Raw genomic sequence first — 57,671 nt, 5'->3', positions numbered from 1 at the left:
GGCCGACGCCGCGGACCTCGTGGTGTGCCTCAGCGCCCCGCGGGATTTCTCCGCCGTCGGCCGGTGGTACCGCGATTTCACCCAGCTCACCGATGCCGATGTGGACGCTGAGCTGGCCCGTGCCGTACGAGAGACGACGCGCTGAGCCGTCCCGGGTGCGGTCCCTTTTGAACGTTTCGCGGGCGAAATCCGTGTCACCGGGTCAGCGACCGCACGTACAAGGAGGCACGCCCGTGGCACACCATAGATCGAGTCGCAGCCGGCGACCCCTGGCCGTCGCACTCGCCGCAACATCCGTTGCGGCGGCCATGGTCACCACGCAACTCGCCTCCGCGGCCGACCTGCGAACCCTCGCCGACACCGAGACGGTCGACGCCACCATCGCGGTGGACGGCACCTTCGACGGCACGGGACGACGTTTCGTGGCCGGACCCGAACTCGGTGACGGAGGCCAGTCCGAAGGCCAGGATCCGCTGTTCGAACTGGCCGACGGGGCCAGCCTGAGCAACGTCACGATCGGAGCCCCGGCCGCGGACGGCGTGCACTGCCTGGGAAGCTGCACGCTCCGCAACGTCATCTGGGAGGACGTCGGCGAGGATGCGGCCACGTTCCTCGGCGGTGGCGCGACGGTCCTCGTCGAGGGCGGATCGGCGTCTCACGGCTCGGACAAGATCTTCCAGGACAACCGGCTGGCGGGCGGATCGGTGACCATTCGCGACTTCGCGGTAAGTGACTTCGGGAAGCTCTACCGGTCGTGCGGCAACTGCAGTAAGCAGGCGGCCCGCACGGTGACCATCGAGGACTTGACCGCGACGGCGCCGGGCAAGGTGCTGGCGGGTGTCAACGCCAACCTGGGCGACCGGGTGACCCTGTCCGGAATCACGCTGACCGGCGCGGGTGCCTCGGACATCCATGTATGCGAACTGTTCGAAGGCAACGACACCGGTGCCGAGCCGACAAAGATCAGTTCCGAACCGGACGGAACCACGTGCACAGCAGATAACGCCACAGTCGAGTAACCAGCCCGCACCCCGCCAGCCCACCAGGCCCCCTCAGCCCGTCCCCCCGGCCCGTCGCCCTGCCCGTCGCCCCCGCCCGCCGCCCTGCCCGTCGCCCTGCCCGTCGCCCCCGGCCGCCGCTCTGCCCGTCGCCCCCGCCCGCCGCTCTGCCCGTCGCCCCCGCCGTCCCCCTACCCGTCGCCTCCTGCCCGTCGCTCTGCCCGTCGATCTTGAGGTTTCGGTGCCCGTTCCAGCACGGCGTATCCGACTTATCCGACCACAAAGTCCAAGATCGGCGGCACCATGGCGCGACGCGGGGCCGATCTTGAGCTAAGTGGTCGGATAAGTCGGGTATGCCGTGCCGAGTCGGGCACCGAAAGTTCAAGATCGACGGCAGCGGACGGGCGACGGCGGGCGAACGGCGGGCGGACGGGTGACGGGACGCGGCGCCTCGGGACGGGGCCTGGCGTGAACGTGAATGCGAATGGTGAAACGTATTCTGTCGCACGGTCGGGCACCGTTTCCCGGTATTCGTCTGACATGCTTTTCCCATGACCGTGCTGGGATTGTGGGATTTCCTGACCGGGCCGGCCTTTCTCGCCGTCGCGATCGCTACCGCCGTCCTCGCGTGGCCGGCCGGCCGGTCCCTGGCACGTCGGCTCGATTGTTCCCGGATCGCCGCCGTGCTCTACGCCGCCACCCTCGGCATCATCGCCGCGCTCACGCTCACGCCCAACAGGGCGGGCGCGCTCGATCCGACCCTGCCGCCGCATTTTCTCACCCAGATCGGCCGGCCCGACGTGGTGTGGGATCGGCTCACCGCGGCACCGGCCGACGCCGAGCAGATCGCCAATATTCTGCTCTATTTTCCGGTCGGCTTCGTCGGCTTCGCAGTGTGGCGCTCGGCCGCACGGGCCGCATGGGCCGGTGCCGCCCTCACGGTGTTCATCGAGACCTGCCAGTACGGCATTATCGGCCGTGCGGGTTCGCTGACCGATATTCGCAACAATGCCGCCGGTGCGGTGCTGGGCGCCGGGCTGGCCGCCGGGACGGCGCTCGTGCTGCGCCGGGCCCGGTCACGACGCACCGAACCCGGCGGCGGCACGATCGGCAAAGCCGACGGCGACACGGCCCGGCGAGCGGACGACCGCGCCGCCGTCAGGTGACCCGCCGCAGCACGTCCAGCAGGAACCACTCGTCATCGTGGTGCACCAGCGGACGCAGCCCGGCATGCCCGGCCAGCGCCGCGTGCGTCTGCGCGCCGTCGTAGCCGTCCCCGTGCTCGCGATCGCGGAAATGCACCGCGACCAGGTCGCCGTCCGGCTCCAGGCGCTGCACCAGAGCGTCGATCAGGGTGTGCAGGTCGGGGCCGCTCAGGTAGTACAGCAGATCACCGATGACGATCAGATCGAACGTCTCGTCCGGCAGCTCGGCGGGCAGCATCGCCTGCTTCACCCGTACGTGCGGAAACTCGCGAACCTCGTCGGCGGTCCGTTCGACGGCGTCCGCGACGCAGTCGACCGCCAGGATGTCGTCGCACCGGGCCGCGAGCATGCGGGTGAGCAGGCCGACCGAGCAGCCGGGTTCGTAGCATCGGCGATACTTCGCGCGCGGCAGGCTCGCCACGGTGACCGCGTATTTGCGCTGGTCGTGCCACTTGGTGGCGAGGTCCCACGGATCGGTCTTGGCCAGGTAGAGGTTCAGGAAATGTTCCTGGGAGACCGTCTCGGCCGGCGGTTGGGCGTCGTCCCGAATCGTCACGACGGGATTCTGCCCGATGCCCGCCGGCCGGGCGCGGACCGGTCAGCCCTGCGCGCCCGCGGCGAGCATGGCATCGAAGGCGGCGAACTGGGCGACGAGCCCGCGCGGCGCGTCCGCGGCGAAACAGACTTCCAGGTTGGCCGCCGCCTCCCGGGCGGATTCCGCGGACCGCGGGAAGAGTTCCGTCTCGTACGCGGTCAGTGCGGCCTGCACGTCGCCGGGGTGCGCGAGCAGGGCGCGGGCCAGTTCGGCACCGTCGTACAGCGCCAGGTTGGCGCCCTCACCGGCGAACGGCGACATCAGGTGCGCGGCGTCGCCGAGGAGCGTGACTCCCGGTACGCGGTCCCAGCGCAGCTCCGGCACCAGCGCATGGATGCGGCGCGGGATCAACGGCCCGTCCGCCTCGACGATCAGCGCCCGCAGCTCGGGCGCCCAGTCGGCGTACCGGTCGAGCAGCACGGCCTTGGCCGCCTCCGGGTCGGCCGCGTCGATGCCGTCGATCCAGTCTTCGCCGATCTTCAGCCCGGCGTAGACGTGCAGGCTGTCGTCGGTTTCCCGGTGCGCCAGGAAGCCCCGGCCGGCATCCAGCGCGAACAGCATGCCGGCACCGACGACCCGGGCCGGGCCGGGATGGCGGACGTCGGCGTCGTGCAGGTCCATCTCCACGAAGGACACTCCCGCGTACGCCGGTACGGCGTCGGTGAGCAGCGGCCGGATCCGGGACCAGGCGCCGTCGGCCCCGACGAGCAGGTCGGCGACGGCCGCGGATCCGTCGGCCAGGTGCAGTTCGTGGCGCCCGTCGCCGAGCGCGCGGGCGCCGGTGACCTTGGCGCCCCAGCGGATGGTGCCGTCCGGCAATCCGTCGAGCAGGAGCCGCCGCAGATGCCCCCGGTCGATCTCGGGCCGGAGGCCGTCGCCGCGGTCCGGCTCGTCGCGGTGCACGACGTTGTGCCTGTCGAGGATGCGCATCGCCTCGCCGCCGGGGTGGACCAGGGCACGGAACTGGTCGTACAGCCCGGCGGCGCGCAGCGCGACCTGCCCGGTGTCGTGGTGGATGTCCAGCATGCCGCCCTGGGTGCGGGCGGCCGGTGAGGCGTCGCCCTCGTAGACGGTCACGGCGATGCCGTGCCGGTGCAGGACGCGGGCGAGGGTGAGCCCGCCCAGTCCGCCGCCGACGACGGCGATGCTCGGCGTGCTGGTGTCGGTGGTGTGCATGGTGCCTCCCTGGTGAAGAACAGGTTCGTGACGAACATGTTCGCGATTGACGCACGAAGGTCGGGCTTCGCGCGTGGGTGTTATTCGTCCGACGGCAGAGCGGTGGTCGCGATGCCCTCCAGCAGGACGCCGAACGACCAACGCGCGCGCTGCTCACCGGTGCCGGCGAACAGGTGGTCGCGCACCCGGGCGATGTTCGGGTACGCGTCCGGCGCCGCCGCGCGTACGGCGACCATCTGGTCCTCCGCCGCGTCGTCGGCGCCGGAGTCGCCGGGCCGGACACCGTGCTCGGCGGCCGACGCGGTGGCGTGCTGGAGCAGGATGTCGACTCCCCAGGCGGCCTGCCCGGCCGGGACACCCGCCGCCCGCAGCAGCGCCAGCAGGACGTCGACGAGCCGCAGATAGTGCGGGCCGGACGGGCGCAGCACCAGCACCGACCGGGCCAGGCTGGGCTCGTGGTGGAGCACCCCGGCGTACGCACACATCAGATCCACCGCCCGTCCGCGGGCGTTCCCGGCCGTCACCCCGTCCAGCACGTCCGGTTTTGCCACCGCGTCCAGGCCCGCCAGCAACTCGTCGAGCAGGGCACCGTGCAGCTCGGCGGTGTTGCGCACGTACACGTACAGCGATGCCGGGCCGGTGTCGAGCTCGGCCGCGAGCCGCCGCATGGTGACCTTTTCCAGCCCCTCCTCGCGCATGATCCGCAGCGCGACGGAAACCAGGCCGTCTCGGCTCAGCGGGGGCTTCGCCGGCCGGTCACGGCGGCTCACCGGTGCACGTCGCGGGCCCATGAACACGATCGTAACGAACGCGTTCGTCAACGGCAACGGCTTCGCCGGGCACCTCGGTGCCCGGCGACCGCCGCTACTCGAAGAACTTGATGCTGAAGCCGGTGTCGGTGTTGGCACCCGGCACGTTGGCACGCGAATAGGTGGTGTTGCCCCACCAGCAGAAGGTCCCGGTGAACCACTCACGGTTGGCCCAGTTGTACGGCGTGCCCTTGGGCACCGCGTGGAACATCAGCGGGAAGCGGGGACCGGCCGGCGGGCTGGTGGCGATGTCGCCGTTGAGCAGCACGAACGTGTGGTGGCCCGGCCCGTTCACGTTCAGCGTCGGATCCCAGCCGGCCATCATCGTGGCCCGGTTGGAGCCGAACAGACAGCCGTTGGACTTGTACCAGTCCCACACGTACGTCGGGTCGCCGCCCGCCCGCAGCCGCAGGTCCGCCAGGCAGTACTGGTCGCTCCAACTGCCGTTGGCGGAGTACACGATGTGCAGTTGCCCGTTCGGGTCCCGGATCGCCTCGGGCGCCTCGTTGATGAACGGGTTGCCGACCACCCGCTCCCACGACTCCCGTGGCTGCGAGATGACGTAGCGGGCGCCGGTGGACGCCGACGGGCTGCTCATCCGAGCGATGTAGAGGTTCTGCTCGACGTTGGTGTCACCCGCCCAGCCGGACCAGACGAACCAGCGGTCGCCGTTGAAGTGGAACATGGTGCCGTCGATGGCCCACTTGTCGTCCGGCAGACTCACCTTGGTCTCACCGGTGTACCCGGAGTCCGCAGCGGCCGAACTGATCACGTACATCCGATGGGCGGATCCGCGCCCGCCGGAGAAGTAGATGTAGTAGCGGCCACCATCGAAATGGATCTCGGGCGCCCAGATCTCCCCGAGGTTGCGCGCGTCGGACCACACCTGGCGAGCCGGCGCGGCGGCGAGCCCGTCCGGCGACGACGCCTGCCGGACGTGGATGCCGCCGTTCATCGACTGCACGGAGATGTAGGTGCCGCCGACCCGGATCACGCTCGGGTCGGCGGCACGCAGGCCGGTGGCGGACATCGTGGTCGGGTCGGCTGCGGCATCCTCGGCGGAGAAGACCGCCTGGCCGAGCGCGAGGGCACCGGCCATCGCCAGGATCGCGATGCCCGTGATGCGGCGGGTGATCGTCATCGTCACGTCCACGGTCGTCGCCCCACTTCGACGCCGCGCCGGGTGGAGTTCCCCGGCGGGGGAAGGCGTCCGGCCGAGGATGCGTCGGGGCGGGTCGGGGGTGCACCCCAGGCCGTGGCGCGCACGGATGGGATCACAGACCCGACCGTGAGAGCGCTCTCATTGAGCATCCGAGCGCCCGCCCAGACTGTCAACTCCTGCCGATATATGAATCTATTAAGTTTCCTTACGTTGGTTGATGTTCACTTCACGAAACGCGCCGCCGCCGAACACCCGTGGATACCCGACATATCCCCGAGATCTTGGAGACTTGGGGCGTTGTCGAGCACCCGACTCTCCAAGGTCCGCGCCTCCGCGCGACGCCTTCCACCCCGCGACCCGGAGGCCGCGACGCCCCGCGACCCGACGCCCCGCGACCCGAGGCCGCGCCTCTCCGAGGGCCGGCCGCAGGGGCCGCGAGTGCACCTGACACGGTGGAGCAACGGGAAACAACGGACAAACCGGAGCTAGCCGCGGGACGACGCGGGCGCGACCGGCTACGCGGAGTGAATGACCTACCCGCCAGAAATTCGAGAGGCGAAAGAAACGACGGGTTCCCCGTTGCCTGCCCGACGGCACCGCACACAATCTGCGAAGGGAACGCACGAACGCTTCACTTTGTCAGAGGCGCCAAGGTCAGGGGAGATTTTCAGCGATGAAGGTCGATTCTTCACCGGTCCCCGAGGCGGACCTGTCCGCCTACGTGCTCCACGTTCTCGATGATCACATCGCCGCGTTGCGGGACGTGCGGGATCGCCTGCGCACCGGCGGCACCACGCCTCCCGGCGGTCGGCGCGCCGTGGCGATCGACGGCATGATGCTTGCCGAGCAGTTCGCCCTGCGGCTGGGTCAAGCGCTCGACCTGCCGGCCCCGAACCGGCACGACGCCGAAACGCCGAAACGCCACGACGCCCGGAATGCGTCGCCGGCGCATCACCCGTACGGATGATGGCTGCCTGAACGTGATGTCCGTGATCTCGCCGTGATGAGGTGAATTCTTCGCCGCCATAGTCGACCGCGCTTGCCGACGGCTATTAACCTGACAACCCGGAGAACAGCGGGTAACGGAAGGCAGCGCGATGGCCGGCAGCACGGTCGACGTGGAGACCAGCCCCGATGGCACGCTCATCATCCAGCCGCACGGCATCCTGGACGACGGCGACGCGGTCGAGCTGCGCCGCGCCCTGGTTTACGCCGTTCGCCACGTCCGGCCGTTGCGGCTGATCCTGGATCTGCAGGATGTGCGCGACGTCGATCCCATCAACCTCGGCACCCTCGCCGCGGCGTGCCATCTCGGCGATGATCATCGTGTCGCGGTCTTCCTGGATCACTCCTCCGCCTCCCTCGCCGGCCAACTGGCCGCGGCCGGAGTCCCCGGGCATCGACTCCGGCATGTCGTCGCCATGGAATAGCGCCGCCACGTCGACCGCCTCGCGCCACACCGGCGCGTAGATTACGTCGTCCGCGCGGGCGCACAGGCCGGTCGCTTCGAGCACCCGGCGCACGTGCCCGTGAGCACCGGTGATCTCGTACCCGTGACCCCTGCGGATCGCCCGGGTGTAAGCGTGCAGCAACAGCGCCATGCATTCCCGGCCGATGAAGTCGACCTCCGACACGTCCACCATCAGCGTCCGCGCCCGCGCCCGCTCCTGCACGTCGCGCAGGGCGCGTTGGAGTTCTTGGCGGGCGCCCCGGTCGAATCTCCCGGCCAGCCGCAGATAGCTGGTCGAGCGGGTGCCACCGGTTCCGCGCCGAATCGCACAGCGTGAGTCCGTCATGGTGCCGGTGTACCCGCGCCAGATGTCCGGCGGTCGACGGGAAGGTGACCGGCGGCCTCCCGCGGCGGGCTCGTCGTTTCCCGCTTCCTTGACTTTCGCCTGCCCGCCCCTCCGCGGTCACGTGCGTCCGAGAGGGTCGCCACCATGACTCTGGCCGCGATCCGGTTCCTCGGTCTGGGCGGCGCCGGCCTGCTCGTCCTGGCCGGCTGGCTGGGCGGTGCATTTCCGCACGGCGACCTGGCGTCCACCCCGATGAGCATTGCCCGCGGCCCGTACGGTGGGCTGATTCTTGCGGCGTGGCTGGTCGGCACGCTGGTGCAGGGGTACGCGTGGTGGGCCGGGCGGGACCATGTCGCCTCGCCGCGGTGGGTGGCGGTGACCGCCGCGTGGTGGATCGCTCCGTTCCTGTTCGCACCGCCGATGGGCAGCCGGGACGTCTACTCCTACGCCTGCCAGGGTGAGTTGTTCGGCAACGGCCTGAGCCCGTACGAGTACGGCGTCTCGGAGCTGCCGTGCACCTGGATCACTGCGGTGTCGCCGATCTGGCGGGACACGCCCGCCCCGTACGGGCCACTGTTCGTGCTGATAGCCGCGGCCGTGGTGATGACGGGATCGTCGCTGGTCGCCGTGGTCGGCTTGTTCCGTCTGCTCGCGGTGGCCGGGGTGATCACGGTCGGGTTGTGCCTGCCGACGCTCGCCCGCCGTTGCGGTGTGCCGCCCGCCCGTGCCCTGTGGGTGGCTCTGGCGGGTCCGCTCGTCGGCGCCCATCTGATCGCCGGGCCGCACAACGACGCGCTCATCATCGCGCTGCTGGTGACCGCCCTGACGGTGCTGGCGGTCCGGCCGGATCGGCCACCGGCCTGGCTCGCCGCCGGTATGTTGCTGGGCCTGGCCATCGTGGTGAAGGCCACCGCCGCGGTGGTGGTCCCGTTCGCGCTGCTCATGGTGGTGCGCCGCCCCTACCGGCCGGGGCAGGCCGCGGTGTCGGGGGGTGTGCTGGCCGTCTCGGCGGCGGCCACGACGGTGGCCGTGACCGCAGCGGCCGGGCTGGGCGTGGGCTGGGTCGCGGGCATGGTGCACACCCGTGATCTGGTCCAGTTCACGTCCCCGCCCACCGCGGTCGGCATGACCGCGACCTACGTCGGCCAGATGGCTTCCGCCTCGGTGGACCTGGTTCCGGCGGCGCGGCTGATCGGGCTTCTGCTGCTGGCCGCCGTGCTGCTGGTGGTGTGGTGGCGCCGCGCCACCGTCGCCGGTGATCCGGTCCCGGCTGCGCTGCACGGCGCCGCACTGGCCTTCACCGCCACGGTCGCGCTGGCACCGTCCTTCCATCCCTGGTACGCGCTGGCACCGCTGATCCTGCTGGCCGCGACGACGAGGCGCACCGATCTGATCATGGTGATCACGGTGGCCGCGGCGCTGCTGGTCCTGCCCGACGGTGGGGGGCTGGCGCGGTTCGTGAAGTTCCCCGGCGCACCGCTGATGACCGCGCTGCTGATCGTGCTGCTCGTCCGCTTCGGTCGCGCACGGCAGACGCCGACGGCCCTGGCGGCCGGGACCGCTCGGCGGGAACCCGCGTGACCGGCCGTACCGAAACTGCGGCGGCGGGGTCTACCGTGAGGGCGTGCTGTGGTCCGCCGAGGAGTTCCGTCAGCGGCTGACGCGCGCCGGGCGTGCCGTCGCCGAGCAGGGGTGGGCGGCGCTGCTCGTCACGCCGGGTTCTGACCTGCGCTATCTCACCGGATACCGGGCAACGCCGTCGGAGCGGCTGACATGCTTGGTGGTGCCCGCGGCCGGCGAGGTGACGCTCGTCGTGCCCCGGCTGGAGCGGCCCGCCGCGGAGGCGTCACCGGCCGGTGATCTCGGTCTGCGGCTGGTCGACCATCCGGACGGGGACGACGCCGTGCGTCTGGTGGCCGACGCGCTGCCCGCGACGGTCGGCGTGTTCGGGGTGGCGGACACCATGCCCGCCGCGCATCTGCTTCCGTTGCAGGGCCTGCTCCTCGGGTCCCAGTGGCAACCCGCGGGGCAGGCGCTGGGTGCGCTGCGGGCGGTGAAGTCCGCCGACGAGGTCGCCGCCCTGGCCGCGGCGGGTGCGGCGATCGACGAGGTGCACCGCCGGATGCCCCGCTGGTTGCGGGCCGGGCGCACGGAACTCGAGGTGGCCGCCGACATCGCGACGGCGATCCGGGACGTCGGCCACGCGAGCGCCGACTTCGTCATCGTGGCATCCGGTCCGGGCGCGGCAAGCCCGCACCATGACAGCGGCGACCGGACGATCCAGCGGGGCGACCCCGTGGTGGTCGACATCGGCGGCACGATGCCGGACGGCTACTGCTCCGACTGCACCCGGACGTACGTGGTGGGGCCGACCGCGCCGGACGGCTTCCGCGACTACTACGCGGTGTTGCACGCCGCCCAGCGGGCCGCCGTGGCCGCGGCGGCACCGGGTGTGCCGGCCGAGGCGGTGGACGCCGCCGCCCGGGAGCCGATCGCCGCGGCCGGCTTCGCGGCGGAGTTCCTGCACCGCACCGGCCACGGCATCGGGCTGGACACCCACGAGGAGCCCTACATCGTGGCCGGCAACGCGGAACCGCTCCGTGCCGGCATGGCCTTCTCCGTCGAGCCGGGCATCTATCTGTCCGGCCGGCACGGAGCGCGCATCGAGGACATCGTGGTGTGCACCACGGACGGCCCGCGCCGCCTCAACACGACCGGCACCGCCCTGGTGCACGTCTGACGCCGCTCAGGCGAGGTTGAGCGTGACCTCGACGTTGCCGCGGGTGGCGTTGCTGTACGGGCACACCTGGTGCGCCGCTTCCAGCAGTTCCCTGGCGGTGGCCTCGTCCACGCTCGGGATTTCCGCCTCCAGCGTGACGGCCAGCCCGTACCCGCCCGCATCGTTGCGCCCGATGCCGACGTCCGCGGTGATGGCGGTGTCGGAGAGCGTGATGCCGCGGCGCGACGCGACGCCCTTCAGCGCGCTGTGGAAACACGCGGCGTAACCCGCGGCGAAAAGCTGCTCGGGGTTGCTCAGGGCGCCGCCCGGACCGCCCATCTCCTTCGGAACGGCCAGGTCCGCGTCGAGAACGCCGTCGCTGGAACGGACATGCCCGTTGCGTCCGTCGCCGGTTGCGGTGGCCGAGGCGGTGTAGACAGCCTGCATCGTGTCTCTCCCATCGAATACGTACGGAGGCGGCCCGCGCGCTGCGGACAGGGCGCGGCTCGAAGCCGCCAGGGAACGTACTGCCCCCATCCGGGCCGCCGCCAACGCGGTGTGGCGGCGATCTCGTGCACCCGCTCAGCGATCCGGCCGACGAGCCGAATAAAGGGGTGACGTCTGCGCCCGAAAGGAGCCCTGCCGATGGTGGTCCGGCCCGCTCTGCCGGTCCGGCTGCCCCGGACGGCGTGGTGGCTGGTCGGTCTCACCCTCGCCGGGCAGGTGGTCGGCTGGTCGGTCGCCGCCCTGCACAGCACCGTCTTCGGGCTGTCCCTGATCGTGCTGGACGCGTTCGGCCTGCGCTACAGCCTGCGGGCCGCGCGGCGCCGGCCGGAGGCCCGGATGACCTGGTGGCTGCTCGCCGCGGGCCGCGGGCTGTCACTGGCCAGCATCGCCTCTTTCAGCATCAATTTCCACGGAGGTCCGGCGCCGTGGTGGTGGGTCGGCGTGGTCAGCGGCCTCGGCATGTTCGTCGCGCTGTCCGCCACCGCGCTGTCCGTCTCCGCCCGCCGCCTGGAACGACGCCAGCGACTGGGCTTCATCGCCGAGGTCGTCACGGTGCTCAGCAGCGGTTTCATGCTGGTCTGGTACTTCGTGCTCGGCCCCACCATGCGCGAGCAGCCGCATCCGCGCTGGGTGTTCGAATTCGGCTATCCGCTCGGCAACCTGGTCCTGTTGGTGGCGGTGAGCGCGGTCCTGCTCCGGGGCGCGGTCTCCCGGTTGCACGTCCCGCCGCAGGCGGTGCTGCTCGGCGGCCTTCTGCTGTACGCGGTCAGCGACACCGCGTACTCGGCGGTCCGGGTGCGGGGTGACGCCGCCTCGGACTCCCTGCTGGCCACCACCGGGCTGGTGCTGGCCTCGCTGCTGATGACGGTGGCCGCCGCGATGCGGTGCACGGGCCGCTGCGGGGAGACCAGCCCCGCGGCGCAGACCATGCCCGTCTGGTCGAATTATCTGCCGTACGTGGCGGTCGGCTTCGGCAGCGTGGTGATGCTGACCGTGACCATCCGGGAACAGGCGTTGTTGCTCTGGGGAACGCTCACCATCGGGCAGACGTCGATGACCGCCGCGCTGGCGGTTCGCCAGTACCTCGCCCTGCAGGACAGCCGACGGCTCAACGTCGTCGATGCGCTCACCGGCCTGGCCAACGTCACCGGCCTGCAGCAGGCCACCGACCGCGCACTGCAGCATCGGGAACCGGTCGCCCTGATGCTCCTCGACCTGGACGGCTTCAAACAGATCAACGATCGGCTCGGGCACGCCGTCGGCGACGCCGTGCTGGTCGAGTTCGCCGACGTGCTGCGCCGGTCGGTGCGCCGCAGCGACATCGCCGCTCGCATCGGCGGCGACGAGTTCGTCGTTCTGCTTTCCGACGTCACCGCCGATGACCAGGCCGCCGTCGTCGCCGACCGCGTCCTGAGCACGCTCGCCGCGGGACCCGCGACGGCCGGCAGCGCGGTGAGCATCCGGTGCAGCATCGGCATCTCCGTCTGGTCGCCCGGCCAGACCGCCAAGGATCTGCGGCACCATGCGGACATCGCGATGTACGAGTCGAAGCGCTCCGGCGCGCACGGCTGGCGCGCCTACCACCCCGAGATGACCGACCGTCGCAGTCGCGACGTCGCACTGGCGGAGAGCATCGGCGAGGCGCTCCGCTCGGACCAGTTCGACGTGCATTACCAGCCGATCATCGATCTGGCCTCGGGGACACCGATCGGGGTCGAGGCGCTGGTGCGGTGGCAGCACCCCACGCTCGGCATGGTGTCGCCCGCCGAGTTCGTGCCGGTCGCCGAGCGCACCGGCGCGATCGACGGGCTCGGCCGTCATGTCCTGGAGGTGGCCTGCCGACAGGTGGCCGCCTGGCGTCGCGGCGCGCCGCGGGCCGCGGGCCTATATGCGAGCGTGAACGTCTCGCCGCTGCAGATGCGCGACGGGACGTTTCCCGCCACGGTGCGCGCCGCGCTGGAGCGCAGCGGCCTGCCGCCGCAGGCCCTGGTCATGGAGATCACCGAGTCGGCGGTCGTCGACGAACGCACCGTGGTGCCCACCCTGATCGCGCTGCGCGAGCAGGGCATCCGCGTCGCCGTCGACGATTTCGGCACCGGCTACTCCTCGTTGCACCTGCTCGGCCGGCTGCCGGTCGACATTCTCAAGATCGATCGCAGTTTCGTCTCGGTGCTCGACGGCACCAGCCGCAGCGCGGGCATCGCCGAGGCGATCATCCGCCTGGCCGGCGTGCTGGAGTTGTCCACCGTGGCCGAAGGCATCGAGACACCCGCGCAGTCGGCCGAGTTGCAACTGCTCGGCTGCACCGCGGGCCAGGGCTATCTGCTGGCCCGGCCGCAGACCGCGGACCGCCTCACCGCCACGTGGGGTGCCCGCCTTCCGCGCGAGGCGCATTGATCGTTATCGTTTCCCCATGAAGCGTGCCGCCGCCGCATCCGGCGCCTGTGTCCTCGCCCTCCTTCTCCTCCTGTCGCCCGGCCGGGCGCTCGCCGCCGACGCCTCCTATCGCAGCCTCGGCACCGCGAACAACCCCGACTGGATGCGCCGCCTCCCCGACGCCACCAGCCTGGCCGCGTTGTCCCTGCCCGGCACCCACGAGAGCATGTCCGTGCACGGCGGTTCCCTCACCCAGACGCAGGAGGACTTCGGCGACAGCGGCGGCACGCTCACCGCGCAACTACGCGCCGGCATCCGGATGGTCGACATCCGGTTGCGCGTCAACGCGGGCAACACCCTCACCGTGCATCACGGCGCGACCTATCAGAACGCCAACTTCGACGACGTGCTGACCGCGTTGGGCGACTTCCTGCACGCGCACTCCGGCGAGACCGTCCTGATGAGACTCAAGCAGGAATGCACCGGCGAGCTCGGCTCGTGCACCGACGCGACGGGACAGCAGAGCTTTCCGGACATCGTCGATGCGTACGTCACCCGACGGCCGGGCCTGTTCTGGGGGCCGTCGGTGCACCGCGCCGCGGCAGCGGCGACGCCCACCCTCGGCGCGGTCCGCGGCACGGCGGTGCTCGCCGTGCTGCACGGAACGCACGGCGGCCCGATCGAGCATTACGGCCTGGCCCAGTTCGCCGACTGGCACGACGGCTCCTCGGCCTACGTGCAGGACGAGTACACCGTGCCCAACGTGGGTGCCATCGCCACGAAACGCGACCAGGTGCGCCGGTTCCTGGACGCCACCAGCGCCGGGGACCGCACCAGGATGTATGTGAACTTCGGCAGCGGCTCCAGCCTGTTCGCCCAGCCACAGCAGGTCGCGGGCGGCGCGTACGGGGTGCAGGGGGTGGACCCGTTCCTGCTGACCTACCTGAACGAGGGGCCGGAGGTGCACACCCCGGTGGTGCGCACCGGCATGCTGATGCTGGACTTCCCGGGCGGCGGCCTCATCGACAAAATCATCTCCTACAACTAACCCCGGACCCCCGCACCCCCGGCACCCCCGGCACCCCCGGCACCCCCGGCACCCCCGGCACCCCCGGCACCCCCGGCACCCCCGGCGATCTTGGACTTAGTGTGTCCGATCCGCCACGGCATGCCCGACTTGTCGGACCACAAATTCCAAGATCGGCGGGCTGTCGACGCCCATCGGGGTCGATCCTGGACTGGATTGGTGACAAGTCAGGCATGGCGTGGCGAATCAGGCATGGCATGGCGGATCGGACGCGTGACTCGCAAGATCGGCGGGAGTGGGGCTTCACACGAACCCTCGTGCCCGTTTTGTCAGTCAGATGGTGGGGCGGTGACGGGGGCGACGGCTCGGCCGGCAGGTGGCGGGGGTGTGCGGGCGGCCGTGGTGAGGTCCAGCCGTCGCCCGTGGCTGTCACGGCTCGTCCGGCCGTCGCTCGTGGAGGTCATGAGCCCGGCATGACAGCCCTCCGCCACGGCCGAACAGACGGTGGCAGCCACCGGCTACGGCCGGGTGGACACCAGACCCACGGCGGCAACCACCAGCTACGGCCGGGCGGATACGGGGCCCGGACGTCGGGTGGCGCGAAAGGCGCCTTGGCCTATTTCCATGCGCCGCGTTCCGCGGGTTTCCATGCGTCGCGTTCCGCGGGCTGCGGATCCGGCACCACCTCGATGCCCGCACCGAGCAATGCGGTCGGGCGTGCGGTGCCGTCGGCCGCGGGCCAGCCCGGATCACGGTCGCGGAGGAACCGCACCCAGGCGCCGTGCACCGTCTCGGTGACCTTGGCGGACGGATGCGACCCCACCAGGCGGCTCTTCTCGGTCAGCCCGGTGGTGCCGAACACGAACGGCACCTCGGCGGCATGGCACGAGCCCAGCCCGTCGTTGTCGGCCCGGTCCAGAGCGTCGAAACGGGCGATCCACGTCGGCGCCGCACCCGCCGGGCGCGCCTGGGCCAGCCGCACCGCCGGCATCCAGAAGCGGTAGTCGGTCTGAATGTCGGTCAACACGTCACCGGCCGGGGCTCCGGGCCGGTTCGCCCGGTACACCTCGACGCCCTCCGCCGACAGGCCCAGGGAGTTCGCCACGGCGGCGAGAGTGGTGTCGTCGATGGTCTCGATCAGGCCACTCGGCACCACGAACAACCGGTACTCGTCGCGGGTGGTGGACAGCAGCAGCGGAACCTCCGCGGAGGCGCCCGCGGCAAGCGCTTCCTCCGGCGGCCGGGGCAGCACCTCGCCGTCGACCACCGGTGCGAACGGCAGTCGCTTCAACGCGAGCTCTCCCCACTCGGCGCGGCGTCCCGCGATCACCTGCGCGGAGATCGCCGACGTGGCCTGGACCAGCCGCTGCGGCGGCACCCCGGCGATCGCGTCGCGGGTCGCCGGGACGCCGAGGTGGTCGGCGACCCGCCGGGCCACCAGGTCGGCCGCTGCCGGGCTGAGCGCGTTCGCCCCGGCACCGCTCTGCAGAACGGCGGCCGTGAACAGCCCGGTTGCGGCCGGCGCGGCCAGCAGCGTGGCGATGGCCATGGCCCCCGCCGATTCACCGGCCACCGTGACCCGTGCCGGGTCCCCGCCGAAGGCGGCGATCTCCGAGCGCACCCACCGCAGTGCGGCGATCATGTCCAGCAGGCCCAGGTTCGGGGTGCCGCCGGTGACCGCGAGGAAGCCCTCCGCGCCGAGCCGATAGTTGATCGTGACGGTGACGATGCCGTCGGCCGCGAACCCGCTGCCGTCGTACTCGGCGACCGATCCCGAGCCGTTGGTGAACGACCCTCCGTGAATCCACACCATGACCGGCTGAGCGTCGCCGTCCGCGGGCGCCCAGACATTGAGGTTCAGACATTCCTCACCCGGAATGTCGACCTCGTGCAACAGGTGCCGGACGTACGCCGGGTAATTGCCCTTGGGCACGGTCGGGCCGTATGCCGTGGCGTCCCGCTCACCGGTCCACGGCCGAACCGGCTGCGGTGGCCGCAGCCGGTTCTCCCCGAACGGTGCCTGGGCATAGGGAATGCCCAGGAAACGGGCCACACCATCGGTCACCGTGCCGCGCACCCGGCCGGTGGACGTCGACACCACACGTGCGTCTGTCATGACACCACCCCCGGGTGTCAGTACCCCACGGAAGCCGTCGCGGAACAAGACCGGGCAAGGTGCGGCGCCCCGCCCGTCAGCACTGTTTCTCGGCCCACTCGGTGTAGGCGATCGGCTTGTTGGTGATGAACCCGGCCACCGGCCACGCCGACAGCCGCTGCCAGTCGGCTTCCTTGTCGACCGTCCAGGCGTACACGTCGACGTCTCCGTCGTGCCATTGACGGGCCCGGCTCGCGCTGATCGACGTCTGGGACTGCGAGAAGACATCGCCGTACTGGTGGATCTGCTCCGGGCTGAGATAGCCCGCACCGTGGATGAGGCCGGTGCTGGTGTCCGGGAACTCCTCCTCCGCGGTCCGCACGATCGAGCGGTCGAACGACATCAGGGTCACTCCCGGACGGCCGATGGTGCGGTCGATGTCGTCCGCCACCGCCGCCCACTGCGCCTCGGTCGGCACCACCTTGATCTCGGTCAGCACGTGTGCGTCGAAGCGCTCGGCGACCCGATAGACCTCGTCCAGGGTGGGGATGTGCTGGCCGTCATCGGTCGGAATGCCCTTGCTGACGTCCAACGTGGAGATGTCGCCGCTCATCGGGCTGACCCGGTCGACCGTGTCGTCGTGCAACACCACCGGCACGCCGTGCACGTCGAAGTGCACGTCGAGCTCCCAGAGCGTGACTCCCGCCTCGCCGGCCGCGGTGAAGGCGCCGACCGTGTTCTCCATCGACTTCTCGGTGCCGCCGCGATGCGCGATGACGTCGGGCAGCGGCGCGCAGAACTGCTCCGCCGCTGCGGCCGGCTTCGTCGCCGGTGCCGCGCTCTGGCAGCCCACCAGGGTGAGCAGGCTGCCGAGCGCGAGCAAACGGCCGATCGTCGAGGTCGGACGGGTCACGGAGTGCCCGTCAGGCGCGACAGCGTGGTCACCATGCCGGCGTCCGGCTCACTCGGTGCGCCCTCGCCGGGGCTGCCCACCACCGCGTCCGCCTTGCCGTCCTTGTTGAGGTCACCCAGGGCGAGCGCGGCGCCGAAGAGGTCGCCCGGCTCGTCGGTGCCGAAGACGTCCTGCTGCCGGATGATCCCGGCCGGCGTCAGCGAATTCGGGCGGCTCGCGCTGACCGGCCCACCCACGAAGGAGTAGACCCGCCCGGCGTCGCCGGTCCGCCCGGGGGCGCCGACCAGCAGGTCGGCATAGCCGTCGCCGGTGAAGTCGCCGGTGCCGAAGACGCTGCCGAACCGGTCGCCCTCCTGGTTGTCACCGCCGGGGACGCTCACTTCTTCCAGGTAGAAGCCCGTGCTGACCGCGCTCGAACCACCGGAGACGACGGTCAGCGACCCCGCACGCGGGTCCGATCGCGGGCTCTCCCCCGGCACACCGATGGCCACGTCGGCCCAGCCGTCGGAGTTGAAGTCGGCGGTCGCCACCGCGGCGCCGACCTGGTCGCCGTCCTCGTTGGCGCCGGTGCCGGAGTTGGACTGGGTGATGCCGATCGCCCCGCTGGTGGGGCCGTTGGCGGAACCGGGAACCACGTAGACCATGCCGCTGCGCGGGTTGCTGCCGGGCGCCTCGCCGGGCACCCCGATCACCAGGTCGGAGTAGACGGTGCCGGTCTTCGCGCCGAGGACGTTGCCCGCCGCCAGCGACTCGCCGAACAGGTCACCCTCCTCGTTGGCGCCGTTGGTGGCGCTCTGGTCGACGATCCATCCCAGCTTCAGGCCCGAGGTGGAACCCTTGAGCACCGTCACCTCACCGCTGCGCCGGCCACCGATCACCTTTCCGGGTGCGCCCACGGCCAGGTCGGTGATGCCGTCACCGTTGAAGTCGCCCGCGGCCAGCGAGGCGCCGAACCGGTCACCGGCCAGGTCGGTGCGGCCGATGTCGTTCTGGTCGATGCCCTTGGGCGAACCGAGCCCGCTGGCGGATCCGAAGAAGATCGCGATCGCACCGGCCTTGATGGTGCCGATCTCCTCGTCCGGAGTGCCGACGGCGAGGTCCATATAGCCGTCTTTGTTGAAGTCGCCGGTCGCCAGCGCGGCACCGAACCGGTCACCGGCCTCGTCCGAGGCGTTGAACATGGTCTGCACCAGGCGCTTGCCCGTCGCGGGCCCGTTGGCGCCACCGGCGAAGACGGTCACCGTGCCGGAGGGCACGTCGCCGGACGAACCGGTCCGTCCCCGCGGGCTGCCGATCGCGACGTCCGCGTAGCCGTCCTTATTGAAGTCGGCGGCGGCCACCGCCGCCCCGAACTGGGCGTCCTCCGCCGGGGCGGTGCCGCTGTCGGTCGGGCTCAACGTCAACTGGTCGAACGGGTCGGTGGTCGCCGAGGGCAGCGAGGCCAGCGCCACGCCAGGCGCGGCGATCGCGTCGCCGTCGGTGTCGGTCTCGCCGAAGCAACCCCGCTGGTATGCCGCGGTGGCGACGGCGACGAGCTCCGGGCCGTCCGCCGACTCGCGCAGCAGCGGAGCGCCGGCATCGCCCCTGCACAGCCCGGCGTCGGACGACTCGTCCAGGGCCAGGTCCACCCGGCCGGCCGCCGCGGCGCTCACGTCGAACGAGACGGCGTGCGGTTGATCCGGCACCCACTCGTGCGCGGTGCGGCCGAATCCGGCCGCCGTCAGCGTCTCGCCGGCCTGCGCGGCGGCGCCCAACGGGACCGGTTCGACGGTCGCGGGGCGCGCGAGAACGACGGCGGAGAGGTCGTCGGTCAGGTCGGGGTGGACGTCGACGACCCGCAGCGGGTCGCCGCCGGCGAACGTGGCGGTGATCCGCAGGGCGGAGCCCGCCGCGGGATCGGGGTGATCGGCCGAGACCACGCACTCCCGCGCGGTCACCAGGACGCGCGGCCGGACGAGCACGCCCGTGCACGCGCGGGCGTCCGCCGTGCCTGGAACACCGATCTCGATCCTGGCCACGAAGTCCAGGGAGTCCGGCGCGGCCGGACCTCCCGAGGCTCGGGCGACGGTGGAACCTGCGGCCACGACGGCGACGCCTGCGGCCACGACAACACCGGCCCTGCCCAATCCGGACAGAACAAATCCCATATTCAACATCCCCCGTGCATCGCATCAAGCACTGAACTCTGTGGATCACCCTTGCGGGCTTCACATCGTCTGCGATGGATGAGGAGGTTGTCAATGCGCCCCGGACGAGTCCCGCGCCGGGACGCTCAGCGCATCGGGTCGGGGCTGTGGCCGGGGGCCACCGCGGCCTGCACGACCAGAGCCGCCGCGCCGATGCTGGCCGCGTCGCGGGGCTGCGCGGACAGCTCCACCCGGACCCCGTGTCGCCGGCGGGCGTGTGCGGTCTCGTCCAGGTGCGCACGGACACGTCGCGCGTAGACTGAACCGGCCAGCGCCACGCCCGGCCCGGTCAGCACCAGCCGGCCCAGGTCGAGCAGGTTCACCACGGACGTCGCGGCCACCGCCAGATAGCGCGCGGCCTGGTCGACCACCTGCAGCGCGGCGTCGTCACCCCGCACCGCGGCACGCGCCACCAGGTCGTACGCGTGCGAGACGGACGTGGCGCCGCGCAGGTTCAACCGCCGGCCCAGCTCGCCCCGGTCCCGGGCGGCGTCCACGGTGGCCACCATCGACGCGTACCGTTCCACGCATCCCCGGTTGCCGCACGGGCAGGGCCGGCCGTCGTGCCGGATGGACACATGCCCCAGCTCGCCGGCATCGGAGCCGGCGCCGCGCAACAGCGCACCGTTGAAGACGAAGCCGGCGCCGATGCCGGTGGACACATAGATGCAGCCGAAGGCCTGCTCGCGGGAGATCCGCCGGCTCCAGAACTCGCCGAGCGCGGCGGCTGCGGCGTCGTTCTCCACGATGACCGGCTTGCCGATCCGGTCGCGCAGCTCGCCGCGCGCCCGGCCGAGCCACGACCCGGCACCGGCGGCTTCCGCGGAACTTCCGGGCGGCGGAGTCGGCGCCACCACCGCCAGCCCGTCGACCCGCCCGCGCGGCAGATCGAGGCCCGCCACGAACTCGTCGTACTGCGCCGCGAGCCGCTCGGCGAGTTGGTCGTCCGGCGCGCGGGACACCACCTCGCGGCCCACCACGCCACCGGTCAGATCGATCGCGACGCAGGTCATGGTGTCCGCGCCGAGGTGGAAGCCCACGCCGTACCGGAACGTGGGGTTGATCGCGAGCAGGGTGCGCGGTTTGCCGCGCGCGGACGCGCTGGACCCGGTCTCCCGGACGATGCCCTCGGCGAGCAGGTCGCGGACGATGTTGGAGATGGTCGGTTGGGTCAGCCCGGTGATGTCGGTGAGCTCGACCCGGCTGACCGCGCCCGCCGAACGGATGACGTCCACCACCAGCGCGCGGCTGCCCGGCCCTCCGGCGGCCGTTTCCCGACGTGCCATGCGAGTGTCGTCTCCGATGCGATGGTGGCTCGGCAGCCGCAGGGTGCCTGTCCAGGCGATACCGTACCGTGCACGGGTACGGGTGAGGGGTGGACGTGACGTACGCACTTCGGCGCGTCGGGCTCGTGCTGGCTCGTGCCTCGCAGGTGCTCGGTGAGGAGCCGTATTACCACGAGTTCCTCGAGGGCCTGGAACGCGTGCTGGCCCCCGCCGGGATCTCGGTGCTGGTGAAGGTGGTGACCGACCGCGCGGCGGAGCGGGCCACCTATGCGCGCTGGCAGCAGCGGTCCCGTGTCGCCGGGGTGATCCTGGTCGACCTGGCCCCGGACGATGACCGGGTGACGCTGGTCGCCGAGTTGGACCTGCCCGCCGTGGTCATCGGCGATCCGTCGACCGCGCCCGGATTGTCCACGGTGTGGACGGACGATGCCGGCTTCGCCAGGGCCGCCGTCGGCTTCCTGGCGGACCTGGGCCATCGCACGGTGGGACACGTCGCCGGCCCGATGGCGTTCGCGCACACTCAGTTGCGCCGTCGCGGTTTCCAGACCGAGGCGGCGGCGCGCGGGCTGACCCTGCGCACCGCGGAGGGCGACTATTCGTGGCAGGCGGGCGCGGATGCCGCGGGGGAGTTGCTCGCCGCGGGGCCGGACGGCGTCGCGGGGCCGGACGGCGTCGCGGGGTTGACGGCGATCGTGTTCGACAACGATCTGATGGCGCTGGGCGGCCTGCACGCGATCGAGGAGCGGGGTCTGCACGTGCCGCGGGACATGTCCATCGTGGCGTGGGACGACTCGGCGCTGTGCCAACTTGCGGTGCCGCCGTTGTCGGCGATGAGCCATGACGTGGAGCAGATCGGCGAGTTGGCGGCGGAGGCGATGCTGGAGGCGATGGCGCGCCGCGGCCCACGGGTTTACCAGGCCCCGCACGCGTCGATCATGGCGCGGAGCAGCACGGCGAAGGTTTCCGCCGGATCTGACGCAGCCGCAAGCTGATCAAACGCCACACGACTACTACTCTCCGTACTTATGGAGCCTATTTCTTAGATTAGTAATCTATGCTTAAATCGTCCTCCCCCACCCCCGAGGAGGATCCCCATGAGATCGACCCGATCGCGGGTCATCGCCGCCGTCGGTGTGGCCGCCGCCGTGTTGCTGCCCGTCACCATGGTGCGCACCGCCGGCACCGCCGAGGCGTTCGCCGCCACCGGAAAATCGACAGTCATCAACTACCTGCGGTCCATCGGCGGGTCGTACACCGTCTCCGGACAGCACAACAAGGAACCCGCCACCCAGCCCGGCCAGTACACCCGGCAGGTGCACGACGTCACCGGACAGTGGCCCGGCCTGTGGGGCGGCGACATGATGTTCCGCGCCGACGACGTGAACAACCGGCAGCGGGTCATCGACCAGGCCAAGACCGAGTGGGCCAACGGCTCGCTGGTCACCCTCACCTGGCACGCGTGCTCCCCCACCGTGGGGCGCACCTGCGAGTTCGAGGGCGGCGTCAAGACGCAGATCTCCAACGCCCAGTTTCTCGACGTCGTCACCGGCGGCACCGCGCTCAACCAGACGTGGCGCAGCCGGATGGCCGAGGTGGTGCCATACCTCCGCCAGCTCAAGGACGCCGGGGTGCCGGTGCTGTGGCGCCCGTTCCACGAGATGAACGAAACCTGGAACTGGTGGGGTGGACGCCCCGGCGTGAACGGCGGCGCCAAGATCTATCAGCAGATGCGCGACTACTTCGACAGCCAGGGGCTCGACAACCTCATCTGGGTGTGGAACGTGCAGGACAACCCGGCCGGCGGCTGGGCCAACTACTACCCCGGCAACAACTACGTCGACGTGGTGTCGCTGGACGCGTGGTACAAGAGTTACCCGTCGTCCGGCGACTACCAGCAGATCCAGTCGATCGCCGGCAACAAGCCGATGGCCATCGCGGAGATGGGCAAGGTGCCCACCGCCGCCCTGTTCAACAGCCAGCCCCGGTGGACGTACTTCATGATCTGGTCGGAGCAACTGCGCGGGAACAACACCAACGCCGAGATCCAGAACGCGTACTTCCTGCCTCGGGTGCTCAACCAGGGTGAGGTCAGCCTGGGCGGCGGCTGACGGTGCACCGCAGCGGGCCCGGCCACCCCCACCGGGTGGCCGGGCCCGCGCCGGTCAGTCGCCCTTGACGTTGACGATCTGGCGCAGCGTGTGCCGCACCTCCACCAGATCCGCGGCGTCCCGCATCACCACGTCGATCGGCTTGTACGCCTGCGGGATCTCGTCCAGGAACGCGTCGGTGTCCCGGAACTCGATGCCCCGCATCGCCTCGCGTAGCTGCTCGCGGGTGAAGGTCTTGCGGGCCTTCGACCGCGAGTAGTTGCGCCCCGCGCCGTGCGGCGAGGAATGCAGCGCCAGCCGGTCACCCTTGCCGACCACCACGTACGACGCGTCACCCATCGATCCGGGGATCAGTCCCGGTACGCCCGGCGCCGCGTTGATCGCCCCCTTGCGCGACAACCACACCTCCTTGCCGAAGTGCTCCTCGCGCTCGGTGTAGTTGTGGTGGCACTGCACCCGCTCCAGCTCCCGCACCGGCCCGCCGACGAACTCGGCGAAGCACGCCACCACCCGGTCCATCATCTCGTCCCGGTTGGCCAACGCGAAGTCCTGTGCCCAGCGCAGCTCACGGATGTACGCCCAGAACTCCTCGGTGCCCTCGACCAGGTACGCCAGGTCCGGATCCGGCAGGCTGATCCACCAGCGCCGCATCGCTTCCTGCGCCACCCGGATGTGGCGCGCCGCGATCTTGTTGCCCACGCCACGCGAGCCGGAGTGCAGGAACAGCCACACCGCGCCGGTCTCATCGGCGCTCACTTCGATGAAATGGTTGCCCGATCCCAGTGAGCCCAGTTGCCGCTCCCAGCTTTTCGCGTACCGGCCCGGCTCGAACCCGGCCTTCTCCGCCTTCCCGGTCAGCTCCTCGACCCGCCGCGCCGCCGAGTCGGTCAGGCTCTCGTTGTAGGCCCCCGCCGACAGCGGCACGACCTTCTCGATCGCCGTACGCAGCGACGACAGTCCCGGCCCGAGCTCGTCGCGGTGGTACTGGGTGCGGACCGCCGCCATTCCGCAGCCGATGTCCACGCCCACCGCGGCCGGGATGATCGCGCCCAGCGTGGGAATGACCGAACCGACCGTCGCGCCCTTGCCCAGATGGGCGTCCGGCATCAGCGCGATGTGCGGGAACACGAACGGCAGTCGGGAGGCGGCCTCGGCTTGGGCCAATGTGGACGGTTCCAGAATGCTCGCCCAGTTCATCAGCCGCTCGTTGATCCGCTGCATCGTCCGCTCCTCTCCGCCGTGCACGTTTCCGCCGTGCGCGTGTGCGATCCGCCGGGTTCATCGGCGTTCGCCGGACTCGGAGTCTGCCCGGCACCCACCGACCGGCGCGAGCCATTTCCGCCCGTCCCGGGCCCGCCGTCAGCCGCCGTCCGCGGTCCGGACGGTGCCGCTGTGGGACGGCCGTGACCTGATCGAGGGTGCGCATCCGCGGGATGGGTGACGGCAGCAACCACAGGCAGCCGAGGGTGCCGCCGATCGCCGCCGTCAGGAGCGTCGGCCGCAGTCCGATGGCGCCGCCCAGCAGCCCGCCGACGAGCGCGCCGAGCGGACGCGCGCCGTAGTTGATGGTGCCGAAGGTGCCGGTGACACGGCTGCGGACCCGATCGTCGGTGACCGCGAAAAGCACCGCGTTGAGGTTGATGTCCATCAGCATCACCCCGAGGGACGACAGCCCTTCGGCGCCGGCCAGGATCAGCGCGGTCAGCCAATGCGGACCGTCGGCGAAGGCGACCACGGCGGTGGGTGCGGGAAACAGCACGGCGCCGGCGAACGCCACCCGGCCGATGCCGAAACGGCGCGACAACCGGGGCGCGAGCATGGCGCCGACCAGCCCGCCGCAGGCGCCGACGCCGAGGGCGAAGCCGATCCGGCTGGCGGGCAATCCGAGCGTACGGACGGCGAAGAGCACCAGCAGCGCCTGCGCGACGAACCCGAAGAAGTTGACCGTTGTCACGCAACCGAGCCCGGCTCGCAGGTGCGGGTGTGTCAGCACGTATCGCAGCCCGGCGCGGGCGTCGGCGAGCAGGTGGGTGCCCGGGGACGCGGGCACCGGCGCGGCCGGGATGCGGCCGATGAGCAACGCGGATCCGAGGAACGAGACGGCGTCGGCGAGGACGGCGACGGGTGCGGTGAGCGTCTGGATCAGCACACCGCCGAGCGCGGGTCCGGCCACGAAGGACGCCGAGCGGCTCAGGCTCAGTCTGCTGTTCGCTTCGACGTACCGGTCGCGGTCGACGAGGCTGGTGAAGAACGACGCGTACGCGCAGCCGAACAGCACCTGGCCCCCGCCGGCGAGCAGCGCGACCGCGATGAGCTGGGGGAAAGTCACCACGCCCAGCCAGTGCGCGATCGGGAGGCTGACCAGCACGGCGGCGCGCGTCAGGTCGGCGGCGATCAGCAGGCGTCTGCGGTACGTCTGCCGGTCGGTCCACGACCCGACGAACAGGGAGAGCAGGTTCGGCGCCCACACGGCCGCGGTGAGCACGCCCACCTGGGTCGGGGTGGCGGCCAACGTGACCACGGCGATCAGAGGCAGCGCGAGCTCGCTGATCCGGTCGCCGAACTGGGACAGCGTCTGGCCCGCCCAGAGCTTGCGGAAGGAGGGGCTGCGCCACAGCGGTGCGCCGTGCGAATCGGCGTTCACCGGCCCGGCAGGTAGTGACGGAGGATGCGGACGGCACGGGCATCCGGCGGGGCGTCGGCCTCGGCGCGATGCACGTACGGCGCGATCAGCTCGTCGATGGCGCCCTGCAGGCGGGTGAGCTCCTCGACGGTGAGTGGCACCTGGGTGTTGCTGATGACGGCGTGGCGCTGCCACTGCGGTGGAAGCTCCGGCGCGACCTCCGCCATCCACTGGTTGACCTGCTGCTGGGCGGTGGCCATCAACTGGTCGCCGAGCGCCCGCGCGGCGGCCTGGGAGTCCGGATCGGCGCCGGCCTCGACGGAGAATCCCCGGGCCACCGCCGTCCACCAGCGCTGTCGCCGGTCGCCCGGCACCTCGTCCGGGTCGGCGTCCACCACCAAGCCGAATCCGGCCAGGTGGCGCAGGTGCCAGCTAACCACCGACGGCGTGGCCCCGACGTGCGGGGAGAGCATGGTCGCCGTCGCGGGGCCACGGCGTTGCAGGTGGCTGAGGATGGCCAGCCGGGTGGGGTGGGCGAGGGCTCGCATCGCCTTCGGGTCGGTGACCTGCACGTCGCCGAAGGGATTCGTGAGAGACATGTTTCGAGAGTAGTCTCTCACGAATCCCTTCGGCTAGGGGTCGTGCCGTGGCGGGCTCAGCGTCCGTGGCGGGCTCAGCGTCCGTGGCGGCGGATCAGCAGCGCCACCACGGCAGCCGCGGACACCACGGCCGCGACGGTCGCCACCGGGATCGGGCGGCGGGCGATTTCGGCGGGGCTACCGTCGGTGAACTGGTGGCGGGCGGTACCCGAAGCGACCCGGGCCCGGTCCGCGAGGCCCGCCGCGAGCGCGCCCGCCTGCAGTCGAGCGACCTCGGCGCGCTGCTTCATCCGGGCGCCCGCCCGCGCGGCGGACCGCTGGGCGCGCGACTTGACGTCGGTCTTGTCGGCCAGCGCCGCCACGGTCTCGCCGAGCTCGGCACGGGTCCGGGCGATCTCGGCGCGCAGTTCCTGCGGATCGGTCGGGGTCGCGGTCTGCGGACCGGCCGCCATGTCGGTGCTCATGCGTTCCTCCCAGTGTGGGCGGCGGCCTTCACCGCGTCGACGTCCCTCTTGCTGCTGTCCATGGCCTCCGTGGGCGTCGGCGGCGTCGCCCTGTTCACCTGCCGCTTGCCGATCAGCGCCACCACGGCCGCGACCGCGAACACCACCGCGGTCACCACCAGGGCGGCCAGCCATGCCGGCCATACCAGAGCGAGCGCCGCGCCGACGGTCACCAGCAGCGCGCCCACGCCGTACATGGCGAGCACGCCCGCGGTCCCGAACAGGCCCGCGCCGACCCCGGCCCGCTTGCCCTTCTCGGTCAGTTCGGCCTTGGCCAGTGCCAGCTCGCCGCGCACCAGCGCGGAAACCTCCTCGGACAGGTGGCTGACCAACTCGCCGGTCGACGCCTGCTGCGCCGACCGCACGCGCGTGTCGGTCATCATCAGCTCCCTCCACTCGTCGGTGCGCGCTTCGGCTTGTCGAAAGGTGACATACCCACCACCCCGCTCGGCTACGCCTGGCGCGGTGACGTTCCTCCGCCGGGCGACAACGAGTGGATCGGGGCGCTCAGCCGACTCATAGGTTCTGCCTAGATCACCCACAGCGGAACTCGATGAAGTCCCGGACATGACATCCATCGATATGCATGACGAGGCGGACAACGCCGACGTCTCCCGGCTCATCAGCCGCCGGCGGCTGCTCTCCCTCGGCGGCGCGGGTGCCGCCGCGGCCGGCCTCGCCGTCGTGGGCGGTCGCGCCGCGTTCGCGCAGACAGCCGGTGCGCCCGTCAGCGCCGCCGAGGCGGCGGGCGCGTGCGCCCTGTCCAGCGAGTCGATCGAGGGGCCGTACTACCTCGACTACATGCTGATGCGCAGCAACGTGGTCGAGGATCGCACCGGCATTCCGTTGCGGCTGCGCCTGCGCGTCATCGACGCGTCCACCTGCCGGCCGCTGTGCAACGCGGGCGTGGAGATCTGGCACTGCGACGCGCTCGGCGTCTACTCCGGATACACCGCGACCGGATCCGGCGGCGGTGGCATGCCACCGCCCAGCGGTGACCCGTCCACGCCGCCGTCCGGCCCGCCGCCCGGCGGCGGCAACCCCGGCGGCCACGCGACGCCCACCGATGATCTGACCTATCTGCGCGGCATCCAGATCACCGACCGGGCCGGATTCGTCACGTTCGCCAGCGTGGTCCCCGGCTGGTACGTGGGCCGCACCGTGCACATCCACACCAAGGTGCACACCGACGGCACGGTCACGCCGGACGGCTACACCGGCGGCCACACCTGCCACACCGGCCAGTTCTACTTCGACGAACGCCTCATCACGAAGGTCGCCGAGGCAGACCCGTACCGGGAGAACACCACGCAGCGCACCGAGCTGGACGAGGACATGCTGTACGACGGCAGCGGCAGCACCGGTGGCCTGCTGTCCCTGCGGTACGACCCGCGGCACGTGACACGCGGCGTGACGGCGACCATCACGATGAGCGTCGACCCGGCGGCCACTCACGACGGGCAGGACGGCGGCTTCCCGGGTGGCGGCCCGAGCGCGCCGCCCAGTCCCACCCCGTCGGCCTGAACCGTCGCGGATGCACGTCGGGGCCCGGCCGAGCGTGCTCGGCCGGGCCCCGACGTGGGGCGGCGTATCAGCCGGAAATGCGGGCCAGATCGGCGATCGCACTGGCGGCGCGGAAGTACTTGTTGCCGGCCAGATCACCGATCGTCTTGATGTTGAACGCCTGCTGAAGGTGCTCGGCGTCCGCCTCGGAGACGCCGGACAGCGCCGCGACCGGGGCCTTGACCAGTTCGTCGGGCGGCGTGGACTCGTACGCCTTGGTAAGAACCTTGTCCAGGTTGGCGGTGACTGCCATGAGGGTTCCCTCCCGTCTCTCGCTGTGATGACGGCACCCGTTCATACCCAGCACGCGCTCTCTGACACCCCGACGGGCCGCGTATCGTCGTCAATGCGGACCGACGACACCGAAGGGGACGCCATGACGCAGGATGTCCGGGACGACCTCACCGATCCCGCTTTCCAGGCCGACCCGCATCCGGCGTACGCACAATGGCGCCGCGAAGGCCCGGTCCGGCGCGTGCCATTGGGCAACGGCGCGTACGCCTGGCTGGTCACCCGATATGAGGACGCCCGCCGCGCGCTGGCCGACCCCCGCCTGTCCAAGGCCGCGCGCGGGCCCGCCGGCAACGGCATCCCGGACCGCGTCCGCTCCGCGGTGTCCCATCACATGCTCTCCGCCGATCCACCGGACCACACCCGCCTGCGCCGCCTGGTGTCCGCGGCCTTCACCGCACGGCGCATCGAGGCGTTGCGCCCGCGCATCGAGCGGATAGCGGACGACCTGCTGGACGCCATGGCGGGCCGGGACCGGGTCGACCTGATCGACACGTTCGCCTTCCCGTTGCCGATTCAGGTCATCTGCGAGCTGCTCGGCGTGCCGGCCGACGACCGGGACGAATTCCGTGCCTGGTCGAACGTCATCGTCGGCGGCGCGCACCGGCAACAGATTCCCGGCGCGATGCAGGCGATGGTCTCCTACATCCACAAGCTGATCGCCACCCGGCGCGAGCACGGCGGCGACGACCTGCTCTCCGGTTTGATCGCGGTGCGCGACAACGAGGACCGGCTCACCGAGGACGAGCTGTCCTCGATGGTCTTCCTGCTGCTCATCGCCGGGCACGAAACCACCGTCAACCTGATCGGCAACGGCACCTACCTCTTGCTTTCCCAGCGCGAGCGGTGGGAACGGTTGCGCGCCGAGCCGCAGTTGCTGCCGACCGCGATCGAGGAATTCCTGCGGTACGAGGGACCGGTGGAGACCGCCACTTCCCGGATCGCCACCGAGCCGGTGGAGATCGGCGGCCATGTCATTCCGGCCGGCGAGACGGTGCTGGCACTGCTGTTGTCGGCCAACCGTGACGACGAGCGCTTCCCGGACGCGGCGGAACTGCGCCTGGACCGCCGGCAGAACCCGCACCTGGCGTTCGGTCACGGCATCCACTACTGCCTGGGCGCGCCGCTGGCGCGGCTGGAGGCGCAGATCGCGTTCACCAAGCTGCTGGACCGGGTGCCGCAGTTGCATCTGGACACCACGCCGGATCAACTGACCTGGCGCCCCGGCCTGCTGTTGCGCGCCGTGCAGACCTTGCCGGTGCGCCTGCACCCCCACTGACCACCACCCCCAACACCTTCGCCCGCAGCGCTCCTCTGCGGCGCGATCGTGGAATTCGCCGGCGCATCCGGGCGTCGGCCGGGTGCGACGGTCCACTTGCCACGGTCGATACCGTTTCGAGATCGATCGGGATCACGAAATGATCTTCACGTTGTTAGGGTCCCCCGCGTGAACGGTCCGGCAGCCACTCCAGAGCAGGAATCCCTCGACGCCACGCGCCATCCGGCTTACCCCGGCGCACCCCTCCCGCCCGGGGGCTACCTGCCGCCCGGGACACCACCCCTGCCGCCCGGGACAGCCTTCCCACCCCCGCCGCCCGGGGCTGCCTTCCCACCCCTGCCGCCCGGGGCGGCCTTCCCACCCGGGGGCTACATGCCGCCGGGCGGGCCGCACGCCTATCCTCCGCCGCCCGCTGCCGGCACCAACGGCTTCGCCATCGCCTCGCTGATCCTGGGTATCCTCGGTGGCGTGCTGCTCAGCGTCGTCTTCGGCGTCGTCGCACTCGGACAGATCCGCAAGCGCCCGCAGGCCGGCCGGGGGCTCGCGATCGGCGGTCTGGTCGCGTCGGGTTGCTGGGTCACCGCCACCGTGGTGATCGTCGCGGTGGCGGCGCTCACCGCTGCGGGCGAGAGCATGACGAACGACGGCACGCCCAGCGAGGCACCGCAGCGAGACACCGTCTACGTCGAGGACTTGAAGCGCGGCGACTGCGTCAACGGCCTCGACGAGACCGCCGCCCTGCAGGAGCTGTCGATCGTGTCGTGCAGCTCCACGCACGAGGCGGAGGTCTACCTGGTGAGCCGACTGGCGTACAGCCCGTCGTGGCCGGGCGCGGGGGCCGTGCAGGAACGGGCCAAGCAGATGTGCGATGACGCCTTCGACACCGACGTGGACGACGTCGGCCTCCGCCTGGACTTCCTCTATGTCTATCCGATGGAGGATTCGTGGCCGGACGACCGCGGGGTCACCTGCGCCGTCGTCACCTCGGACGGCAGCACGCTGACCCGCTCGGTCCTGGCCTGAGCGCGGCGGGGCCGTTCAGACCACCATCGGGCTGCGACGCTCCACCAGGATGGTGTCGCGCCACCGATCACCCTGCGCCGCGTGCCGGCCGACCCGTTCGCGCACCCCCACCGTGCGGAAGCCGCATCGGCGGTGCAGGGCGAGGCTGGCGGTGTTCTCCGGAAAGATGGCGGACTGGATGGTCCAGACGCCGGCCGCTTCGGTGGACGCGACGAGCGCGCCGAGCAGGGCACGGCCGACGCCCCGACCCTGCGCCCGCTCGGCCACATAGACGGAATGTTCGACCACTCCGGCGTACACCAAACGGCGGGAGACCGGGGCGACCGCGACCCATCCGAGCACCTCGTCGTGCTCGTCGGCGGCCACCAGGCGGTGGCCCGGGAGCTTGCCCGCGTCGAAGTCGGCCCAGGTCGGCGCGGCCTGCTCGAAGCTGGCGTGGCCACCGTCCAACCCTTCCTGATAGACGGCGAGCACCGCGTCGGCGTCGGACGGCGTCATCGCTCGGATCGTCACCCCGCTCATGGCCTTGTCCCTCCACCGATCGTGGCGCCGCTGGCATGCGGCTTCGAATTGTGTCAACCTAGACTAGTGTCTAAACCAGCAGCTCACGATGGGCCAACAAGCCCGGATGGGTCAATCAGCCCGGATGGGCCAACCACCCTGGAAGGGCCAGCAGTGCACGAACGCCCGTCCGGTACGCCCCCGGCAGCGGAGACGACGTTCGCGCTGGCAGGGGCGTTCCGTGCATTGGGCGACCCGGTCCGGCTGCGGCTGCTGTCAATGATCGCGGGCGCGCCCGGCGGTGAGATCTGCGTCTGCGACCTTACGCCCGCCTTCGACCTGTCCGGGCCGACCATTTCGCACCATCTCCGCACCTTGCGTGAGGCGGGGCTGGTCGAAGCCGAACGCCGCGCGAGCTGGGTCTATTACCGTCCCCGCCCGGAGGCGCTGCACCGCCTCGCGGAGTTCCTGCAGGCGGCCGAGGACGCCACCTCGGCCACGGTCCACTGATCATGATGCGTCTAGCACCACTGTGGCGGCGCCTGCTGGCCGAGTTCACCGGCACCGGGCTGCTCGTCACCGCCGTCGTCGGCTCCGGCATCATGGCCAGTCGTCTGTCCCCCGGCGACGTCGGGGTGCAGTTGCTGGAGAACTCGGTGGCCACCGCGTTCGCGCTGGCCGCCCTCATCCTGATCTTCGGCCCGGTCTCCGGAGCGCACCTCAACCCGGTGGTGTCGGCCGCCGACTGGCTACTCGGCCGGCGTGCCGGCACCGGACTGTCCGGTGCCGACCTGGCCGGCTACGTCACCGCCCAGACGGTCGGCGCGCTCGCCGGATCGGTGCTCGCAAACCTCATGTTCGACCTCGATCCGGTGACCTTGTCGCACACCGAGCGCGCCGCCGGGCATCTGTGGCTCGGTGAGGTCGTCGCCACCGCCGGACTGGTGGCGCTGGTCTTCGCCCTGGCCCGGTCCGGACGCGCCGCCGTGGCACCGGCCGCCGTCGGCGCCTACATCGGCGCCGCCTATTGGTTCACCAGCAGCACCAGCTTCGCCAACCCGGCGGTCACTGTGGGCCGCGCGGTCACCGACACCTTCGCCGGCATCGCGCCCTCCTCCGTACCGGGATTCATCGTCGCCCAGCTCGCCGGGCTGATCGTCGCGACGGCGCTGGTGCTCGCGCTGTATCCGGATGCCGGTTCGGCGGCGGACGCGGTGGTCGTCGCCCACCCGGCCGAGCCCCACACCGCCGTGCCTGTCGAATCCACCGAGAAGAGCGCGCCCACCGATAACGCCGCACCACCCAGGAGTCGATCATGAACGGCAGACCCAGCGTCCTCTTCGTTTGCGTGCACAACGCCGGTCGGTCCCAGATGGCCGCCGGCTGGCTGCGCCACCTGGCCGGCGATGCGGTCGAGGTGCGGTCCGCCGGCTCGGAACCCGCCGACCAGATCAACCCCGCGGCGGTCGAGGCCATGCGCGAGGTCGGCATCGACATCACCGGCCGGACGCCGGCCAAGCTGCTCTGGAAGACCGCCGAGGAGTCCGACGTCATCGTCACCATGGGCTGCGGCGACGCGTGCCCGATCTTCCCCGGCAAGCGGTACGAGGATTGGAAGCTGGACGACCCGGCGGGCAAGGACGTCGCGGCGGTGCGGCCGATTCGCGACGAGATCAGGGCACGGGTGACGGACCTGCTGGCCGACTTGATCCCGGCGGAGGGGACTTGATCCCGGCGGAGAGCCAGCGTCCCCGTCCGGCCCGGCTATCGTCAGGTCATGGCGGACTTCGTCGATGACGACCTCACCGGCTCGGTTTTCCGACGCGTGACCATGACCGGCGCGAGCTTCGACGACGTCGATCTCAGCGGCGCTCGGTTGCGGGCCGTCGACCTGAGCGGCGCCCAGCTTCGCGGCGTGGATCTGCAGCATGTCGTGATGCGCGGGGTGGAACTCGGCAACGTCGACATCACCGGGGAACTCCTGAACGTGACGATCAACGGCGACCCCGCGCCGTGGCACCCGCTGGACCTGCCGTGGGACGAGATGCCGGACACGCCGGGCGTGCCGCGGGACCGGGTCGTGCGGCCGTCCCTGGACGAGGTGCTGACACTGCGGCAGGACCGGATGTCGAGCGTACGGGAGCTCGTCGACGGTCTCACCGAGCGGGCGCTGGACGGCGGCACCGAGCCGGTGGCGGGTCCCGGCTGGCCCCGGCCGCGCCGTTACCCGATGCGCGAGGTCCTGCTGACGGTGCTGAACGAGGAGTGGGAGCACCGGCTGTACGCCGAACGCGACCTGGACGCGCTCGCCGCACGGCATGACCCCGCGTGACCAACACATGAGGTGATCATCGAGACATTTGCACCCGTCGACTAGACAGACAGGGATTCGACTCGTCGATGGGGGTATGCACGATGCGCAGAGTCGTCCCTGCCGTGGCCCTGGTCTTCGGCCTCGTCGCCGGCTGTCTGAGCGTGGCCGGTCCGGCCGCCGCCGCGCCCTCCGACCCGCCCGGCCGGCAGTGGCGGGTCACCGCCGACGCGCTGACCTGGCAGGCCGCCCAGCCCGTGCCGACCGGGGACGCCGCGGTCGAGTTCTGGGCCGGCGACCGCCTGCTCGGCCGCGCCCACACCGTCGACCAGCGCACCTACACCCTGCCGCGGGACGGCACCGAGCCGCTGACCGACCTGCAGGTCCGTGCCGCCGGGCGACGGCTCGACCAGAACGCCCCGCGAGCGCTGCACCGCGGCCCGGCGCCGCACTTCCCGCCGCAACGGCCGGCGCACTCGGTCGACCCCGGGAAACCGGGCCGGTACGCCACCGTGGCCGGCGAATACACGCTGCCCGGCATCACCCTGCCCGGCTATCCGGAGCTCGTCGAGATGCAGGCGCTGGTCGTCGCCCCGCGGGGCGCACACGGCCGCCGGCCGTTGGCGTTGTTCCTGCACGGCCGGCACTTCACCTGCTATGTGAACGACGAGGACTTCAGCGCCGAATGGCCATGCCCGGAGGGTGCGCACGCGGTGCCCAGCTACCGCGGATACCGACCGGCGCAGGAACTGCTCGCCTCGCAGGGCTACGTGACCGTGTCCATCTCGGCCAACGGGATCAACGCACAGGACTACCTCGACGAGGACGGCGGCGCGCAAGCCCGGTCGTCGCTGATCCGCCGGCATCTCGCGCGGTGGGCGGACTGGTCCGGTACGCGCCGGGCGGCGGCCCCGGCCATCGTGCGCGCCGCGCCGCGCGCGGACCTGTCCCGGGTGTTCCTGATGGGACACTCCCGGGGCGGCGAGGGCGTCAACCGCGCCGCGATGGACAGCCTGAACCCGCCACCCGACGCGCAGGACGGCTACCCCGGCCCGGTGCGCTGGCGGATCCGCGGCATGCTGATGATCGGCCCGACCATCTTCGGCCAGAACCCGGCGCCGGACGTGCCGACCGCGACCATCCTGCCCGGCTGCGACGGCGACGTCTTCGACCTGCAGGGCGAGATGTATCTGGATGCCACCCGCGGGGTGAGCCGCGGCAAGGCCCTGCACGGCGCGCTCTACGTGGTGGGCGCCAACCACAACTTCTTCAACACCGAATGGACGCCCGGACTGGCCGCGGCCCCCGCGTTCGACGACTTTCCCACCGACCTCGACGACCCGCTGTGCGCCGGCGGCCTGCCCACCCGGCTGACCCCGGCGCAGCAACAACGGGTGGGCGCGGTCTACATCGCCGCGGCGGCACGCCTGTTCGTGGCCGGCGACGACCGGGTCCGTCCGTTGCTGGACGGCTCCGGCGTACGGGCATCGTCCGCCGGACCCGCGCGGGTGCTCAACCACGCGATCGGCGCCGCGCGCACCCCGGCCGTGATCCCCGACCGCACGCTGCGGGTGAGCGGCGGCGGGCGGCTCTGCGAGCAGGTCGACCCGGATCCGGCCCGGTCCTGCCTGCCGCCGGAGAAATACAGCAGCCTGTCGCCGCACTTCGTGCCGTTCGGCGACCTGCCCGACGAGCCCGGCCGGTACGCCGTCGCCATGACCTGGTCCGCGCCGGGTCAGTCCACCGTGATCCGCCCGGCCCGTCCGCAGCAGGCCACCGGAACCCTGGCGATGCGCATCATCGTGCCGCCCGGCAGCACCGGCACCCGGCTCGACGTGGTCGCCACCGACCGCCGGGGTCGCAGCGCCGACCTCGGCGAGGTGCGCCTCGACGGCGTGCCCGGCTCGGAGCTCGTGCAGCGATACTGGGCGCAGGAGGTGCGGGTGCCGTTGCGCGGCCTCACCTCGGTCGCCCGGCTTCGCCTGATCCCCCGCAGTGCGCAGGGATCGGCCTGGCTTGTCGACGCGTGGGGCTGGCACGCCGGCATGCCGGCACCGCACCAGACCGCGCTGCCGCGCCTCGACGTCGGCAGCATCGCCGTGGACGAGGGCGACGACGGCGCGCACACCGTGACCGTGCCGGTGCGGGTGACCGGGCGCGGCGGCGGCCAGGTCCGGGTGTTCGTCGTCGACGGCCTCACCCTCGAATCCCGCTCCTGGGTGGCCACCGTGCGCCCCGGCCAGCACCGCATCCCGGTGCCGATCACCGTGCAGGGCAACACTCGTTTCGGTCGCGACCAGGTGTACGCCATCGGCCTCAAGGCGATCCGCGGGTTGCAGGTCGGCGACTTCATCGGCGAGGCGGACATCCGCGACGACGACCCGGCGCCGAGCTTCACCGTGGAACCGGTCGCGGACACCGTCGCCGAGGGCGGCACGCTGCGGTGGCGGTTCACCCTGTCGGCACCGGCGGACATCGAGATGTACGCGACGGGCTACGTGGTCGCACCGGACGGCCCGGAACTGTCCACGACGGACGTGGACCCGGACTGGTTGTTCGACGTGGCGTACGAGTTTCCGGAGCCGAGCCGCCCGCTGTCCACCCTGTTCCTGGCGCCGTGGACGGTGATCGAGCCGGGCACCCTGACCGGCGAGATGACGATTCCGACGATCACCGACAACCTGCCGGAACCGGCCGAGCAGATCCGTCTGGACCTGCACGGCTCGGGGCGGGAGATCCAGGACCTGGGGTCGGTGACAGGCACCGTCACGGACGCCACCTGACCCCGCCCTGCCCTGCCCTGCCCTGCCCCGCCACCGCCACGGCCACGGCCACGGCCACGGCCACGGCCACGGCCACGGCCACGCCGATCTTGAACTTTGGGTGGGCGATTTAGGGGTCTAGATCGTACATATCCGACCACAAAGTCCAAGATCGTCGGCGCGTACCCGACCTCGCCGCTGAAGATGCGGCCGGCTGTGCCCGGATCGGGTACGCGGGGCACGGCACGGGCGGCACGGGCGGCACGGGCGGCACGGGCGGCACGGGCGGCACGGGCGGCACGGGCGGCACGGGCGGCACGGGCCGTACGGGTCAGAGCGCCGGACGTACGGTGAACGGCGTCGCGTGCCGGCTGAGACTCACCTGGCCGTGCCGCACCGCCAGGTACCTGTCCGGGTAGTTCTTCGACCGCAGCAACACGGAGTCGCCGAGCCGCCCCTCGACCGGGCAGAAGGTGGCGTCCGCCGCGTAGAGCGCCGACCCGTCGCGGCGGTCCAGCCACAGGCGGGAGTTTCGGTGGCGCAGGAACTGGCCCGGGTAGTTGGTGGATTCCAGCGAGACGCAACTGTCGTCGGCCAGCCCGGCGCGCACGGCGAAGGTGGAGTCCGCGCGGTCCAGTGCGGAACTGCGCGTGGTGATCCGGTCCACCCGGCCGCGGTGGTTGCGGTGCCGGAGGCGATAACCGGGCATGCCGGAGGGTTCCAGCCCGGCCGAGGAGCCGACCGGCAGCGGGCCGCGGTGCGGTGCCTGCGTGGTCGGGGTCGCCGAGGCGGCGGGTTTCTTGCTGGTCGCCGGCTTGCTGCGGGCCCCGGCGGACGGTGACGCGGCGGCGGCCGGTGTGCTGGTTTCCCGGGCGGCGACCTGGGTCAGCGAGGGCAGCGGCTCGGCGGCGTGGGCGGACGCGGGTGCCGTCGTGGCGGGTGTCGCGGCGGGCGCGGTGCTGGCCGGCGGCTGAGCCATGAAGCGGGGCGTGCCGATGCCGCCGGGACGGCCCAACGTGTACGCGGCGATCCCGGTGATGATCAGCACGCCGAGCGCCGCGCACGCGGTGAGGACCGGCCGGCGCGGGCCGGAGGTGGTCGGCGTGTCGGCGGGCGCAGGGAGGTGCAGCACGACCGTGTCGGCGGCACCGGCGGTCGGCGCCTCCGGTGGCAGGCTGGACTCCGGGGATGCCGGGTCCTGTGGTGGTATCCAGCCGCCGACGCGCAGCGGCGCCGACGAGTCACCCTGTGTGGACAATGCACTTCCGTTCCGTGGCGGCGGAGCATGACGTGCGGTGTTTGGGAAAACGCGCCTCGCCATATTCCAAGGAAGTGTTCCACTTGGCAAGTGATGATGAACGATCCGCCGGTCAGATGAATCGCCACAGGTGGTCGTCGGAGCCGTCGTCGTCCCAAATGATCACCTGGGCGCCCCACTCGGTGGAGGCGCCGGACACGCCGAGCACCCGCCCACCGCCCGCGCACTGCAGGCGGAAGTAGCCGCCCGCGCCGTACCGCAACCGCCACAGGTGGTCGTCCGTGCCGGTGTCGGACCACAGCACGACGCGCGAGCCGTTGGCGGTCGCCGCATCTTCCACGCCCAGCACCTTGCCGCTGAGCGCGTTGCGCAGCTTCAGATAGCCGCTGGGGTCCACCACCGCGGTCCACAGATGGTCGGCGGTGCCGCTGTCGTCCCACTGGATGACCAGACCGCCGTCGGCGGTGGACATGTCGCGTACGCCGAGCACCAGGCCGCTGGCGAGATTCTGCACGCGCCGGGCGCCGTTGGGCAGGAAACGCCACTGGTTGTCGCGGCTGCCGTCGTCGGGCGTCTGCACCACTTGCGCCCCGGCCGCGGCGGACCCGGACAGGATGCCGAGCAGCTTGCCGCTGTTCGCGTTGCGCAGCTTGTGGGTGCCGTCTCCGACATCCACCACGGTCCAGCGGTGGTCGGCGGTGCCGTTGTCGCTCCATTGCAGGACGTGCGCGTCGTCCGCGGTGGACATGCCGTCCACGCCGAGCACCTTCCCGCTGTTGGCGTTGCGCAGGCGCACCGTGGACCCGTCCACCATCAGCGCCCAGTCGTGGTCGGCGGTGCCGTTGTCGTCCCACTGCACGGCCAGCCCACCGTCCGCTGTGGACATATTCTGGATGCCGAGCACCATGCCCGTACCGGCGTTGGCGAGCCGGAAGGTGGCCGCCCCGCTCGCACGCCCGTCGGCCGACCAATAGACCGTGTAGTTGAATCCCTGCGCGTCATAGAACGGCCCGAGATCGACCGGCGACCCGTCCGCGGTGGCGGTGAAGGCGAGGCTCGTGCTGCTGGTGCGGGTGACCGAGGCGGTGGTCAGGGCGGGCAGCGCGGACAGGGCGGTGTCGCCATAGTCGCCGGCCAGCACCACCGGCCCGTAGGCGACCGCCACCACGTACGGATCGTCGTTGGCCGGCACCAGCCGCACGCTCATCGGCAGCCGCACGCTCACCGTGTCCCCCGACGACCAGGAGCGGGTCAGTACGGCGTACGTGCCGGGGCTGGTGTCGATGTGCTGCGCGGCGCCGTTGACGCTGACCGTGGCACCGGACGTCCAGCCCGGTATGCGGATGCGCATCGACCAGGTGCCGCGGACGCGGCCGGTGACGCGCAGGGTGGTGGTGTCGCTCACCGGGTACGAGGTCTTCTGTGTGACCGTGATGCCGCGCTGCGCCCAGGTCAGCACCGACGGCAGGAACAGGTTCACGGTGAGCGTGGTGTCGTCGAAGAAGTAGACCGAATCCATCAGCTTGGTGTTGGTTTCCACGCCGGTGCCCTGGCAGCACCAGAACGAGTCGTAGTCGGTGCTCCACGTCCCACCGCCCCACGCCGGGCCGACGCCGCGGCGGCCACCGGGGTTCAGCGGCGTGAAATACGTGATGTGCCCGTGGCCGTCGGCCGGGTTCTGCTGGCCCACCAGATGATTGAACAGCGCCCGCTCGTAGTAGTCGAAGTAGGCCGCGGCGGACGGGTTCATCCGCCACAGCTCGCGGGTCAGCTTCAGCATGTTGTACGTGTTGCACGCCTCGCACGTGTCCGTGTTCAGATAGGCGGCGATCGCGTCCGGTGCGCGGAAATGCTCCGCCTGACTGTTGCCGCCGATCGCGTACGTGTGTGCGCCGACCGTGATGTCCCAGGAGTTGCGTGCGATGTCGCGGTACCGCGTGGTCCCGGTGGCTTCGTATTCCCGGGCCGCGCCCATCCACTTGGGCACCTGCGTGTTCGCGTGCAGGCCGTTGAGCTGATCCTGCCCGGCGGCCAGCGGGTCGAACACCGCGGCGTGGTCGAACCGCTGGGCGGCGGTGAGCCACCGCCCGTCGCCGGTCTGCTGATAGAGGTCCGCGAGCACGTCGTTCATGCCGCCGAACTCGGTGCCCATCATGGCCTGCATCTGGCTGTGCGTCAGGCGGCCGGTACGCCAGTCGACCCACCCGGCGAGCGCCAGGCACACGTCCCGCGCCTGGGTGTTCCCCAGGATGCGCCACACGTCGAGCAGGCCCGCCAGGGTCTTGTGGATGCAGTAGTACGGCACGTTGCCGTTGTTCAGGGTGCGGTTCTCCAGCGCGGTGAACTCCGACTCGGCGAAGCCCGACAGGTATCCGGCGGTGAACCCGGCGGCGGCATTGTTCGCCTGGCACTTGGCCAGCTCGGCCACCATGTGCGCGGCCCGGTCCCGGCACGTGGCGTCCCCGGTGGCCGCGGCGGCCTGCGCCCACGCGGTAAGAAGGTGGCCCTGCATGTGGCTGCGGAACGGGAAGGTGGGCGCGTCCCAGCCCCCGTTGGTCGCGGCGCCCCCGGTGGGCAGCCGATGATTGGCGCGAAAGTTGTAGAGCATCCGCTCGACGTCCACGAACCGCAGGTAGTTGCGGGTGCGATCCTGGTTGTCCCGCCAACGGCTGCTGGTCAGCGAGACTTGGCCGAACGGAAACGGGTGCGCCGACACACCGATGTCGTCGCGCACCGGAGGGACCGCGGCCCCCTTGCCACAGGCGCGGCCGTGCGCTCCCTGCGGGTGACGCACGTGCGCGGCCGTCCCCGGAGCCGCACCGTCCCGCCCGGACGCGGCGGACGCGGGCGTGTGACCGCCGAGGACCGGGCCGGCGACGGCGGCCCCGGCAGCCCAGAGCAGGTGGCGGCGGCTCACGGAGGGGGACGACATGAGTGCCTCCTGGGGTGGGCGCGGGTGGGCGGCGCGCAGGCGCGGCACCCGACGCGGAGTCGTCACCGGCGATGCCGCTCGTCGTCCCGGCGGGATGGAATCGCCGGGAGTTAACGTTCACATCGGGTGCCGCGGACGTCACCCTATGTTTCCATCACGATAAGCGTCAATGCCTGGACGATTTCGACGTGCAAGTTCGACGCCCGACTCCGCGAAGCATGCGCGCGGCCCACGGACCAAATCTTGTTAGCGCTAACAGATGCCCGCCGCCACTCAATCACGAATCCGACATAAGTACTTTTTGTCGCGTGCGGCTAGACAGTTTGTCGCGTGCGGCTCGACAGGCAGCCACCACCACCCAAGCAGCAGCACACACCCCACCCCGCCCAGCCGCAGCACACACCCCACTCGCCCCAGCCGCAGCGCACGGCGGTCTCGCCCCAGCCGCAGCGCACGGCGGTCTCGCCCCAGCCGTAGCGCACGGCGGTCTCGCCCGAGCCGCAGCGCACGGCGGTCTCGCCCCAGCCGTAGCGCACGGCGGTCTCGCCCGATCGAGCCGTACCGGGCGGCCGTCATCGGGTGCCGGTGGCAGCAGCCGGAGACGGCCGAACGCCCCGAGACAGCCGTGAGCTACGGCTGGCACCCGACCACCCCGACGCCGACCCCGCCGCCGACGCCATGCCCACGCCCACCCCGACCCCCACGCCGCCATGCCCACGCCGCCATGCCCACGCCCACGCCGCCGCCACGCCCACGCCCACCCCAGACCCCCACCCCGACGCCGATCTTGGAGTTTGCGTGTGCAATTCGGTGCCATATGACCAACTTGTCCGACGCGAAAACTCAAGATCGACGCCAGTTGCCCCGGCGCACCGCCGACATCGGACATGCGCAGCTAGCCAGCGCGTCGATCTTGGCCTTTCCGGTGGCGCAAAGGCGGCATATAACCACGAAATGACGCGCAAACTCCAAGATCCCGCCCAACGGGAGCACGCCCGACACGAAGCACGCCCGCCGGAGGGCACCGCCAGAGGGCACGCCCGCCAGAGGGCACGCCCGCCAGAGGGCACCCCGCCAGAGGGCACCCCGCCAGAGGGCACCCCGCCAGAGGGCCCCCGACACGGGCCCCGGACACGGGCCCCGGGCACGGGCCCCGGGCACGAGGGCGTCTGGTGGCGTCAGCTTCCCACGGGTTCGGCGTGGCGTAGGTGGGCGAGCGTTTCGGCCAGTTCGGCGGTCGCCCGGTCGAGGAGGGCCGTCAGGCCGACGTGATGTTCCGCCGCCGCCGTCAGGTCTCCCGCGCGGGCGTGATCCTCGATTGTCGCGCACGTGTCCGCGAGGTGGCAGGCGCCGAGGTTCGCCGCCGCGCCCTTGAGGGCATGCGCGTGGTACGCCAGGGCCGCGTCGTCGCCGCTGGTCAGGGCGGCCGTGATGTCGGCGATCAGGCCGGGAGCCTTGGCGGCGAAGCTGCCGATGATCTTCTCGATGAGGGCGGTTTCGGCTGGGGTCCGATCGCCGAGAAGTTCGTCGAGCCGCGCGGCCATGACGGTGTCCAGGGCCGCCCCGGACCCGCCGCCGTCACCCGCGCCGCCGTCACCCGCGCCGCCGTCACCCGCGCCGCCGTCGACAACGGCGCCGTCGACAATGGCGCCGTCGACAATGGCGCCGTCGACAATGGCGCCGTCAACTGTGGACGAGTCGACGGCGTCGACGGCCACCGCCGGACCCGCCACCGCCGGCACCGCCACCGCCGGCGCCGCCGACCCCGCCACCGACCCAGCCGGCGCCGAGCCTGACGTGGGACTTGTCCAGCGGATCAGGGCCGCTTCCAAGTCGTGAGCCCGGATGGGCTTGGTCAGGTAATCGTCCATGCCCGCGGCCAGGCAACGCTCGCGCTCCTCGGCGAAGACGTTCGCCGTCATGGCGATGATCGGCGTGCGCGCCGTGGCCGGGCGTTCCCGCAGCCGCGCCGCCGCGGTGTAGCCGTCCATCACCGGCATCTGGCAGTCCATGACGATGGCCTGGTAGGTGTTCTCGGCGGCCATCTGCAACGCCTGCGACCCGTCGACCGCAATGTCCACGGTGTAGCCGAGCTTGCCGAGAATGCCGCCCGCCACCATCTGGTTGGTCTCGTTGTCCTCGACCAACAGGACGCAGCCGCGCCGCCCATCGTCGTGAGTCGCGTAGGTGACCGTGGTCAGCGCCTCGTAGAGGCCGGAGCGGCTGATGGGTTTGGTGAGGAACGCTCCGATGCCGGCCTGCCGGGCCTGGTTTGTGGTGATGGTGTCGCCGGAGGTCATGAGGATGACCGGCAGGGCCGGGATGGCCGGGTCCGCGGCGATCGCGGCGGCCAGGTCCAGGCCGGATTCGCCGGGCATGTGCATGTCCAGGATGGCCACGTCGTATCGGCGGGTGTGCGCAGCCGCGCGGCGCAGCAGGTGCCGGGCCTGGGGCGGGCTGTCGGCCACGTCGGCGTACATGTCCCAGCCGCGGACGTTCTCGGCCAGAGTGAGCAGGTTGGTGGGGTTGTCGTCCACGATCAGCACCCGCAGCCGGCTGGGGTCGGCCGTCTCGGTCACGTCGGTGCTGGTGCCGGCGGGCAGCGGCAGCGTGACGGCGAAGGTGGTGCCGTCGCCTTCGGAGCTTGTCACCTCGATGGTGCCGCCCATCGCCTCGGTCAGTTGCCGGGTGATCGCCAGGCCCAGCCCGGTGCCGCCGTACGTGCGGTTGGTCGACGCGTCGGCCTGCTGGAACGGCTCGAACAGCCGGGCCTGCACCGCCGGGCTCATGCCGATGCCGGTGTCGGTCACCTCCAGCCGCACCTGCGCCCGGCGCGCCGCCGTCGGCGCGTCGTCCGTCGCCGGCCGGGCGCTCACCACCGGGTACGCGCGGACGGTCACCGATCCGGCGTTGGTGAACTTGACCGCGTTGCCCACCAGGTTCATCAGGATCTGCCGCACCCGGCCCGGGTCGCCGCGCACCACCTCGGGCAGTCGCGGGTGCACGTCGGTGCGCAGCTCGACGCCCTTGGCCGCGGCCGTCTGTCCGGTCAGCACCGCCACGTCGGCCACCACGGCCGGCAGCCGGAAGTCGGCGGCGTCCAGCACGAACTTGCCCGCCTCGATCTTCGAGAAGTCCAGGATGTCGTTGATCACCGCGAGCAGGGCGCTGCCCGCACCGCGCAGCCCCTCCACATACCGGCGCTGACGATCGTCCAACGCGGTCTCGGCCAGCAGATCGGCCAACCCGATCACCCCGTTCATCGGGGTACGGATCTCGTGGCTCATGGTGGCCAGGAACTGCGACTTCATCTGTGAGGCTTCCAGCGCACGGTCGCGCGCCTCCGCCAGCCCCTGCTCGATGTTCTTGTCCTCGGTGACATCGTGGGCGACCGCGTACACGTTTCCGCTCACCGGGTCGGTCGCGGAGTTCCACCGCAGCCAGCGGTACGAGCCGTCGGCACACCGATACCGGTTCTCGAACGCCCGGGCGCCGGCGCCATCGTTGACCTTCGCCGACTCCGCCAGGGTCGTGGCCACGTCGTCGGGGTGCACGAAGTCCAGGAACGGCCGCCCCTGCATCCGCTCCATCGGGTGTCCGAGAGCCGCCTCCCACGCCGGGTTCAGCCGGGTGAACCGGCCCTCCGCGTCGACCACGCACAGCAGCTCCGGGGAGAGCAGGAACATCTGATTCACGTGCTCGTTGGCGGTGGTGCGCGCGGTGACATCGTCCAGGAACCGGTGATGCCCGAGCAGCGCGCCGCGGGCACTGCGATCCGCCACCATGGTGATTTCCGCATAAAAGTTGGTTCCATCGGCGCGGACACCGCGGAGCGCGGCGCTCGCGGCACCGTCGTGCAGCGCCCGCTCGTACGCCGTGCGGAACGTCGGAAGGTCGTCCGGGTGCACGAGGTGTTCCCCGTCGCGCCCCAGCAGGCTCTCCGGCGTGGTGCGCAGAATGCCGGCGTATGCGGGATTGACCCGGCGGTAACAACCTTGCGGGTCGAGGAACGCGACGCCCTCCCCCGCCGCTTCCATGATCGAGGCCTCGCGGGACAGGGCGAGTTCCTGCGCGGCGATCACCTTGGCCAGCATCAGCGCGGACACCAGCGCAACGAGGCAGAAGCCCTGCGCCGACAGCATCTGTCCGGTCAGCGTCGGGGCGTTTCCGAAGGCGCCCAACCCGGCCGCGGTGCCTTCGATGACCATGACCGCGAGGGCCGCACAAAACACGGCGGTGGCCTGCGGGCCGAACCGCACCACCGTCCAGAACAGGCCGGGAAACAACAGGAACGGCCACTGCCACGGCTGCAAGCTGCCGGACACCTCGGTGAAGACAAGGCTCGCCATGACCGCCTGCACGGCCAGCAGCGCCATGGCCTCCAGAACGCGCGGCCCGGAGAACACCCAACGCGGCACACCCGCGACCGCGGCCCGGCACACCGGGATGACGACCAGAATGCCCAGCAGGTCGGCGGAGAACCACGTCCACCAACTGACCCCGAAGCCCACCGACGTCGTGCCGGACAGCGCGGCGACGGTAGCGCCGAGCACACCGGCCACACCGGCCGAGATCGCCGCCGCGGGCAGCAACGACCGCAACACCCACCGGGCCGGCATCACCTCAGCAGAGCTGCCGAACTGGGCAAGCAGGTACGCGCCCAGCGTCACCTCGATCGCGTGGGCAACGGCGAATCCCAGGCTCACCCAGAAGCCGTCATGCCAGATGCTGCCGAGCACATTCACCATCAGCAACACGGCGATCAGCAGCGGCCACCATGATCGCCGGGACGCCGCCAGCACCCCGACACCCAGTCCGGCGGCCGGCCAGAAGACAGCCACCCCCACCGGCTCGAACGCCAGCCGCAGCCCGACCTCTTCGAGGCACAGGTAGCCGAGCCCGAACAGCAATGCCACCGCGGCGGAGCGGGCGCGACGATCAAGACGATCCCAGAGGGTGCTCATGCGCTTCCGATCGGCGCTGCCAACCCGGCGCTGGGTCAATCCCGGGAGACCTCCGGTTGCGCTGAGGTTTCCGGCCCAGGCGGCCCGGACGGCGGGCTCGACGCGGCGGTCATTCCTCGCGGCGCAGCGAGGCCGCGTACGCCGCCGGTGACATGCCCATCGCCGCCGTGACGTCGCGCACCAGATGCGCCTGATCGCTGTATCCCAGTTCGGCGCCGACCGCCGCCCAGTCCACCTCGTCGGTGGCGCGCTCGATCGCCTCGTGGACGCGGTACCGCAGGATCACCTGTTTCGGCCCCACGCCGAGGTGCTCGAGGAACAGTCTCTGCACCGATCGCGCCGACACGCCCGCCTCGGCTGCCACCATGTCGACCCTGGTCAGCGTGCGGTCGTGGCGGATGCGGCCGGCCAGCTCGATGGCACGCAGGGCGTGCCGGCTCGGCCGGGGCCGCAGGCGTTGCAGGTAGTCGTCGAGGACGGCGACCGCGGCGGAGTCCGTCGCCGCTGCGGCGACACCCGCGGCCACCGTGGCTCCGTCGGACAGCACCTCGGCGTCGCCGCCGGGCAGCACCTCGGCCAGGGGCAGCCGGCGGTCGATGAGCGTCGCGGGCGGCGTGTCGCTGAAGGCGCCGAAGCCGCCCGGACGGAACTGCACACCCCGCACCCATCCACGGCCCGCCAGCTTGATCGAGAACAGTTGCCGGCCCGGCCCGGCGATCTCGGCGACGACCGGATCGGTTGCCGCCATCCGCATGATCACCAGGTTCACCGCCGGATGCCCGACCACGTGCTGCGCGTACGGCTGATCGAGATCCCAATCGATGAACCAGTAGTGTTCCACCACGGCGAGCAGCGCGGTCGCGGGTGCATGCCGGCGGAAGTCGACGCGGCGCATCAGGGCAGCGGGATCGACGATGCCGCCCGTGTCGCGGCGTGGCCGTGGTGCTTCTTCCCCCGGTGCTTCTTCTCGTGGTGTTTCGCGGTGTCGTGTTTCTTCAAGACCCATGGCTACCCGCTCAGTAGCGTGACCACATGACGATCATCTCAACATTACTGCGTGACTCGGCGGACCGGGCGCTGCCGGTGCTGCGGGCGGTACGCGACGATCAATTGGCCGGGCCCACGCCGTGCGCCGACTACTCCGTCGGTGACGTGGTGAATCACCTGTTCCAGGTGGTCGTCAACTTCCAGGCGCTGGCCCGCCGGGAACCCGCCGACTTCTCGTCCACCCCCGACGTGCTGGGCACCGACTGGCGGGGCCGCTACGTCGCGGAGCTCGATGCCCTGGTGACCGCGTGGACGCCGGACGCGGCCCTGGAGGGTGTCTCGCCGGGGATGGGACTTCCGCAGACCACGGTCGGCGGGATGGTGCTGCTCGATCTGGTCATCCATCCGTGGGACATCGCGACGGCGACCGGTACGCCGTACGCGCCGGATCCGGCCGCGGTCGCCCGGGTGCACGCGGTGCTCGACGAGCTGGGGCCGATGCCGCGCAAGATGGGGGTGTTCGGCCCGGAGGTGCCGGTGCCGGCGGACGCGGACGAGTTCACCCGGCTGCTGGGGCGCGGCGGTCGCGACCCGCGCTGGTCCCCGGCAGCCGCAGTTCGCTGACCATTCACCGCCTCCTCACCGCGCGCCTACTCACCGCGTGCCTACTCACTGCGCGGTGTCGGCGCGACGCATCAGGATCAGCACGGCCGCGCCCGCCGCGACGAAGGGCACCGCGACGATCGGGGGGATGTTGCCGTAGACGACGCTGCCCACGCTCGGGCGCAGCACCAAATGCAGCGGCAGCGTCAGGACCGTCAGCCAGGCGCCCGCCCGCAGCGTCCGCAGGGTACGGCCGCCGCGCAGCACCCCGGTGCCGCCGACCGCGAGCAGGGCGACCGCCGCGGGAAGCAGCATCACCAGCACCGCCGCCACCGCGGCCATCGCCAGGGCGCGGGCGGACAGCGCGAACGCCACCCACCGGATGCCACCCGAGGCGGCGGCGATCCACAGCGCCGCGCCGTAGATCCCCGCGGCGAGGCCGGTGACCGCCGCGGGCCGCAGGGACGCAGGTCGCCCCGGCGACGGGCCACCCGGCGACGGGCCGCCCGCGGGCGGGCGACCGGTGGGCGGGCGACCGGTGGGCCGGCGACCGGTGGGTGGGTGATCGCCGGTGGGCATCGCGTCCATCGTCATCCTCGCTGTCGCCGCCGTCACGGGCTGGGACCGCCGAACGTAACAGGCGCGCGCCCCCGCTATGCCGTCCAGGGACTGCTGACCACCCAGCTCACGTCCGGCGCCCACGACGTGGCGCTGTCGAAGGCGTTCGAGCCGCCGTTGCTCGCGATGTAGAGCGTGTTGTTGTAGTGCCGCAGGTAGCGGCTCGGATAGTTGTACGAGGCGAACGACGTGCCGGTGCCGCTGCGTCCCGTCGTCGGGCAGAACGTCGCGTCCGCCCGGAAGATCGCCGAGCCGTTCATCGGCTGCCGGTAGACCTGGTAGTCGAAGTGGCGCAGGAAGTCGCCCGGATAGTTGCGTGACTCGAACGACACGCAGGACGGGTCCGCCAGGCCACGCCGCACGATCCACGACCCGTCGGCCTTGTCCAGCGCCGAACTCGACGAGCTGATCACCGAGGTCACCGCGTTGTCGTTCTGGTGGCGTACGTACCGGTCGGTGTATCCGCTGGTGGTCGCGCGCAGCGAGATCGTGGATCCGGGGTTGAGCGTGCCCGCCGCGACCGGGCTGGGGTCGCCGTATCCGACCGCGACGATGTTGGCCTGCACCGCGTTGTCGGCCGCGTCGCTGGGCACACCGCTGGTCATCACGCCCTCGAAGAAGGAGCCGATGGCCGAGTTGCTGTTGTCTCCCCCGATGCCCAGGATGATGGCGCCTTCCAGGTGCATCGGCGAGTACCCGGTGCGGAAGGTGGGCAGCGCCCCGGAGAAGTGTGTGGTCAGGCCGCCGCTGCGGGCGTTGCCGTCCTTGAGGGCGAAGTAGTTCGTGCCGTTGTTCTTCAGCAGCGCGGTCACGTACGGCTCGCGGTTGCCGGTGTAGGAGCCGTCCCGGCTGCCGCCGGTGTCCGACTGGAACAGGCCGTTCTCCAGGTCGGCCATGACCCACGGCCCGGAGCCGTTGCACGGCGAGAACCAGCACAGCGTCCCGAAGTAGACGGCGTCCATGTGGCCGTTGCCGTTGTCCAGGTTGTTGGTCTCGGCGTTGCCGTAGTCGAAGCAGCAGCCGCTGTTGTAGTGCGTGCCGGAGGTGACCATGTACATGCCTTCCGGCTGGCTGCCGGTGGCGATGCCGTTGGTGCTGTTGTCGCGATAGCCCATCACGCCGGAGAAGGAGACGCCGTAGACGGCGTGGCCACCGGCGGTGACCGGCAGGGCGTCCGCGGGCGCCGGGTTGTCGGCGCCGCCGACGCCGCCCGCGGGCGCCGGGGTCAGGTCGTTGTGCCGGGACGTCTGGTCGTAGATGACCGTGATCACGCAACTGGTGCCGTAACAGAAGGAGTCCTGGGCGGCGGCGTTCGCGTATCCGCCGGCGGACAGCGGGGTGATCGTGGTGGTGGCCCCGTCGGAGGCGCGCCGCACCTGGTAGAGCGGGCCGCCGTAGGAGCCGAAGAGGGCCCGGGTGGTGCTGTGCGCGGCGACGCAGGGCGTGCCGGCCGAGCCGTAGATGTCGCAGGGTCCGGTGCCGGCCGCCTGGGAGGTGCCGGGCGCGCCGATCAGCAGGGCGGCGACGAGCGCGCCGGCCGCGCCGAAACGCGACAAAGCTCGTGGACGCAGCAGCGTGTTCCGCATCGTGACGTCTCCTTGCCGACGATGTTCACGGTCACAACATGGATGTTGCAATGCTGTTACGAGCTCGGTTCCTCGACTGTTAGCGATAACAACGGCCCTGTCAAGGAGTCACGCTTGTCGATATGTTTCGACAAGATGACGCCGTTGGGCATTTATCGGTGTAGATTCACCCGATGGCGACTGTTGATGTTGAGCCAGGTTCCAGCGGGCAGGCGCTCGTCGCCCGGCTCGACCGCCTGCCGCGCCACGCCGTGGCGTACGCCGCGTCCGGCATCGTCGGGCTCGCGATGTTCGTCGCGTTCTACTGCAACTTCAACATCAACGTGTCCTTCATCCAGACCTGCTCCCAGATCAAGGCCGGATGCACGGCGGAGAACGCGAACGAGTTCCTCTCCCTCCCGGTGGTCCTGTTCCTGGTCGGCTACATGGTCGGCTGCCTGCTGCTGGCGCCGCTGTCGGACCGGCTGGGACGCCGGCCGCTGCTCGCCGTGGTGCTCGGCTTCGCCGCCGTGGGTTCCCTGGTCACCGTGGTGGCGACGGCCTACCCGGTGTTCGTCCTGGGGCGGGCGCTCACGGGTGTGGTGCTGGGCGGCGTGCTCGCCGTCGGCAACACCTACATCGGGGAGATCGCCCCGTCCTCGGCTCGCGCCCGCTACACCGCCATCACCTTCGTCATGTGCACCGTCGGCGCGATGGTCGGGATCGGGCTGGGCCTGGTGTTCACCACCGCGTCCGCGTCGTTCCCGGACGGCCTGCCGATCGCGCTCGCCGGGCCGGACTTCACCACCGGCTGGCGCTGGATCTACGGGATCGCGGTGCTGACCGCGACGCTGGCCGCGCTGGCCGTGCTGCGCCTGCCGGAGTCGCCCCGATGGCTGATCGAGCACGGCCGCCTCGCCGCGGCCGAGCGGGTGGTGCGCTCGCTGGAGGAGCGGGCGCTGCGCCGCGGGCCGCTGCGCGAGCCGGACATGCACGTGGACCTGCCGGAGCACGAGAAGCCGACGGCGGCGGCCTATCGTGAACTGTTCGCCGACCCGTGCTACCGCAATCGCGCCCTCCTGCTGGTCTCCATGTGGATCACCGGGTACGCCACGGTCTTCGCCTATTCGACGGGGTCGACCTCGGTCCTCACCGGCCTGGACTTCACCCCGCCGGTGGCCGGGATGATCTCCGCGGTGGGCGGCATCGGGTTCTTCGCGCAGGGCCTGTTCTCCGCGAAGTTCTCCGAATCCGTGGAGCGGCGCTACTGGCTGCCGATCGGGGCCGCGCTGACCATCGCCGGCGCGGTGCTGATCGCCACCCTCGGCGACTCGATCGGATGGGCGTTCATCGGATCCTTCATCGTGTTCTTCGGCTTCAACGTGTGGGTGCCGCCGACGTTCGCCCTGTCCGCGGAGAGCTTCCCCACCCGGATCCGGTCCGCCGGTTTCGGCCTGGTCGACGGGTTCGGCGTGACCGGCGGCATGATCGGCGTGCTGGTCATCGCGCCGCTGGTGGGGCATCTGTCGGCGTTGCAGGCGCTGCTGCTGATCTCAAGCTTCCAGGTGGTCGCCGCGGTGCTGGCCCAGTTCACCCCGCGCACCCGCAACCGGGCGCTGGAGGACGTCTCGCCCTGAGCAGCCCCACCGTCGAGAGATCTGTGTCTCTCGACACGAATCCGAAACTTCACCGTCGTTTCCGCCCCGAGCCACGTAGCGTTGTGCGCTGCATTCGCGGGGTGAAGCATCCGTGGGGTGAAGAGGGAGTACGCCTGGTGTCCGTGACCGCCGCCGCCCCACCGTACGCTCCGGCGATCTTCCGTTCCGGCGCCGCCCCGGCGCGCCGGACGCTGCTCGACATCTTCCGGGAGACCACGAACGCGCACCCCACGGCGTGCGCCATCGACGACGGCTCGAGCACGCTGACCTACCGGCAACTGGCCGCCGAGGTGGACCGCCTGCGGCGGACCCTCGCCGGGCACGGGATCGGCGCCGGCGACCGGGTGGGCGTACGGATCTCCTCCGGATCGGCGCAGCTCTACGTCGCGATTCTGGGCGTGCTCGCGGCCGGCGCCGCGTACGTGCCGGTGGACGCCGACGACCCGGACGAGCGGGCCGAGCTGGTGTTCGGCGAGGCGGACGTCTGCGCGGTGCTCGGCGACGGCCTTCACGTGACGCCGCGGCGCTCCCCCACGGGACGGCCGGGCGGGCCGCGGCCGGCCGACGACGCGTGGATCATCTTCACCTCCGGCTCGACCGGCACGCCGAAGGGCGTCGCGGTGAGCCACGCCGCCGCGGCGGCGTTCGTGGACGCCGAGGCGCGCCTGTTCCTGGCCGGGGACGCCCGCCCGATCGGCCCGCACGACCGGGTGCTGGCCGGGCTGTCGGTGGCGTTCGACGCCTCGTGCGAGGAGATGTGGCTGGCGTGGCGGCACGGCGCGTGCCTGGTGCCCGCCGCGCGGTCGCTGGTCCGCAGCGGCGTCGACCTCGGCCCGTGGCTGGCCGGGCAGCGCATCACCGTGGTGTCCACGGTCCCCACGCTGGCCGCGCTGTGGCCGGTCGAGGCGCTGGAGGACGTACGGCTGCTGATCTTCGGGGGTGAGGCGTGCCCTCCGGAGCTGGCCGAGCGGCTGGCCGTCGAGGGCCGCGAGGTGTGGAACACCTACGGGCCGACCGAGGCCACCGTGGTGGCCTGCGCCGCGCCGCTGACCGGGGACGGGCCGGTGCGCATCGGGCTGCCGCTGGCCGGCTGGGAACTCGCCGTGGTCGGCCCGGACGGCGAGCCGGTGGCGATGGGCGAGACCGGCGAACTGGTCATCGGCGGGGTGGGCCTGGCGCGGTATCTGGACGCCGCCAAGGACGCCGCGAAGTTCGCGCCGCTGAGCGCGCTCGGCTGGCGCCGGGCGTACCGCAGCGGGGACATCGTGCGGGCCGAGCCGGCCGGGCTGGTGTTCGTCGGGCGCGGCGACGAGCAGGTGAAACTCGGCGGCCGGCGGATCGAGCTGGGTGAGGTGGACGCCCCGCTGCAGGCGTTGCCGGGGGTGGCCGGAGCGGCGGCTGCGGTGCGGCGCACGGCGGCCGGCAACCAGCTCCTGGTCGGCTACGTGGTGGTCCGGGACGCGGCCGGGTTCGACCCGGCAGCGGCGGCGCAGCGCCTGCGCGAGCAGCTCCCGGCCGCGCTGGTCCCGCTGCTGGCGGTGGTGGACGAGCTGCCCACCCGGACCTCGGGCAAGGTGGACCGGGCGGCGCTGCCCTGGCCGCTGCCCGGCGTGCGGGAGGCGGCGGGCGAGCTGACCGCCACGCAGCAGTGGCTGGCCGGCGGCTGGGCGGAGATCCTGGGCGTGCGGCCGGGCGCCGCGGACGCCGACTTCTTCAGTTCCGGCGGCGGCAGCCTGAGCGCGGCGCAACTGGTCGGATGGATCCGGCGGCGCTACCCCCAGGTGTCGGTGGCCGACATCTATCAGCGCCCGGCCCTGTCGGCGATGGCCGCGCTGCTCGACGGGCTCGGCGCCGCCGCGCCGGAGCGCCGCGAGGTGCGGCCGACGCCCCGGCGTGCCGGGCTGATCCAGGCCCTGCTGATGCTGCCGATGTTCGCGCTCGTCGGGCTGCGCTGGCTGACCGTGCTGGCCGTGCTGGGCAAGGCGGTCGCGCTGGTCATGCCCGCGCCGTGGGCCCCGCGGGTGTCCTGGTGGTGGGTCGCGGCGCTCGCGGTGGCGCTGTTCAGCCCGCCCGGCCGCATCGCTCTGGCGGCCGGGGCCGCCCGGCTGCTGCTGCACGGCGTGCGACCGGGTGCCTACCCGCGCGGCGGCGGCGTGCACCTGCGGCTGTGGGCGGCCGAGCGGTTCGCGGAGCTGACCGGCGCGACGGGCGTCGCCGGGGCGTCGTGGATGACCGCGTACGCCCGCGCGCTCGGGGCGCAGGTCGGCGCGGGTGTGGACCTGCACGCCGCGCCGCCGGTCACCGGCCTGCTGAAGCTCGGGCGGGGTGCCGCGGTCGAGCCGGAGGCGGACCTGTCCGGCCACTGGGTGGACGGGGACGTGGTGCGCATCGGCAAGATCCGTGTCGGCGCGGGTGCCCGGGTCGGGGCGCGCAGCACGCTCGCGCCCGGCGCCCGGGTCGGCAAGGGCGCGTACGTCGCGGCCGGGGCGACCGTGACCGGCGCGGTCCGGGCGGGCGGGGCCTCCCGGGACACCGCGACGTGGCCCGCCGAGCGTCCCCGGCCGTCACGTCTGCGGTCCGGCCTGTGGACCGCGGCGTACGGGCTGACCGCCCAACTGCTCGTCGCGCTGCCGGTGGTGGCGGCCCTGCCCGGTGTCGCCCTGATCGCCCGGACGCTCACCGGCGCAGCGCCCGGCCCGGCCCGGATCGCCGGCGCCGTCGCGCTGGCCGCGGTGGCCTACGTCCTCGGGTACGCGCTGCTCGTGCTCGGCGCCGTGCGGGCGCTCAGCGTCGGCTTGCGCGCCGGCTGCCACCCGGTCCGCGGGCGGGTGGCGTGGCAGGTCTGGGCCACCGAACGGCTGATGGGCATGGCCCGCGTCGGGTTGTTCCCGTTCTACGCCAGCCTGTTCACGCCGGTGTGGCTGCGGCTGCTCGGCGCGCGGGTGGGCCGCGGCGTGGAGGCTTCCACGGTGCTCGCGGTCCCGGCGATGACCACCGTCGCGAACGGCGCGTTCCTCGCCGACGACACCATGGTGGCCACGTACGAGCTGAACCGCGGCTGGCTGCGGATCGCCCCGGCCCGCATCGGCAAGCAGGCGTTCCTGGGCAACTCCGGGATGGCCGCGCCGGGCCGCTCGATTCCCAAGCGCAGCCTGGTCGCGGTGCTGTCGTCGGCGCCGCGCAAGGCGCGCAAGGGTTCGTCGTGGCTCGGCTCGCCGCCGATGCCGCTGCGCCGGACCGTGGAGTCGGCCGACGCCAGCCGTACGTTCCAGCCGCCGGCCCGGCTGAAACTGGCCCGCGCCGCCGTCGAGATCTGCCGGATCGTGCCGGTGATCTGCGCCGCCGCCCTGGCCGTCGGGGTGCTCGGCACGCTCGCGCTGCTATGGCGCGAGGCCGGTGCGCAGGTGGCCGCGCTCGCCGCCGGGCCGGTGCTGTGCGGCGCGGCGATCGTCGCGGCGGCCACCGCGACCGCGGCGAAGTGGCTGCTGGTCGGCCGGTTCCGGGTCGCCGACCGGGCGCTGTGGACGTCGTTCGTGTGGCGCAACGAACTCGCCGACACGTTCGTCGAGGTGCTCGCCGCGCCGTGGCTGGTCCGTTTCGTCACCGGCACGCCGCTGCTCGCCGCGTGGCTGCGCACGCTCGGCGCGTCGATCGGCCGGGGCGTGTGGCTGGAGACGTACTGGCTGCCGGAGTACGACCTGGTGCGGCTCGCCGACGGCGCCGCGGTGAACCGCGGTTGTGTGGTGCAGACCCACTTGTTCCATGATCGTGTGATGAGCATGGACAGGGTGACTCTCGACGCGGGTGCCACACTCGGCCCGCACGGCATCGTGCTGCCCGGCGCGAGCATCGGCGCGCGCACCACCGTCGGCCCGGGTTCGCTGGTGACCCGCGGCGACGCGGTGCCCGCGGACGGCCGCTGGCTCGGCAACCCGATCGCGGTCTGGCCGGCGCCGGGCGCCGGCCGGGCGTGATGCGCAAGACGCCGGGACCACCCGACGCGGCACCGGGCTCCGAACGCTCGAACGACCCGTACCTGCCGGACCACGGCAACAGCGGCTACCGGGTGGTGCATTACGACCTCGACCTGGACTACCGGATCATCGGCAACCGGCTCGGTGGCAAGGCGTCCCTGACCGCGGTCGCCGACCAGCCGCTGTCCCGGTTCGCCGTGGATCTGGGCCGGTTCCGGATTCATGACGTCCGGGTCGACGGGTGGCCGGTGAAATACACCCATCGCGGGCATAAGCTCTCCATCAAACCGCGGGGGCCGATCGGCGCCGGTGAGACGTTCCGCGTCGACATCCGGTACGCCGGTACGCCGCAGCCCCTCTCCGGCCGGTGGGGCGACATCGGCTGGGACGAGCTGACCGACGGGGTGCTGGTGGCCAGCCAGCCGATCGGGGCACCATCCTGGTTTCCGTGCAACGACCGGCCCGGCGACAAGGCGACGTACCGGGTGGCGGTCACCACCGCGTCCGCGTACGCCGTGCTGGTGACCGGCGAGCTCGTCTCCCGATGGCGCGGCGCGAGCACGACGAAGTGGGTCTACGAACGCCGCGAACCCACCGCCACCTACCTCATGAGCGTCCAAATCGGACGCTATCAGCTCGTGGACCTCGCGGACGGCGGGATCGTCCAGCGGGCCGCGATCCCGGCCGGGCTGCGGGACGCCTTCCGGTACGACTTCGGCCGGCACGGCCAGATCATGGCGACCTTGGAGGGGTTCTTCGGGCCGTACCCGTTCCCGGAGTACGTCGTGGTGGTGACCGCGGACGAGCTGGAGGACCCGGTCGAGGCGCAGGGCATGGCCGTGTTCGGCGCCAACCATGTGGACGGCCGGCGCACCCATGAGCGGCTGGTGGTGCACGAGCTGGCGCATCAATGGTTCGGCAACAGCCTCACCGTGGCGAACTGGCGGCACATCTGGCTCAACGAGGGGTTCGCCACCTACGCGGAATGGCTGTGGGCGGGCGCCTGCGGCCAGTCGACGCCGGACGCCCTGGCCGCCCAATGGCACGATGAGCTGGCGCGCCGCCCGGCCACGGTCCGCGTCGCGGATCCCGGCGTCGAGCGGATGTTCGACCCGTTGGTCTACAAGCGCGGCGCGCTCACCCTGCACGCCCTGCGCAAGGCGATGGGCGACGGATCGTTCTTCGCGTTCCTGCGGGCGTGGGTCGCCGAGCACCGGCACGGGACGGTGACGACCGAAGAGTTCCGGACACACGCGCAGCGTTTCGCGCGCAAGCCGCTGGACGGCCTGTTCGACGCGTGGCTGAACCGCCCGGAGCTGCCACCGGACCTGACCCGGTGACGAAACGCGACGGCAGGCACGGCTCCACCCGGCCGCCTTGTCTGTTGGTCGCTTTGCGATTGCCGCGCCCGGCGCATACGGCCGAGGCCCGGCGCGCGGCGGCCGGTCGGGCCGCCCCGCGCCGGTCCGGGTTTCTCAGCGGGTGGCCGGCGTGATGCCGCCGAAGTCCCGCCAAGCCGTCCCGTAGTCCTGGAAACCGATCCGCGCCCCGGCGACGCGGGTGGTGGTGCCCTTGGCGATCAGCTTGCCGCTGGCGGCCACCGAGTAGATCGGTCCGCCGCTGTCGCCGGGGCGTGCCGCGGTCTGCCCCTCGGTCTGTTCCGCCTCGACCAGGTCCTCCTCGTCGTCGTAGTAGAACAGCACCTTCAGGTTGCAGACCGGACGGCCCAGCTCGCGCGAGCTGGTCACGCCGGACTGGCACAGAAGCTCGCCGACGAAGGTCCAGTCCCAGCCCTGCACCAGTCCGACCACGTTGTCGGTCGGCGTGCCGATGTAGACGTACCCGTCCACGCTGCTGGTCGGGATCAGCTCGACGTCGTGGGCCTGCTGACGGGGGCCGACGTTGCCGATGAACTCGCCGCGGGCGTCCTGGATCCGGTCGCCCACCTGCCCGCAGTGCCCGGCGGTGAGGATGTAGCTGGCGCCGCCGGAACGCACCCCGAAGCCGGCCGTGCAGGCGGTGGACCGGGTGGCGTCGACGATGGTGGCCCCGCCCTTCCAGGGCGCCCAGTCGTCATCCCGGCTGACCGGCCGCATCGGGTCCTCCCGCACGACGGTCACGGGCACCGCGCCGGCCGACGCGGACAGCGCCGACGCGGACAGCGCCGAACCGGCCGTGCCCGATGCGGCCGTGCCCGATGCGGCCTCCGCGGCGCCGGCCTTGCCTGCGCCGGCCTTGTCTGCGGCGCCCGCCTTGTCGGTGTGCGTGCCGACCACCAGGCCGCTGCCGTCGACCTGGAACTTGATGCTGTCGACCTGCGGCTGTGCCTCGCGCACCCGCGCGGCAGCGGCCCGCAGTTCGGCGAGCGAGTGCGCCGCGGCGCGGACGCGGACCGGGGCGATCGCCGACGCGGCGCGCACCACCGTGGCCATCCGCGGCGGGAGGGCACCCTTCCACCAGAGCGCCACCTGCGCGTCTTCCAGCTCGATGCCGGTGTACCCGGCGTAGGGGTGCCGTTCGATCTCCCATCGGATCTTCGAGGCCGCCGCGACCAGGGGGCGTTGCTGGTCGATGCGGGCCTGGTCGGCGGCGGACAGCACGTCGGTGGTGAGCTCGCGGGGACTGGTCGCGGCACCGGCGGCGGCGCCCGCCGGGCCGTCGGCGGTCGCGGTGGCGCCGGTGGCGGCCGGGGCGCGTCG

General features: G+C 71.7%; 45 protein-coding genes and 1 pseudogene (1 of these 46 running past the window's edge). 22 read left to right on the top strand and 24 right to left on the bottom strand.

What is annotated here, in order from left to right; all coding sequences use genetic code 11:
- The 3 genes from IEY73_RS24240 to IEY73_RS24230 all read left to right on the top strand — a co-directional run.
- On the top strand, positions 1-145 hold the end of the coding sequence (locus IEY73_RS24240) for a phosphoribosyltransferase (RefSeq protein WP_229716110.1). It extends 680 nt beyond the left edge of the window; the window shows 145 of its 825 coding nt (coding positions 681-825); its start codon lies off the left edge, out of view; it ends in the stop codon at positions 143-145.
- Between the two features lie 88 nt (positions 146-233).
- Entirely contained in the window at positions 234-1,019 is a 786-nt protein-coding gene (locus IEY73_RS24235) for a pectate lyase (protein WP_229716109.1), read from the top strand.
- 530 nt (positions 1,020-1,549) lie between these two features.
- Positions 1,550-2,164 carry a VanZ family protein gene (locus IEY73_RS24230; protein WP_189081609.1) on the top strand — a complete coding sequence of 205 codons (615 nt, stop codon included), beginning with the start codon at positions 1,550-1,552 and terminating at the stop codon, positions 2,162-2,164.
- Here IEY73_RS24230 and IEY73_RS24225 read toward each other — a convergent pair.
- The 4 genes from IEY73_RS24225 to IEY73_RS24210 all read right to left on the bottom strand — a co-directional run bounded on the left by IEY73_RS24225 (position 2,157) and on the right by IEY73_RS24210 (position 5,924).
- Positions 2,157-2,759 (bottom strand): SAM-dependent methyltransferase, encoded by a 603-nt coding sequence (locus tag IEY73_RS24225; protein ID WP_229716108.1) that lies wholly within the window; start codon positions 2,757-2,759, stop codon positions 2,157-2,159. The two genes, IEY73_RS24230 and IEY73_RS24225, sit on opposite strands and share 8 nt — an antisense overlap.
- Before the next feature lie 42 nt (positions 2,760-2,801).
- Entirely contained in the window at positions 2,802-3,974 is a 1,173-nt protein-coding gene (locus IEY73_RS24220; protein WP_189081608.1) for an FAD-dependent oxidoreductase, read from the bottom strand.
- A gap of 80 nt (positions 3,975-4,054) precedes the next feature.
- Positions 4,055-4,765 (bottom strand): TetR/AcrR family transcriptional regulator, encoded by a 711-nt coding sequence (locus IEY73_RS24215; protein WP_189081607.1) that lies wholly within the window; start codon positions 4,763-4,765, stop codon positions 4,055-4,057.
- Between the two features lie 73 nt (positions 4,766-4,838).
- Entirely contained in the window at positions 4,839-5,924 is a 1,086-nt protein-coding gene (locus IEY73_RS24210; protein WP_189081606.1) for a glycoside hydrolase family 43 protein, read from the bottom strand.
- Positions 5,925-6,618: 694 nt separating this feature from the next.
- On the opposite strand from IEY73_RS24210, the gene IEY73_RS24205 reads away from it, so the two are divergent.
- Complete coding sequence (locus IEY73_RS24205) at positions 6,619-6,912, top strand: hypothetical protein (protein ID WP_189081605.1); 294 nt, start codon at positions 6,619-6,621, stop codon at positions 6,910-6,912.
- A gap of 85 nt (positions 6,913-6,997) precedes the next feature.
- Here IEY73_RS24205 and IEY73_RS24200 read toward each other — a convergent pair whose 3' ends face one another.
- Entirely contained in the window at positions 6,998-7,741 is a 744-nt protein-coding gene (locus IEY73_RS24200) for an STAS domain-containing protein (protein WP_189081604.1), read from the bottom strand.
- Positions 7,742-7,885: 144 nt separating this feature from the next.
- Between IEY73_RS24200 and mptB the strand changes: the two genes are divergently transcribed.
- Both mptB and IEY73_RS24190 read left to right on the top strand, forming a co-directional pair.
- Positions 7,886-9,322 (top strand): polyprenol phosphomannose-dependent alpha 1,6 mannosyltransferase MptB, encoded by a 1,437-nt coding sequence (gene mptB, locus IEY73_RS24195; RefSeq protein WP_189081603.1) that lies wholly within the window; start codon positions 7,886-7,888, stop codon positions 9,320-9,322.
- Between the two features lie 43 nt (positions 9,323-9,365).
- The gene (locus tag IEY73_RS24190; protein ID WP_189081602.1) at positions 9,366-10,481 is read left to right on the top strand and encodes a M24 family metallopeptidase; all 1,116 of its coding nucleotides are present in this window, start codon (positions 9,366-9,368) and stop codon (positions 10,479-10,481) included.
- Between the two features lie 6 nt (positions 10,482-10,487).
- Here IEY73_RS24190 and IEY73_RS24185 read toward each other — a convergent pair whose 3' ends face one another.
- Complete coding sequence (locus IEY73_RS24185; RefSeq protein ID WP_189081601.1) at positions 10,488-10,907, bottom strand: organic hydroperoxide resistance protein; 420 nt, start codon at positions 10,905-10,907, stop codon at positions 10,488-10,490.
- Between the two features lie 198 nt (positions 10,908-11,105).
- Between IEY73_RS24185 and IEY73_RS24180 the strand changes: the two genes are divergently transcribed.
- Together IEY73_RS24180 and IEY73_RS24175 are read left to right on the top strand one after the other, a co-directional pair.
- The gene (locus IEY73_RS24180; RefSeq protein ID WP_189081600.1) at positions 11,106-13,364 is read left to right on the top strand and encodes a putative bifunctional diguanylate cyclase/phosphodiesterase; all 2,259 of its coding nucleotides are present in this window, start codon (positions 11,106-11,108) and stop codon (positions 13,362-13,364) included.
- A 16-nt stretch (positions 13,365-13,380) separates the two neighbouring features.
- Positions 13,381-14,391, top strand: a complete 1,011-nt coding sequence (locus IEY73_RS24175; RefSeq protein WP_189081599.1) for a phosphatidylinositol-specific phospholipase C — start codon at positions 13,381-13,383, stop codon at positions 14,389-14,391.
- A 595-nt stretch (positions 14,392-14,986) separates the two neighbouring features.
- Here IEY73_RS24175 and IEY73_RS24170 read toward each other — a convergent pair.
- From IEY73_RS24170 to IEY73_RS24155, 4 genes are all read right to left on the bottom strand, one after another.
- Positions 14,987-16,486: a carboxylesterase/lipase family protein gene (locus IEY73_RS24170; protein WP_189081598.1), complete on the bottom strand. Its 1,500-nt coding sequence runs from the start codon at positions 16,484-16,486 to the stop codon at positions 14,987-14,989.
- A 76-nt stretch (positions 16,487-16,562) separates the two neighbouring features.
- A complete protein-coding gene (locus tag IEY73_RS24165; protein WP_189081597.1) occupies positions 16,563-17,378 on the bottom strand; it encodes a glycerophosphodiester phosphodiesterase in 816 nt (271 codons plus the stop codon).
- Complete coding sequence (locus IEY73_RS24160) at positions 17,375-19,483, bottom strand: trypsin-like serine protease (RefSeq protein ID WP_189081596.1); 2,109 nt, start codon at positions 19,481-19,483, stop codon at positions 17,375-17,377. The genes IEY73_RS24165 and IEY73_RS24160 overlap by 4 nt, the downstream gene beginning before the upstream one ends.
- Before the next feature lie 167 nt (positions 19,484-19,650).
- Complete coding sequence (locus IEY73_RS24155) at positions 19,651-20,850, bottom strand: ROK family transcriptional regulator (RefSeq protein ID WP_189081595.1); 1,200 nt, start codon at positions 20,848-20,850, stop codon at positions 19,651-19,653.
- Between the two features lie 95 nt (positions 20,851-20,945).
- Here IEY73_RS24155 and IEY73_RS24150 point away from each other — a divergent pair, with 95 nt between their 5' ends.
- Positions 20,946-21,842 carry a LacI family DNA-binding transcriptional regulator gene (locus IEY73_RS24150; RefSeq protein ID WP_189081594.1) on the top strand — a complete coding sequence of 299 codons (897 nt, stop codon included), beginning with the start codon at positions 20,946-20,948 and terminating at the stop codon, positions 21,840-21,842.
- Positions 21,843-21,944: 102 nt separating this feature from the next.
- Entirely contained in the window at positions 21,945-22,958 is a 1,014-nt protein-coding gene (locus IEY73_RS24145; protein ID WP_189081593.1) for a glycoside hydrolase family 26 protein, read from the top strand.
- 54 nt (positions 22,959-23,012) lie between these two features.
- Here the strand turns inward: IEY73_RS24145 and IEY73_RS24140 are convergent, their stop codons facing one another.
- From IEY73_RS24140 to IEY73_RS24120, 5 genes and pseudogenes are all read right to left on the bottom strand, one after another.
- Entirely contained in the window at positions 23,013-24,065 is a 1,053-nt protein-coding gene (locus IEY73_RS24140; RefSeq protein WP_229716107.1) for an RtcB family protein, read from the bottom strand.
- Between the two features lie 304 nt (positions 24,066-24,369).
- Positions 24,370-25,602: pseudogene (locus IEY73_RS24135) on the bottom strand (MFS transporter); the annotation flags it as partial.
- Entirely contained in the window at positions 25,599-26,180 is a 582-nt protein-coding gene (locus tag IEY73_RS24130) for a helix-turn-helix domain-containing protein (protein ID WP_189081591.1), read from the bottom strand. The gene IEY73_RS24130 and the pseudogene IEY73_RS24135, both read right to left, overlap by 4 nt.
- 74 nt (positions 26,181-26,254) lie before the next feature.
- Positions 26,255-26,644 carry a DUF3618 domain-containing protein gene (locus tag IEY73_RS33740; RefSeq protein ID WP_229716106.1) on the bottom strand — a complete coding sequence of 130 codons (390 nt, stop codon included), beginning with the start codon at positions 26,642-26,644 and terminating at the stop codon, positions 26,255-26,257.
- Positions 26,641-27,063, bottom strand: a complete 423-nt coding sequence (locus tag IEY73_RS24120; protein WP_189081590.1) for a phage holin family protein — start codon at positions 27,061-27,063, stop codon at positions 26,641-26,643. The genes IEY73_RS33740 and IEY73_RS24120 overlap by 4 nt, the downstream gene beginning before the upstream one ends.
- A 187-nt stretch (positions 27,064-27,250) precedes the next feature.
- On the opposite strand from IEY73_RS24120, the gene IEY73_RS24115 reads away from it, so the two are divergent.
- On the top strand, positions 27,251-28,207 hold the full coding sequence (locus IEY73_RS24115; protein ID WP_189081589.1) for an intradiol ring-cleavage dioxygenase: 957 nt from the start codon (positions 27,251-27,253) through the stop codon (positions 28,205-28,207).
- A gap of 67 nt (positions 28,208-28,274) precedes the next feature.
- On the opposite strand, the gene IEY73_RS24110 is transcribed toward IEY73_RS24115, so the two are convergent.
- On the bottom strand, positions 28,275-28,499 hold the full coding sequence (locus IEY73_RS24110) for a hypothetical protein (RefSeq protein ID WP_189081588.1): 225 nt from the start codon (positions 28,497-28,499) through the stop codon (positions 28,275-28,277).
- Between the two features lie 123 nt (positions 28,500-28,622).
- Here IEY73_RS24110 and IEY73_RS24105 point away from each other — a divergent pair, with 123 nt between their 5' ends.
- Together IEY73_RS24105 and IEY73_RS24100 are read left to right on the top strand one after the other, a co-directional pair.
- On the top strand, positions 28,623-29,816 hold the full coding sequence (locus IEY73_RS24105; RefSeq protein ID WP_189081587.1) for a cytochrome P450 family protein: 1,194 nt from the start codon (positions 28,623-28,625) through the stop codon (positions 29,814-29,816).
- A 372-nt stretch (positions 29,817-30,188) separates the two neighbouring features.
- Positions 30,189-30,839 (top strand): DUF4190 domain-containing protein, encoded by a 651-nt coding sequence (locus IEY73_RS24100; protein ID WP_189081586.1) that lies wholly within the window; start codon positions 30,189-30,191, stop codon positions 30,837-30,839.
- Between the two features lie 15 nt (positions 30,840-30,854).
- On the opposite strand, the gene IEY73_RS24095 is transcribed toward IEY73_RS24100, so the two are convergent.
- Positions 30,855-31,361: a GNAT family N-acetyltransferase gene (locus tag IEY73_RS24095; RefSeq protein ID WP_189081585.1), complete on the bottom strand. Its 507-nt coding sequence runs from the start codon at positions 31,359-31,361 to the stop codon at positions 30,855-30,857.
- A 153-nt stretch (positions 31,362-31,514) separates the two neighbouring features.
- Between IEY73_RS24095 and IEY73_RS24090 the strand changes: the two genes are divergently transcribed.
- From IEY73_RS24090 to IEY73_RS24070, 5 genes are all read left to right on the top strand, one after another.
- Positions 31,515-31,850 carry an ArsR/SmtB family transcription factor gene (locus IEY73_RS24090; RefSeq protein WP_229716105.1) on the top strand — a complete coding sequence of 112 codons (336 nt, stop codon included), beginning with the start codon at positions 31,515-31,517 and terminating at the stop codon, positions 31,848-31,850.
- 5 nt (positions 31,851-31,855) lie between these two features.
- Positions 31,856-32,659: an aquaporin gene (locus IEY73_RS24085; protein ID WP_229716104.1), complete on the top strand. Its 804-nt coding sequence runs from the start codon at positions 31,856-31,858 to the stop codon at positions 32,657-32,659.
- Positions 32,656-33,069, top strand: a complete 414-nt coding sequence (locus IEY73_RS24080; protein WP_189081583.1) for an arsenate reductase ArsC — start codon at positions 32,656-32,658, stop codon at positions 33,067-33,069. The genes IEY73_RS24085 and IEY73_RS24080 overlap by 4 nt, the downstream gene beginning before the upstream one ends.
- 48 nt (positions 33,070-33,117) lie before the next feature.
- On the top strand, positions 33,118-33,672 hold the full coding sequence (locus tag IEY73_RS24075) for a pentapeptide repeat-containing protein (protein WP_189081582.1): 555 nt from the start codon (positions 33,118-33,120) through the stop codon (positions 33,670-33,672).
- An 83-nt stretch (positions 33,673-33,755) separates the two neighbouring features.
- Positions 33,756-36,434, top strand: a complete 2,679-nt coding sequence (locus IEY73_RS24070) for a hypothetical protein (protein ID WP_189081581.1) — start codon at positions 33,756-33,758, stop codon at positions 36,432-36,434.
- Positions 36,435-36,744: 310 nt separating this feature from the next.
- On the opposite strand, the gene IEY73_RS24065 is transcribed toward IEY73_RS24070, so the two are convergent.
- From IEY73_RS24065 to IEY73_RS24050, 4 genes are all read right to left on the bottom strand, one after another.
- Positions 36,745-37,671 (bottom strand): AbfB domain-containing protein, encoded by a 927-nt coding sequence (locus tag IEY73_RS24065; RefSeq protein WP_189081580.1) that lies wholly within the window; start codon positions 37,669-37,671, stop codon positions 36,745-36,747.
- Positions 37,672-37,783: 112 nt separating this feature from the next.
- Positions 37,784-40,603 carry a beta-L-arabinofuranosidase domain-containing protein gene (locus IEY73_RS24060; RefSeq protein WP_189081579.1) on the bottom strand — a complete coding sequence of 940 codons (2,820 nt, stop codon included), beginning with the start codon at positions 40,601-40,603 and terminating at the stop codon, positions 37,784-37,786.
- Between the two features lie 1,178 nt (positions 40,604-41,781).
- A complete protein-coding gene (locus IEY73_RS24055; protein WP_189081578.1) occupies positions 41,782-45,567 on the bottom strand; it encodes a response regulator in 3,786 nt (1,261 codons plus the stop codon).
- Positions 45,568-45,676: 109 nt separating this feature from the next.
- Positions 45,677-46,462 (bottom strand): helix-turn-helix domain-containing protein, encoded by a 786-nt coding sequence (locus tag IEY73_RS24050; RefSeq protein WP_229716103.1) that lies wholly within the window; start codon positions 46,460-46,462, stop codon positions 45,677-45,679.
- Between the two features lie 137 nt (positions 46,463-46,599).
- Between IEY73_RS24050 and IEY73_RS24045 the strand changes: the two genes are divergently transcribed.
- Complete coding sequence (locus IEY73_RS24045; RefSeq protein ID WP_189081576.1) at positions 46,600-47,178, top strand: TIGR03086 family metal-binding protein; 579 nt, start codon at positions 46,600-46,602, stop codon at positions 47,176-47,178.
- Between the two features lie 45 nt (positions 47,179-47,223).
- Here the strand turns inward: IEY73_RS24045 and IEY73_RS24040 are convergent, their stop codons facing one another.
- Together IEY73_RS24040 and IEY73_RS24035 are read right to left on the bottom strand one after the other, a co-directional pair.
- Entirely contained in the window at positions 47,224-47,736 is a 513-nt protein-coding gene (locus IEY73_RS24040) for a hypothetical protein (protein WP_229716102.1), read from the bottom strand.
- A gap of 74 nt (positions 47,737-47,810) precedes the next feature.
- Complete coding sequence (locus tag IEY73_RS24035; protein ID WP_189081574.1) at positions 47,811-49,361, bottom strand: alpha-L-arabinofuranosidase B; 1,551 nt, start codon at positions 49,359-49,361, stop codon at positions 47,811-47,813.
- A gap of 173 nt (positions 49,362-49,534) precedes the next feature.
- Between IEY73_RS24035 and IEY73_RS24030 the strand changes: the two genes are divergently transcribed.
- From IEY73_RS24030 to IEY73_RS24020, 3 genes are all read left to right on the top strand, one after another.
- Positions 49,535-50,977 carry an MFS transporter gene (locus tag IEY73_RS24030; protein WP_189081573.1) on the top strand — a complete coding sequence of 481 codons (1,443 nt, stop codon included), beginning with the start codon at positions 49,535-49,537 and terminating at the stop codon, positions 50,975-50,977.
- Between the two features lie 137 nt (positions 50,978-51,114).
- On the top strand, positions 51,115-54,972 hold the full coding sequence (locus IEY73_RS24025; RefSeq protein WP_229716101.1) for a Pls/PosA family non-ribosomal peptide synthetase: 3,858 nt from the start codon (positions 51,115-51,117) through the stop codon (positions 54,970-54,972).
- Entirely contained in the window at positions 54,972-56,312 is a 1,341-nt protein-coding gene (locus IEY73_RS24020) for a M1 family metallopeptidase (RefSeq protein WP_189081623.1), read from the top strand. Before IEY73_RS24025 ends, IEY73_RS24020 begins: the two co-directional genes overlap by 1 nt.
- 135 nt (positions 56,313-56,447) lie before the next feature.
- Here IEY73_RS24020 and IEY73_RS24015 read toward each other — a convergent pair.
- Positions 56,448-57,671 (bottom strand): chymotrypsin family serine protease (locus IEY73_RS24015; RefSeq protein ID WP_189081571.1); only part of this gene is annotated, 1,224 nt, incomplete at its 5' end.

Source organism: Mangrovihabitans endophyticus, from assembly GCF_014646155.1.
Taxonomy (GTDB): domain Bacteria; phylum Actinomycetota; class Actinomycetes; order Mycobacteriales; family Micromonosporaceae; genus Actinoplanes; species Actinoplanes endophyticus.
This window is presented reverse-complemented; position numbering and strand designations above follow the sequence as displayed.

Excerpts from the sequence above, each read along its gene's own strand:
- IEY73_RS24085 (WP_229716104.1), top strand. The coding sequence starts at position 31,856 with ATGCGTCTAGCACCACTGTGGCGGCGCCTGCTGGCCGAGTTCACCGGC.
- IEY73_RS24105 (WP_189081587.1), top strand. The coding sequence starts at position 28,623 with ATGACGCAGGATGTCCGGGACGACCTCACCGATCCCGCTTTCCAGGCC.
- IEY73_RS24120 (WP_189081590.1), bottom strand. The coding sequence starts at position 27,063 with ATGACCGACACGCGCGTGCGGTCGGCGCAGCAGGCGTCGACCGGCGAG.
- IEY73_RS24100 (WP_189081586.1), top strand. The coding sequence starts at position 30,189 with ATGCCGCCGGGCGGGCCGCACGCCTATCCTCCGCCGCCCGCTGCCGGC.
- IEY73_RS24200 (WP_189081604.1), bottom strand. The coding sequence starts at position 7,741 with ATGACGGACTCACGCTGTGCGATTCGGCGCGGAACCGGTGGCACCCGC.
- IEY73_RS24055 (WP_189081578.1), bottom strand. The coding sequence starts at position 45,567 with ATGAGCACCCTCTGGGATCGTCTTGATCGTCGCGCCCGCTCCGCCGCG.
- IEY73_RS24230 (WP_189081609.1), top strand. The coding sequence starts at position 1,550 with ATGACCGTGCTGGGATTGTGGGATTTCCTGACCGGGCCGGCCTTTCTC.
- IEY73_RS24080 (WP_189081583.1), top strand. The coding sequence starts at position 32,656 with ATGAACGGCAGACCCAGCGTCCTCTTCGTTTGCGTGCACAACGCCGGT.
- IEY73_RS24075 (WP_189081582.1), top strand. The coding sequence starts at position 33,118 with ATGGCGGACTTCGTCGATGACGACCTCACCGGCTCGGTTTTCCGACGC.
- IEY73_RS24170 (WP_189081598.1), bottom strand. The coding sequence starts at position 16,486 with ATGACAGACGCACGTGTGGTGTCGACGTCCACCGGCCGGGTGCGCGGC.
- IEY73_RS24220 (WP_189081608.1), bottom strand. The coding sequence starts at position 3,974 with ATGCACACCACCGACACCAGCACGCCGAGCATCGCCGTCGTCGGCGGC.
- mptB (WP_189081603.1), top strand. The coding sequence starts at position 7,886 with ATGACTCTGGCCGCGATCCGGTTCCTCGGTCTGGGCGGCGCCGGCCTG.
- IEY73_RS24045 (WP_189081576.1), top strand. The coding sequence starts at position 46,600 with ATGACGATCATCTCAACATTACTGCGTGACTCGGCGGACCGGGCGCTG.
- IEY73_RS24030 (WP_189081573.1), top strand. The coding sequence starts at position 49,535 with ATGGCGACTGTTGATGTTGAGCCAGGTTCCAGCGGGCAGGCGCTCGTC.
- IEY73_RS24070 (WP_189081581.1), top strand. The coding sequence starts at position 33,756 with ATGCGCAGAGTCGTCCCTGCCGTGGCCCTGGTCTTCGGCCTCGTCGCC.
- IEY73_RS24215 (WP_189081607.1), bottom strand. The coding sequence starts at position 4,765 with ATGGGCCCGCGACGTGCACCGGTGAGCCGCCGTGACCGGCCGGCGAAG.
- IEY73_RS24175 (WP_189081599.1), top strand. The coding sequence starts at position 13,381 with ATGAAGCGTGCCGCCGCCGCATCCGGCGCCTGTGTCCTCGCCCTCCTT.
- IEY73_RS24205 (WP_189081605.1), top strand. The coding sequence starts at position 6,619 with ATGAAGGTCGATTCTTCACCGGTCCCCGAGGCGGACCTGTCCGCCTAC.
- IEY73_RS24095 (WP_189081585.1), bottom strand. The coding sequence starts at position 31,361 with ATGAGCGGGGTGACGATCCGAGCGATGACGCCGTCCGACGCCGACGCG.
- IEY73_RS24210 (WP_189081606.1), bottom strand. The coding sequence starts at position 5,924 with ATGACGATCACCCGCCGCATCACGGGCATCGCGATCCTGGCGATGGCC.
- IEY73_RS24130 (WP_189081591.1), bottom strand. The coding sequence starts at position 26,180 with ATGTCTCTCACGAATCCCTTCGGCGACGTGCAGGTCACCGACCCGAAG.
- IEY73_RS24060 (WP_189081579.1), bottom strand. The coding sequence starts at position 40,603 with ATGTCGTCCCCCTCCGTGAGCCGCCGCCACCTGCTCTGGGCTGCCGGG.
- IEY73_RS24155 (WP_189081595.1), bottom strand. The coding sequence starts at position 20,850 with ATGGCACGTCGGGAAACGGCCGCCGGAGGGCCGGGCAGCCGCGCGCTG.
- IEY73_RS24035 (WP_189081574.1), bottom strand. The coding sequence starts at position 49,361 with ATGCGGAACACGCTGCTGCGTCCACGAGCTTTGTCGCGTTTCGGCGCG.
- IEY73_RS24180 (WP_189081600.1), top strand. The coding sequence starts at position 11,106 with ATGGTGGTCCGGCCCGCTCTGCCGGTCCGGCTGCCCCGGACGGCGTGG.
- IEY73_RS24110 (WP_189081588.1), bottom strand. The coding sequence starts at position 28,499 with ATGGCAGTCACCGCCAACCTGGACAAGGTTCTTACCAAGGCGTACGAG.
- IEY73_RS24140 (WP_229716107.1), bottom strand. The coding sequence starts at position 24,065 with ATGCCGGACGCCCATCTGGGCAAGGGCGCGACGGTCGGTTCGGTCATT.
- IEY73_RS24050 (WP_229716103.1), bottom strand. The coding sequence starts at position 46,462 with ATGCGCCGCGTCGACTTCCGCCGGCATGCACCCGCGACCGCGCTGCTC.
- IEY73_RS33740 (WP_229716106.1), bottom strand. The coding sequence starts at position 26,644 with ATGAGCACCGACATGGCGGCCGGTCCGCAGACCGCGACCCCGACCGAT.
- IEY73_RS24115 (WP_189081589.1), top strand. The coding sequence starts at position 27,251 with ATGACATCCATCGATATGCATGACGAGGCGGACAACGCCGACGTCTCC.
- IEY73_RS24020 (WP_189081623.1), top strand. The coding sequence starts at position 54,972 with ATGCGCAAGACGCCGGGACCACCCGACGCGGCACCGGGCTCCGAACGC.
- IEY73_RS24185 (WP_189081601.1), bottom strand. The coding sequence starts at position 10,907 with ATGCAGGCTGTCTACACCGCCTCGGCCACCGCAACCGGCGACGGACGC.
- IEY73_RS24040 (WP_229716102.1), bottom strand. The coding sequence starts at position 47,736 with ATGCCCACCGGCGATCACCCACCCACCGGTCGCCGGCCCACCGGTCGC.
- IEY73_RS24145 (WP_189081593.1), top strand. The coding sequence starts at position 21,945 with ATGAGATCGACCCGATCGCGGGTCATCGCCGCCGTCGGTGTGGCCGCC.